This window comes from Pseudomonas sp. PS1(2021) (assembly GCF_020405165.1).
In the GTDB taxonomy this organism is placed as follows: domain Bacteria; phylum Pseudomonadota; class Gammaproteobacteria; order Pseudomonadales; family Pseudomonadaceae; genus Pseudomonas; species Pseudomonas aeruginosa.
The window spans coordinates 6,397,006-6,453,868 of the sequence record NZ_CP084484.1 but is presented as its reverse complement, the minus strand read 5'-3'; the positions used below and the strand labels follow the sequence as shown (position 1 = coordinate 6,453,868).

Below are 56,863 nucleotides of genomic sequence, written 5' to 3'. Positions count from 1 at the left end.
GTCGAGCAGGTCGTAGTAAATGTCGTCTTCCACGTAGTCGCCGGTGACGGTCTGCAGCAGAACGCTCTCCGGCAGGCGCATGCCCTTTTCCGCGATGAATTTGTTGGTCGGCGAGATCTTGCCGCGGGCGATGCCTGTCAGATCGGAAATCAGGCATTCCACTTCGGTGATCTTGCGTTCCTTCAGCCAGCTGGTCAGCTGGTCTAACTTGGTAGTCATAAAGACCTCAGGGTTGAGAGTCCGGCCCCAACAGCCGGACTCAACGTTGCCCCGCCCTCTTGCTGCAGGCCTTACCGAAAGCCTGGAAGATAGCGAGATAGTTGGGGTTCGTCAGAACCTGCCACTCCGGGTGCCATTGCACACCAAGAGCGAAGGCTTTTGCACCTTCTACGGAGATGGCTTCGACCAACCCGTCAGGCGCCAGTGCTTCTACTCGAAGGCCCGGCGCCAGACGATCAACGCCCTGGCCATGGATGGAATTGACCTGGAACTCGCTCGGCAAGCCGATACCGGCGAGCACTCCGCCCGGCTGCACATGCATGGCATGGCGCGGCGCGTACTGAACCTCGAGCGGCTGGTCGGCCGGCTCGCGGTGGTCCATGAAGGTTCCGACCTCGTGCACCTTCTGGTGCAGGCTGCCGCCGAAAGCCACGTTCATTTCCTGGAAACCGCGGCAGATGCCGAGGACCGGAATGCCGGCGTCGATGGCGGCGCGGACCAGCGGCAGCGTGGTGGCGTCGCGGTCGGAGTCGTGGAGGGTGCCGGGCTCGCTCGCCGGTCCACTATAATGACGGGGCTCGACGTTCGACGGCGAGCCAGTGAAGAGCAAGCCGTCGACGCTGTCCAGCAGGGCTGCCTGGTCGATCGACTCGCCCAGCGCAGGAATGATCAGCGGGAGACCGCCAGCGCCGTTGACGACGGCACGCAGATATTTGTCGCCGGCAATGTGGTAGGGATGAAGACCGATCTGCTTGGTGCAGGCGGTGACGCCGATTAACGGCAGGCGAGACATGAGACACCCGTTGTTTGTAGATGTTATGGGGTTTGGCCGAGCTTAGCGTTGTTCATTTTTTTACACAATAGGCCTGTAAAAAATTGAACACGCACTCCTGAACACCCTTCGACGCGAGGTTTTTTTCGGCTTTTCGTCCGGCGAAAATGCCCTGAAAACGGCCTCAACGCCCCACAAGAGGGCGTTTTTGGCGGCTATTGACATCCCACAGGCTTTCGGATTGACTCATAGCCTACCCCCCGCATGATTGAAATTTTTAACAAAAAAGGTGTTGCATCATGTCGGTACCCCAGCGTGCCGTTCAGCTCACTGAACCGAGCGAGTTCCTCAAGGAACATCCCGAGGTCCAGTTCGTCGACCTCCTTATTGCAGACATGAATGGCGTGGTTCGCGGCAAGCGGATCGAACGCAACAGTCTGAACAAAGTCTTCGAAAAAGGTATCAATCTCCCCGCTTCCCTGTTCGCCCTCGATATCACCGGCTCCACCGTAGAGAGTACCGGCCTGGGTCTCGACATCGGCGACGCCGACCGGATCTGCTACCCGATCCCCGGCACCCTCTCCATGGAACCCTGGCAGAAGCGCCCGACCGCGCAACTGCTGATGACCATGCACGAACTGGAAGGCGAGCCGTTCTTCGCCGACCCCCGCGAAGTCCTGCGCCAGGTGGTGGCCAGGTTCACCGAGATGGAACTGACCATCGTCGCCGCCTTCGAGCTGGAGTTCTACCTGATCGACCAGGAGAACGTGAACGGCCGGCCGCAGCCTCCGCGCTCGCCGATCTCCGGCAAGCGTCCGCAGTCGGTGCAGGTGTACTCCATCGACGACCTCGACGAATACGTCGAGTGCCTCCAGGACATCATCGACGGCGCCCGCGCCCAGGGCATCCCGGCCGACGCCATCGTCGCCGAATCCGCACCGGCGCAGTTCGAGGTCAACCTCAACCACGTCAACGACGCCCTCAAGGCCTGCGACCACGCGGTGCTGCTCAAGCGCCTGGTCAAGAACATCGCCTACGACCACGAGATGGACACCACCTTCATGGCCAAGCCCTATCCGGGCCAGGCCGGGAACGGACTGCACGTGCATATCTCGCTGCTCGACAAGCATGGCAACAACATCTTCACCAGCGAGGATCCCGAGCAGAACGCCGCATTGCGCCATGCGATCGGCGGTGTGCTCGAGACCCTGCCGGCCTCCATGGCCTTCCTCTGCCCGAACGTCAACTCCTACCGCCGCTTCGGTTCGCAGTTCTACGTGCCGAACGCGCCGAGCTGGGGCCTGGACAACCGCACCGTGGCCCTGCGCGTGCCCACCGGCAGCCCGGACGCGGTACGCCTGGAACATCGGGTGGCCGGTGCCGACGCCAACCCCTACCTGCTACTGGCAGCGGTGCTGGCAGGCGTTCATCACGGGCTGACCAACAAGGTCGAGCCGGGCGCGCCGATCGAAGGCAACTCCTACGAGCAGATGGAGCCGAGCCTGCCGAACAACCTGCGCGACGCCCTGCGCGAGCTGGACGAAAGCGAGATCATGGCGAAGTACATCGACCCGAAGTACATCGACATCTTCGTCGCCTGCAAGGAAAGCGAGCTGGAGGAGTTCGAGCACTCGATCTCCGACCTCGAGTACAACTGGTACCTGCATACCGTCTGAGGTAGCGGTATCGGCGCGCCGGTCCTGGGCCGGCGCCGTACGCAGCGAAATCCGGGGCGGTTTCGCAGACACTCAACGCGGGGGCGTCTGTGTCTGGGAAACCGCCCCGGTCCTTTTCTCGGAACCGGGAAATGTGCGCCACGGCACAGCCTGCCGCCACGCCTCCCGCCAGACTCGATGCTGGCCTGCATCAATGCCTCTGCCGCCTGGCTCCGGCACCATCGTCCGCTCCGTTCCGTCCAGCGAGAAGATTCCATGCCCCGCCTTTCCGTCCTGCTGTTCCTCGCCCTCGCACCCTGGCTGGCCCAAGCCGAGGAGACCCTGCGCGTCTACAACTGGAACGACTACATCGACCCGCAGGTGCTCGAGTCCTTCCAGAAGGACACCGGCATCCGCGTCGAGTACCACACCTTCGCCACCGCCGAGGAACTGGACAAGGCGCTGCGCAGTGGCGAGGCGATCGACGTCGCCGTCCCCTCCCACGACACCCTGCCGGCCCTGCTGAAGGACAACCTGCTGCGGCCGCTGGACTTCACCCAGCTGCCCAACCGCAGCCATCTCGACCGTCAATTGCTGAGCAAACTGGCCGCGGTCGATCCTGACAATCGCCACGCCGTCCCCTATCTATGGGGTGCCGTAGGCCTGGCCATCAATACCCCGCAGGCCGAAGCCGCCTATGGCGGGCCGCTGCCCAACAGCTGGAGCCTGCTGTTCGACGCCAGCCAGAGCCAGCGCCTGAAAAGCTGCGGCATCAGCCTGCTGGACGCGCCGGACGAAACCCTGGCGATCCTCCTCAACTACCAGGGCCGCAACCTCGGTCGTACTGCGCCGAGCCAGGTACGCCGCGCCGCCGAGGCGCTGCACGGACTGCGACCGAACCTGCGCTACGTCGACAGCGAGCGCTACATCGCCGACCTCGAAGGCGGTCGCCTCTGCCTGGCCATGGCCTGGGTCGGCGACGCCCTGCGCGCGGCCAAGGCGGGCCAGCCGGTAAGTTTCGAGGTACCGCAGGAAGGCTCGGTGCTGTTCATCGACAACCTGGTGATCCCGGCCGGCGCCCAGCATCCACGCGAGGCGCACCGTTTCATCGACTACCTGATGCAACCGAAGATCGCCGCACAGATCACCGCCGCCACCCTCTACCCCAGCGGCAACGCCGACGCCGCCGGCTTCCTCGATCCCGCCCTGCGCCAGCAACCGGGCCTGTATCCGGACCGCGACACCAGCCGCCGCCTGTTCGCCCTGGAAACGCCGCCGGAAAAACTCCGGCCGGTGGTCGACGAGATCTGGAAGGCCTTCCGCGGCGCCAGCCACTGAGCGGCTTGCCCCGGTCGCGTGAGCTGGCGTCCAATAGCCGCTCACGCCCGGAGACCCGCCATGCAGCCCACCTCGTCCACCCGCAAGCCCCGCGCCAGCAGCCAGGCCCGGATCGCCGCGATCCTCGACGCCGCCCGCGGCCTGCTCGCCGACGAAGGCATCGGCGGCCTGACCATCTATAGCGTGGCCGAACGCGCGGAAATGCCGCCATCGTCGGTCTACCACTTCTTCCCCAGCGTGCCGGCCCTGCTCCAGGGGCTGACCGGCGAGGTCCACGCCGCCTTCCGCGCGTGCCTCGAACAGCCGGTGGACCATGCAGGCCTGCGCTGCTGGCGCGACCTGTCGCGGATCGTCGAGGAGCGCATGCTGGCGGTCTACGCCCGCGACGCGGCGGCCCGCCAACTGATTCTCGCCAGCCACGGCCTGGCCGAAGTCACCCAGGCCGATCGCCAGCATGACGTGCAACTCGGCCAGGCCATGCGTGCCCTGTTCGAGCGGCATTTCCTGCTGCCACCGCTGCCGACCGATATCGAGATCTTCAGCCTGGCCATGGAGCTAGGCGATCGCGTCTACGCATTGTCGGTACAGCGTCACGGGATCATCGACGCACGCCTGGCGGAAGAAGGCATGCGGGTGTTCGACGCCTACCTGGGGCTCTACCTGCCGCCGATCCTGGAAAAGCGTAGCGAACCATTATCCGGATTTATATCCGATTTAAATCGATAGAAAATCCATAAAACCCTCTCAAGCCGCTTCACAGTCCGATTTTTATCGGATATAAATCCGCCCATCACTCGATCGGGCGCGACACCCCGTTCCCGCCCGCCCGACCCACAACCGGCCGCCGCCAAGCCCGGCAGCCATCCGAGCCAGCACACGAGGTGCTCCATGACCCGCAACGTCACCGTCGCCGCCACCCAGATGGCCTGCTCCTGGGATCGTCCGGCGAACATCGCCCGCGCCGAGAAACTGGTGCGCCAGGCCGCCGCCAGGGGTGCGCAGATCATCCTGATCCAGGAACTGTTCGAGACCCCCTACTTCTGCCAGAAGCCGAACCCGGACTACCTGCAGCTGGCCACCACGGTCGAGGAGAACGCCGCCATCGCCCACTTCCAGGCCCTCGCCCGGGAGTTGCAGGTGGTATTGCCGATCAGCTTCTTCGAACGCGCCGGGCGCGCCCGCTTCAACAGCATCGCGGTCATCGACGCCGATGGCGGCAACCTCGGGGTCTACCGCAAGAGCCACATCCCGGACGGCCCGGGCTACCACGAGAAGTACTACTTCAATCCGGGCGACACCGGCTTCAAGGTCTGGCAGACCCGCTACGCACGGATCGGCGTCGGTATCTGCTGGGACCAGTGGTTCCCCGAATCGGCGCGCAGCATGGCCTTGCTCGGCGCGGAACTCCTGTTCTACCCGACCGCCATCGGTAGCGAACCGCACGACGCCAGCATCAGCTCGCGCGATCACTGGCAGCGCGTGCAGCAAGGCCATGCCGGAGCCAACCTGATGCCGCTGGTGGCTTCCAACCGCATCGGCCGCGAGGAGCAGGATGGCTACGACATCACCTTCTATGGTTCTTCGTTCATCGCCGACCCGTTCGGCGAGAAAGTCGAGGAGCTGAACCGTACCGAGGAAGGTATCCTTGTCCACACCTTCGACCTCGATGCGCTGGAGCGCACCCGCAGCGCCTGGGGCGTGTTCCGCGACCGCCGGCCGAACCTCTACGGTCCGCTGAAGACCCTGGACGGTTCGCTGGAGTCGTGAGGCCTCGGGAAACGATCCGCGCGGGGACGCCCCGCGCATTCCGCGCCGGCGTCCGCCGCGCATAGCAACGATTTCAGGAGCAGCGATGAGCAACCCGACCAGCACCCCACGCGCCGACGGCTTCCGCATGCCCGCCGAATGGGAACCCCACGAGCAGACCTGGATGGTCTGGCCGGAACGCCCGGACAACTGGCGCAACGGCGGCAAGCCGGCCCAGGCGGCCTTCGCCGCGGTGGCCAAGGCCATCGCGCGCTTCGAGCCGGTCACCGTCTGCGCCAGCGCCGGGCAGTACGAGAACGCGCGCGCACGCCTCGACGACGGCAACATCCGCGTCGTGGAAATCAGCAGCGACGATGCCTGGGTCCGCGACACCGGCCCGACCTTCGTCATCGACGACAAGGGCGATGTACGCGGCGTCGACTGGGGCTTCAACGCCTGGGGCGGCTTCGAAGGCGGCCTGTACTTCCCCTGGCAGCGCGACGACCAGGTGGCACGCAAGATCCTCGAGATCGAACGGCGCGCCCGCTACCGCACCGACGACTTCGTCCTCGAGGGCGGCTCGATCCACGTCGACGGCGAAGGCACGCTGATCACCACCGAGGAATGCCTGCTCAACCACAACCGCAACCCGCACCTGAGCCAGGCGGAGATCGAGCGGACCCTGCGCGACTACCTTGCGGTGGAGAGCATCATCTGGCTGCCGAACGGCCTCTACAACGACGAGACCGACGGCCACGTCGACAACTTCTGCTGCTACGTGCGTCCCGGCGAGGTGCTGCTGGCCTGGACCGACGACCAGGACGACCCGAACTACCTGCGCTGCCAGGCCGCCCTCCGCGTGCTGGAAGAAAGCCGCGACGCCAAGGGACGCAAGCTGGTGGTACACAAGATGCCGATCCCCGGCCCGCTGTACGCGACCCAGGAAGAGTGCGACGGCGTGGATATCGTCGAAGGCAGCCAGCCGCGCGATCCCTCCATTCGCCTGGCCGGCTCCTACGTGAACTTCCTGATCGTCAACGGCGGCATCGTCGCGCCGAGCTTCGACGATCCCAAGGACGCCGAGGCCAGGGCGATCCTCCAGCGGGTGTTCCCCGAGCACGAGGTGGTGATGGTTCCGGGGCGCGAGATCCTCCTCGGCGGCGGCAACATCCATTGCATCACCCAGCAGCAACCGGCGCCGCGCAAGGCCTGACGGGCATCCCGCAGGGCGGATGGCCAGCCGCGGCGCTGTTCCCCCTGGCCGGCCCGACACGCCGAGTGGCGCCATGAATGAAAAAAGCCCGCGTCCTCCAGGAGGACGCGGGCTTTTTCCTGTCCGGCCGGAGCTTACAGCAGCGGCAGGGTGTAGCTGACGATCAGGCGGTTCTCGTCCTGGTCGCGCTGGTTGTTGCTCGAACCGGCAGCCGGCAGGCCGCTGCGGAAGGAGGCGTTCTTCCAGGTGAAGCCCAGGCCCTTGAAGGTGCCGTCCGGGATCACGTAGGCCAGGGAGATATCGCGTTCCCACTCGCTCTGGTCGCCGCGGGCGGTCTTGATCTTGTCGCCGCTCAGGTAAATGGTGTTGAAGGTCAGGCCCGGCACGCCGACGGTGGCGAAGTCGTAGCCGTAGCGGACCTGCCAGGTGCGCTCGCCGGCACGCTGGAACTTGCCGATCTGCACGTCGGTGATCAGGTACGCGGTGGAACCTTCGCCATCGCCACGGTTCAGGAACGGGAAGTCGCTGTCGCCGTTGAGGATCTGGTAGCCGGCGCCGATGCTGTGGCCGCTGACGGTATAGGTGAAGAGACCGCTGAAGGCGCGGTTGTCGACTTCGCCCTTGGTCACGCCGCTGCCGTAGTAGCCGCTGCTGACGTAGCCGTCGGCACGGCCGGAACGGCTGCCGTTCTTGCCGTCGGAGCTGCTGTCGAAGGCGCGCAGGTCGGTCTTCAGGACGCCCGGGCCAATCTGCCAGTTGTGGATCAGGCCGAGGAAGTGCTGCTTGTAGAAGTCGTCCAGGTTGCCGTAGTAGTACTGCAGGGTCAGGTCCTTGTTGACCTTGTAGTCGCCACCCGCGTAGTAGAACTTGTTGCTGTCGCGCGAACTGGCGCTGCTGCCGTTGGCGCCGGCGATGCTCAGGCTGCGGTTGTCGGTGGAGTTACGGCCCTTGGAGTGCTCCAGTTGGCCGGCAACCAGGGTGAAGTCCTTGAGGTCGGTCGAGGTGACCTGGCCGCCCTCGAAGGTGACCGGCAGCAGGCGGCCGTCGTTGTAGGTGACCACCGGCAGCTTCGGCTGCAGGGTGCCGTAGCGGAACTCGGTGTTGGACACCTTGGCCTTGGCGGTCAGGCCCAGGCTGGCGAAGTCGTGCACCGGCTCGCCGTTGCTTTCCAGCGGGAACACGGTGCCCGGCTGGCGGTCCAGGCCGCTCTTGCCGGCACGGCCGCCGCCGTCCAGGCGCACGCCGAGCAGGCCCAGCGCGTCGACGCCGAAGCCGACGGTGCCCTGGGTGAAGCCCGACTGGTAATTCAGGATGAAGCCCTGGCCCCACTCTTCCTGCTTGCTCGGCGAGGCGGTGCCATTGCGGTTGTCGGTATTGATGTAGAAGTTGCGCAGGGTCAGCGATGCCTTGCTGTCCTCGATGAAACCGGCGGCGACCGCCTGTTGCGCCAGGGCACCGAGGGTACCGGCAGTGATGGCCAGGGCCAGTCGTGACTTGTTGATCTTGCGACTCTTCATTGGTCTTTTCCCCATTGGTATTGCTAATTGTCTTCCGGTCGGGGGAAGTGGAACGCGTGGGCCCGACCGGTCGTTGAAACACTGAGCGCCGTACCATCCCGGAAGATGGCGCGCGCGAAACTCGGCATTCGATGGATCAGGAAACGGCGCAACCCGCGACGATGGAACGACGGGGCAGGCAAGCAGGCAGGGAGGCAGCGAACGGAAGCGTGTGCATGGGCGTACTCGTGTCTTGTTATTGTGCGGCGGGTGTCTCGACCCACCGCCAGTGAAGGCAATTTGTAAGCCAATCTTTCCATCGGGCTCCGCCTTCGCGTCCTCTCGGGCTTCCTGCCCTTCTCCCGGCTGACGGGCCGAAGGGTGTCGGCAGAAAACCGCCTATTACAGCTTCCTTTCTGGCGAGTTACCGCCACGTTTCAGAAATCGTTATTTCCCGCGCTTTATAGCGCGTGGGTAATAAACAGTAAAATATCCGCAATAAACCTAAAAAGAATTAATTATTCATATTTAATAGCTTTAAGGAATATTGTACCGCAGCCGCGACCTGCCGGTCGCCTCCCCAAAGAGGTATTCCGTGGCGCCGTCGACAAAACGGAAACGTTTGCCCAGCGGTCAGCCCACGACGATGCAGTCCTTGCCCTGGCGCTTGGCCGAGTACATCGCGGCGTCGGCCCGGCTGTAGAGGGCACCGAGTCCCTCGTCATCGGCCTGGAGGACCGTCAGGCCCTGGCTGACGGTGATCCCGAAGCTGTGCTCGCCCTCCTGGAAGCGCAGGCGTTGCACCTCGCGCTGCAGGCGTTCGCCGATCTGTCGCGCGGTCTGCTCGTCGCAGCCGGGCAGCAGCACGGCGAACTCCTCGCCGCCGATCCGCCCGAACAGGTCGCCACGGCGCAGCGCGGCACTGCCGCTCTGGGCGATACGCTGGAGGACCTGGTCGCCGACCTGGTGGCCGAAGCGGTCGTTGATCTTCTTGAAGTCATCGACGTCCAGCAGCAGGAACGCCAACGGTATCCCCTCGCGGCGACACTCCTTGAAGGCCGCCTCGGCACTGTCGAAGAAATAGCGACGGTTGCTGCTCTGGGTCAGCACGTCGGTGGTGGCCAGCCGTTGCAGCTCGCTCTCCATGTGCTTCTTGTCGGTGATGTCCTCGGCGATGCCCACCACCATCAGCGGCAGTCCCGCCTCGCCCTGGCGGCTGACGAAGCACTTGTCGTTGAGCCAGCGGACCTCGCCGTCGCCACGCACGATGCGGTATTCGCGTTGTTCCACGGCGCCACGTTCGAGCACCTGCAGCAGGCTGCTGTCGGCGTAGTCGAGGTCGTCCGGGTAGATGCTGTTGCGCCATTCCTCGTAGTCCGCCAGCAGCAGCGCCGCGGAACGGCCGAAGATTTTCTCGTAGGCGGGACTGACGTAGACCATTCGCCGGTTCTGCCAGTCGTAGGCCCAGAGCACCGAGTTGACGCTGGCCAGCAAGGCGCTGAAGAGTTGCTCGCGCTCCTTCAGCCGGGCCACTTCGGCACGGCTGTGCAGCAAGGCCAGCGCGGCCTCCTGCGGGTCTTCGGGAATGCCGGTTAGGTCGTCCATGGATCGTCGCTCTGCTCGCGGAACGGGTTCGACCGCCAACTTAGCGCAGGGGTCGCGGCGATACAGAAATGCCCGCCGAACGGCAGGGAAAGGCTCCAGCCAGTGCGCTTGATCACAATTGCCGAGCGATGCCGTTCGTATTCGCCGGAGCCTGCACGCCCAGTTGTTTCTGCGCCTCGAACAGCGAGCGCAGGAACAGGGTCAGGGTCGGTCGTTCTTCGTGTCCCTGACGGGTAATGCAATGGAATTCCGAGTCGTAGGCCAGTTGCCGTGGCCGGATCGCCCGCATGCGCCCTTCGGCGACCCAGGTGGCGGCATAGTGCGTCGGCAGGTAGCCGATGTAGGTGCCGCTGAAGACCAGGGTAGCGATGGCCTCCATGGTGTAGGCGTCGGTCCCCTGGTTGAAGCGCAGGTCGTGCGGGCGATGGTTTTCCGCCATGTAGCCGCGGCCGACATAGTCGGCGGCGCAGATCTCGTCCAGTGTCGGCTCGTCGTCCGCCCGGGCGAAGAAGGGGTGCGCGCTGCCGCAATAGAGGTTCTGCTCCTCGCGGAACAGGGGTTGGTAGTAGAGCCCGGACAACCGGTGGTGAAAGGCCCCCACCGCCAGTTGCAGGCGCTCTTCCAGCACCGCGTGCTCGAGTTCGTCGGGACGCCGCGTGTGCAGCTTGAGCAGCACCTCCGGGGCGCGCTGGCGAAACAGCCGGATGGCCAGCGGCAACGGCAGGCAATGCTGGCCGATGACGCCATCGACGCAGCCCAGGTGCAACGCCTCGCGATCGCGCCCGCCGAGGCCGCGGACCTGCTCGCGGAAACGGGCGATGTCGCTGAACAGGCCGAGCGCGGCGTCGTAGAGCTCCTGCCCCTCCTCGGTCAACTGGAAACCGCCGTTGCCGCGCCGGCACAGGGAATAGCCCAGGCGCACCTCCAAGTCGCGCACCAGCACGCTCAGGCGCGACAGGCTGGTGTTCAGGCGCGCCTGGGCGGCAGTGAAGCCGCCGGCCTCGACGATGGCGCAGAAGGTGCGCAGCATGCGCAGGTCGATGTCGTTGAGGTTGCCCAGCATTCCCGCCCCCATGGCGTTCGGTCCGCCTTCGTTATAGCGCCAAAGCCGGGCCGGCGGAACGCCGTCAGGCGCTTCGCGCGGCCGACTCGGCAAGCAGGCAGAGCAGCTCGAACATCATGGTCGCCCCCACCAGCGCCGTGGCGCCGCCGACATCGAACGGCGGCGAGACTTCCACCACGTCGGCGCCGACCAGGTCCAGCCCGCGCAGGCCGCGGACCAACTGCTGGGCCTGGAGGCTGGTCATGCCGCCGATCTCCGGGGTACCGGTGCCGGGCGCGAAGGCCGGGTCGAGCACGTCGACGTCGAAACTCACATAGGTCGGCCCGTCGCCCACCACCCGCCGGGCTTCGGCCAGGGTCGCCTCGACGCCCAGTTCGACGAACTCTTCCATGTGGATCACGCGGATGCCGCACTCGCGGGCGAAAGCGTCGTCGTCCGGCGAATACACCGAGCCGCGGATGCCGATCTGCACCGTGCGCAGCGGATCGAGCAGGCCTTCCTCGATGGCTCGGCGGAATGGCGTGCCGTGGGTGTAGGGGTTGTCGCCGAAGTAGCGGTCGTTGGTATCGGAATGCGCATCGAAATGCACCATGCCCAGCGGCCGCTCGCGACCCAGGGCGCGAAAGATCGGCAGGGTCACCAGGTGGTCGCCACCGACCGACAGCGGCAGGGTGCCGGCGGCATGGACCTGGCGATAGAAGCCTTCGATGCGGCGCAGCGAATCGAGCAGGTCGATGGGATTCACCGGCGCGTCACCGAGGTCACCGACCCGCACCAGGTCGTAGGGCGCGATGCGGCTGACGTGATGCACCTTGCGCATCAGGCTGGACAGGTTGCGCACCTCGCGCGGGCCATGGCGGGCACCGGCGCGGTTGGTGGTACCGCCATCCCAGGGCACGCCGATCAGGCCGACCTGCAGCGCCGCCGGGTCGGTGAACGCCGGCAGGCGCATGAAGGTCGGGATACCGGCGAAGCGGGGAATCTCGGCGGCGTCGAGGGGCTGCGGATGGTCGTTCGACATGGGGCGTCTCCGTGTGGCGGGAAGAAAGCGCCGGGCGCCGCCCGGCGCGGTGGGTTCATTCCGGCTGGGCTCGCAGGCTGGCGGCAGGACGGGTAGCCAGGCTGACCGCGACGAAGGTCGCCAGGCTGGCCAGCAGGCCGTAGACGATCGGCGAGTTGGCGAGCAGGCCGTCGCGGGCCATGCAGGCGATCACCGCCAGGCAACCGGCGACGATGCTGGCGATCGCTCCCTGCGGACTGGCCCGACGCCACAGCAGCGCGCCGACGATCGGCACCAGCAGGCCGCCGACCAGCAGGTTGTAGGCGATGCTCAGGGCCGCGATGACATCGTTGACCAGGCACGCCAGGACCAGCATCGCCACGCCCATCAGCAGGGTGATGCAACGGCTCAGGCGGATGTCGCTGGTGGTACCGGGGCGCAGGAAGCGCGCGTAGATGTCTTCCTGCAGCACGGTGGCCGCCGCCAGCAGGCACCCACTGGCGGTGGACATGATCGCCGACAGCGCGGCCGCCACCACCAGGCCGCGTAGGCCCGGCGCCAGTACCTCGCGGGTGATCTCGGCGTAGGCGTTCTCCGGCACCGCCAGGTCCGGCAGGAGGACCCGCGCCGCCGCGCCGATCAGCGCGCAGGCGGCGCCGTAGAGCATGCAGTAGACGCCGGCGCCAAGCCCGGCGTAGCGCACCACCGTCTCGCTGCGCGCGGTGAACACCCGCTGCCAGATGTCCTGGCCGATCAGCGCGCCGAAGAAGTACAGGAGGAAGTAGGTGAGTATGGTATCCAGGCCGATGTGGCCGAGGTCGAAGAAGCCCGCCGGCAGCACCTCCTGCATGCGCGCCAGGCCACCGGCGCCGTCGATCGACAACGGCAGCAGGACCAGGAAGATACCGACGGTCTTGATCACGAACTGGATGATGTCGGTCAGCGTAAGGGACCACATGCCGCCGATCACCGAATAGACGATGACGATCCCGCCACCGCAGAGGATCGCCGGGATCCGCGGGATGCCGAATACCACCTCGGTGACCGAGCCGATGGCGATGGTCGCGGTGACCGCCACCATCAGGTCGTAGGCGACCATGACCACCCCGCCGATCAAGCGCGAGGAGGCCTGGTAGCGCTGTTCCAGCACCTGGGTCACGGTGAACACCCGCAGGCGCGCGATCTGCCGCGAGAACACCAGGCTGAGGACGATGATCCCCAGGCCGAGCATGAACACCAGCCACAAGCCGGACAGGCCGAACTGGTAGCCGAGCTTGACCGTACCGATGGTCGACGCGCCGCCGAGCACCACCGCGGCCATGGTTCCCAGGTAGAGGCCGGGGCCGAGACGGCGTCCGGCGACGAGGAAATCGCTCTGGCTCTTCGCCTTGCGCATTCCGTACCAGCCCAGGCCCAGCATGGCCAGGGCGTAGACCAGCATGATCAGGTAATCCAGCAACATCGCCCGCGCTCCTTTTCTTGTTGTTCTGCGTGACGCCCGGCGTGGCGCCTGGGCACGCCGAAGATAGGCCGGGCGCCGCCCGGGCTGAATCCCGGATCGGGCAAGTCGACTTGCGGAGGAAGAGAAGTATCGGCGGGGCGTCGCATTGGCGACGCCGAAACGCAACGCGCCGGCAGGAGCCGGCGCGTTGCAGAGGCGGCTGACGCACCCGCGAGGGCGCGTCAGGCGTCAGGCGGGACGCAGCGAGTAGGTCTTCAGTTGCGCGGCGAACTCCTTCAACGACTGGATACCGCTGGCTTCCGCCTCATGCACCCAGTCCTTGATCGCCGCCAGCATGTCGTGGCCGTTGGCGCTGGTCTTGGCCCAGATCTGCTGCAACGCCAGGCGCTTCTCGTAGATCACCTTCAGCGCCTGGCTGTGGGCGAGCATCGAGTCGATGCGCACGTGGTGGCGGTCCTGCAGCAGGCTGGTCTCGCGCGACAGCAGGCGCTTGGCGCGGCGGAACAGGTGGCGCACCGACTCGTCGGCCTTGGCCACTTCCTGTTTGACCAGCGGCGCGATCACCAGCTTGCGGTACTGCGCCATGATCTGGAAGCGGTTGTTGAGGATCGCCATGGCGGTATCCATGTCCAGGCTGTGCTTGCCTTCGACCCGATGGGCGATCGGCGCAACCCGGGCGACCCTGGCCAGGCGCAGGAAACTGAACAGCTTGATCCAGGCCCAGCCCAGGTCGAATTCCCACTTCTTCACCGACAGCTTGGCCGAGTTCGGGTAGGTGTGGTGGTTGTTGTGCAGCTCTTCGCCGCCGATGAGGATGCCCCAGGGCACCAGGTTGGTGGCGGCGTCGCGGCATTCGAAGTTGCGATAGCCGACCGCGTGGCCGAGGCCGTTGACCACGCCGGCGGCCCAGAACGGAATCCATACCATCTGCACGGCCCAGACGGTCAGGCCAAGGGCGCCGAACAGGGCCAGGTCGATGAGCGCCATCAGCACCACGCCGCCGATCGGGAAGCGCGAGTAGAGATTGCGCTCGATCCAGTCGTCCGGGCAGTTCTTGCCGTAGATGCGCAGGGTGTCCTGGTTCTTCGCCTCGGCCTTGTACAGCTCCGCGCCTGCGCGCAGGACGGTGAACAGGCCCTTGTGCACCGGGCTGTGCGGATCCTCGACGGTCTCGCACTTGGCATGGTGCTTACGGTGGATCGCGGTCCATTCGCGCGTGTTCATCCCTGTGGTCAACCACAACCAGAAACGGAAGAAGTGCTGCAGCGCGGGGTGCAGGTCGAGTGCACGGTGGGCGGAATAGCGATGCAGGTAGACGGTCACGCTGACGATGGTGATATGCGTCAGCACCAGGGTAACTGCCACCAGTTGCCACGGCGACAGGTCGAGAAAACCGTTGAACCACATAGGCGGTACTGAACCTCGGGGGGACTTGGGAGTGATGAGGGCCTTGTCTGACAAAACCTGGGGGCATTATCACCAAGCGGCTGGGGATTACCATCCGTTCTTTTAGATATGAACAGGGCCGGATGGCCATCATTTATACTGCCCGGCCAATAATTGCCCACTGAAAATCCCATGAGCCCCCGCCTGAGTGCCCTTCGCCTGAGCCTGGCTTATCTCGCAATCGCCATCGCCTGGGCGTTCCTGAGCGATCATTTGTTACAAAACCAGGTCCAGGACCACGACCAACTGGTGTTCTGGATGACCGCCAAGCGGCTGTTCTTCTTCGCCGCAACCGGCCTGCTCCTGTACCTCTACCTGGTACGCCAGTTCCGCCGCAAGGCCCAGGCCTACGACGAACTGCACGGCAGCGAGCAGCGCCTGAACCGCGCCCTGGAAGCGGTGCGCGACGGACTCTGGGACTGGGACCTGGTGACCGACCGGATGTTCGTCTCGCCGGGCTACGCCGCGCTGATCGGCCTCGCTCCGGAGGAACTCGGCGACCCCATCGAGACCTGGAAGAAGCGCCTGCACCCCGAAGAGTACGCCACCGTGCTGGAGGCCCACCGCAACCACCTGCAGGGCCTGACCGACAATCTCGACCACATCTACCGCCTGCGCCACAAGGACGGCGACTACCGCTGGATCCACTCGCGCGGCCGGGTCCTCCGCGACGCCCTGGGCAAGCCGCTGCACTACACCGGCGTGGCCCGCGACATCACTCTGCAGCGGCTCAAGGAAGACCACCTGCGCCAGGCCGCGGCGGTGTTCGACAGCACCCGCGAGGGCGTTCTGGTCACCGACGCCCAGGCGGTGATCGTGCACGTCAACCCTTCCTTCGAGCGCATCACCGGCTACCGTTCCGAGGACGTGCTCGGCAAGACCCCGGCGATCCTCCGCTCCGGCCGCCAGGACCAGGCGTTCTACCAGCGCCTGTGGCTGGCCCTGCGCGAGCAGGACGTCTGGAGCGGAGAGATCTGGAACCGTCGCAAGAGCGGCGAGATCTACCCGCAGTGGCTGCACATCCGCGCGGTGCGCAACGACCAGGGCCAGCTGACCCACTACGTCGGGGTGTTCTCCGACCTGAGCAGCATCAAGCGCTCGGAGAACGAGCTGGACTTCCTCGCCCACCACGACTCGCTGACCGGCCTGCCCAACCGCGTGCTGCTGCGCGAGCGCATCGAGCAGGCGCTGGAGAACGGCAAGGACCGGACGGTGGCCGGGGCCCTGCTGCTGATCGACCTCGACCACTTCAAGCACATCAACGACAGCCTCGGCCATACAACTGGCGACATGCTCCTCAAGGAGGTCAGCAAGCGCCTGCAACACCAACTCGACGAGCGCTGCCTGCTGTCGCGACTGGGCGGCGACGAATTCGCCATCCTCGTCGAGAACGACGACCCGGAAGCCGTCGCGCGACTCTCGCAGCGCATCCTCGACGGTTTCAACGCGCCGTTCGACATCCACTGCCAGCCGATCTATATCAGCGCAAGCCTCGGTGTCAGCCTCTACCCGGAAGACGCCAGCGACGTCGACCACCTGATGCAACACGCCGACGCCGCGCTGTTCCAGGCCAAGGACAGCGGGCGTAACGCCTACGCCTTCTACACCCGCGTGCTGACCGCCCGGGCCCGCGCCCATGTCCAGGTGGAATCGGCCCTGCGCCATGCGCTGGAGCACGACGAACTGCGCGTCCACTACCAGCCGGTGCACGACCTGGCCAGCGGGCGGATCGTCGGCGTCGAGTCGCTGGTGCGCTGGCAGCATCCCGAGCGCGGCCTGGTGCCGCCAGGCGAGTTCGTCCCGGTGGCGGAGGAATGCGGGCTGATCGCCGCGCTGGACAACTGGGTGCTCAAGCGTGCCTGCCGGCAGATGCGCGAGTGGCAACAGCGCGGCGTCGAGCTGGAGTTCGTCGCGGTCAACGTCTCCAGCCGGCTGTTCAACCGCGGCGGCCTGGAGGAAAGGATCGCCAATGCCCTGGAAGAGTCCGGGCTGGAGCCCCGCTACCTGGAGCTGGAAGTCACCGAAAGCGCGGTGATGGAGGACTTCGAGCAGTCCCTCAACCTGCTCTGCCGCCTGCGCATCCTCGGCGTGAACCTGGCCATCGACGACTTCGGCACCGGCTATTCCTCGCTGATGCGCCTCAAGCGGCTGCCGGTGCACAAGCTGAAGATCGACCAGGGCTTCGTCGCCGGCCTGCCCGGCGCGGTGGACGACGCCGCGATCGCCCGGGCGATCGTTGCCCTGGCGCAAAGCATGGGGCTGCGGGTGGTTGCCGAGGGCATCGAGCATCAGGACCAGGCGCTGTTCCTGCGCGAACATGGCTGCGACTTCGGCCAAGGCTACTGGTACGGACGGCCGCAACCGGCGGAAGCGCTGCGCTTCGACCTGCCGCCCGTGGCGCTGCCGGAAGACTGAGCCTGGCGGCGAAGCCGGGCCGCTTCGCCGTCTTATAACCACTTTACCTATAAAGATTCTTAAACAATATTTTTAAGAATATTGCCCACTGCTTACTATGCGCCTCACGCCGCCTCCACTTCGTCGAGCAACGCGGCACCTCGAGCCACAGGAGCAGAGATCCATGAGCGCAACCCTCAGAAGCCTGGATGGCCAGGACGAAGCCACCATCCTGCGTGAAATCCAGAGTGCCCTGCGCGGCCTGCGCTTCGGCGCCGTCGAGATCACCGTGCACAACGGCCAGGTGGTGCAGATCGAGCGCAAGGAAAAATTCCGTCTGCAGCAACCGGCCGTCAAGCAGGCCTGAAGCACACGACCCGACTGGACCACCGGAGGCGTCTCGCCATGAACATCCGTTCGATACCCCATCCGCACCGGTACTGCAGCTGTCGGCCGCGAATGCGCGCCTGACGCCCCGTGTTCCCGTCGTTCCGCCAACACCCCATTAGAACAATCGAAACAGCACACACCTAGGAGCTGCACATGTCCCTTCGTCGTTTCGCCCTGGCCGCACTCGCCAGCGCCCTGGTCTCCGGCCCGGTTGCCGCAGCCACGCAACTGCTGAACGTTTCCTACGACCCGACCCGCGAGCTGTACCAGGCCTACAACGCGGCCTTCATCAAGCACTGGAAGGCCCAGGGCGGCGAGGACCTGACCGTCCAGCAGTCCCACGGCGGCTCCGGCAAGCAGGCCCGCGCGGTGATCGACGGGCTCAAGGCCGACGTGGTGACCCTGGCCCTGGCCGGCGACATCGACGAACTGCACAAGCTCGGCAAGCTGCTGCCGGCCGACTGGCAGGCACGCCTGCCGGACAACAGCACCCCCTACACCTCGACCATCGTGTTCCTGGTGCGCAAGGGCAACCCCAAGGGAATCAAGGACTGGGGCGACCTGACCAAGGAAGGCGTGGAAGTCATCACGCCGAACCCGAAGACCTCCGGCGGCGCGCGCTGGAACTTCCTCGCCGCCTGGGCCTGGGCGAAGAAGCAGTACGGCAGCGACGAGAAGGCCAAGGACTACGTGCAGGCGCTGTACAAGCACGTACCGGTACTCGACACCGGCGCCCGCGGCTCGACCATCACCTTCGTCAACAACCAGATCGGCGACGTGCTGCTGGCCTGGGAGAACGAGGCGTTCCTGGCGAAGAAGGAACAGGGCGGGGAAAACTTCGAGATCGTCGTGCCCTCCATCTCCATCCTCGCCGAACCGCCGGTCGCGGTGGTCGACAAGGTGGTCGAGAAGAAAGGCACCCGCAAGGTCGCCGAGGCCTACCTGCAATACCTGTACAGCGAGGAAGGCCAGCGCATCGCCGCGCAGAACTTCTACCGGCCGCGCAACCAGAAGGTCGCCGCCGAGTTCGCCACGCAGTTCCCGAAACTGAACCTGGTCACCGTCGACTCCGATTTCGGCGGCTGGAAGACGGCCCAGCCGAAGTTCTTCAACGACGGGGGCATCTTCGACCAGATCTACCAGGCGCAATGATCGCGACGGCAGACCCGTCGCCCGAACCACGGCCCCTCTCCCAGACCATCTCCCGGACGGGCGAGGGGGCTAGCAGGCCCGGTCCCGTACCGGGCCCACTGCCGGAAGGAACCGGCACCGGGAGAGCCACCAAGCGTTCCAACGCAGAGTAAGGACAGAACATGTCACGACGCATTTCCCCGGTCATACCCGGCTTCGGGCTGACCCTGGGATACACCCTGGTGTACCTCAGCCTGCTGGTCCTGATCCCGCTGGGGGCCATGTTCCTCAAGACCACCCAGCTCAGCTGGGAGCAATTCTGGGCCATCATCAGCGCGCCGCGGGTGCTCGCCGCGCTCAAGCTGAGCTTCGGCACCGCGCTCGCCGCCGCCGTGCTCAACGGCTTGATCGGCACGCTGCTGGCCTGGGTCCTGGTGCGCTACGAATTCCCCGGACGGAAGATCATCGATGCCATGATCGACCTGCCCTTCGCCCTACCCACCGCCGTCGCCGGTATCGCCCTCACCGCGCTCTATGCGCCGGCCGGCCTGGTCGGACAGTTCGCCAGCGACCTCGGCTTCAAGATCGCCTATACCCCCCTGGGGATCACCCTGGCGCTGACTTTCGTGACCCTGCCGTTCGTGGTCCGCACGGTGCAGCCGGTGCTCGCCGACATTCCCAAGGAAGTCGAGGAAGCCGCCGCCTGCCTCGGCGCCAGGCCGCTGCAGGTGTTCCGCCATATCCTCGTGCCGGCGCTGCTGCCGGCCTGGCTGACCGGTTTCGCCCTGGCCTTCGCCCGGGGCGTCGGCGAATACGGCTCGGTGATCTTCATCGCCGGCAACATGCCGATGAAGACCGAGATCCTGCCGCTGCTGATCATGGTCAAGCTGGACCAGTACGACTACACCGGCGCCACCGCCATCGGCGTGCTGATGCTGGTGGTGTCCTTCATCCTGCTGCTGCTGATCAACCTGCTGCAGCGTCGCATCGAAACCCCGTAAGGAGGGCGCCATGTCCAGTGCAAGCATTTCCGCTGCCACCGCCAGCGCCTCCCGCCGCGGCAACGCCGGCGGCCGCCTGGCCCTGATCGTCCTGGCCTGGCTGGTCTTCGCCCTGTTCCTCCTGCTGCCGCTCTACGTGGTCCTGAGCGAGGCGCTGAAGCAGGGTTTCGGCACCTTCTTCGAGGCGATCCTCGAACCCGACGCGCTGGCCGCGCTGAAGCTGACCCTGATCGCGGTGGCCATCTCGGTGCCGCTCAACCTGCTGTTCGGTGTCGCCGCCGCCTGGTGCGTGAGCAAGTTCGAGTTTCGCGGCAAGAGCATCCTGGTGACCCTGATCGACCTGCCGTTCTCGGTCTCGCCGGTGATCGCCGGCCTGATCTACGTGCTGTTGTTCGGCGCCCAGGGCTACTTCGGCGAATGGCTGAGCGACCACGACATCCAGATCGTCTTCGCGGTGCCCGGAATCGTCCTGGCGACCCTCTTCGTCACCGTGCCCTTCGTCGCCCGCGAACTGATCCCGCTGATGCAGGAGCAGGGCACCCAGGAGGAGGAAGCCGCCCGCCTGCTCGGCGCCAACGGCTGGCAGATGTTCTGGCACGTGACCCTGCCGAACATCAAGTGGGGCCTGATCTACGGCGTGGTGCTCTGCACCGCGCGGGCGATGGGCGAGTTCGGCGCGGTGTCGGTGGTTTCCGGGCATATCCGCGGTGTCACCAACACCCTGCCGCTGCACGTCGAGATCCTCTACAACGAATACAACCATGTCGCCGCCTTCAGCGTCGCCAGCCTGTTGCTGCTGATGGCGCTGGTCATCCTTCTGCTCAAGCAGTGGAGCGAATCCCGCATGTCCCGACTGAAAAGCAATGCTGACGAGGAATGAACCATGAGCATCGAAATCCGTAACGTCAGCAAGAACTTCAACGCCTTCAAGGCCCTGGACAACATCAACCTGGACATCCAGAGCGGCGAGCTGGTGGCCCTGCTCGGCCCCTCCGGGTGCGGCAAGACCACCCTGCTGCGGATCATCGCCGGGCTGGAAACCCCGGACGCCGGCAACATCGTGTTCCATGGCGAGGACGTCTCGCAGCACGACGTGCGCGACCGCAACGTCGGCTTCGTCTTCCAGCACTACGCGCTGTTCCGCCACATGACGGTGTTCGACAACGTCGCCTTCGGCCTGCGCATGAAGCCCAAGGGCGAGCGGCCGGGCGAGTCCGCGATCAAGGCCAAGGTCCACGAGCTGCTCAACATGGTGCAGCTCGACTGGCTCGCCGACCGCTATCCAGAGCAACTCTCCGGCGGCCAGCGGCAGCGTATCGCCCTGGCCCGCGCGCTGGCGGTGGAGCCGAAGATCCTGCTCCTCGACGAACCCTTCGGCGCCCTCGACGCCAAGGTACGCAAGGAGCTGCGCCGCTGGCTGGCGCGCCTGCACGAGGAGATCAACCTGACCTCGGTGTTCGTCACCCACGACCAGGAAGAAGCGATGGAGGTGGCCGACCGCATCGTGGTGATGAACAAGGGCGTGATCGAGCAGATCGGCTCGCCCGGCGAGGTCTACGAGAACCCGGCCAGCGATTTCGTCTACCACTTCCTCGGCGACTCCAACCGCCTGCAACTGGGCAACGACCAGCACCTGCTGTTCCGCCCCCACGAAGTGTCGCTGTCGCGTTCCGCGGTGGCCGAGCACCGCGCCGCCGAGGTCCGCGACATCCGTCCGCTGGGGGCGATCACCCGGGTAACGCTGAAGGTCGACGGCCAGGACGAACTGATCGAAGCCGAAGTGGTGAAGGACCACGACAGCCTGGCCGGCCTGGCCCGCGGCGAGACCCTCTACTTCAAGCCGAAGGCCTTCCAGCCGGTGGCCAATCTCTGATCCCGCGGCGGGTTCAGCCCGCCGTGCGCTCCGCCAGGCCGCGCAGTCCCGCGCGGCCCTTCGACGACACCTGCAACGCCCGCGAGCCGTCCTGCGGCCGCAACCAGCCCTGGCGCAGACAGGCCTCCAGCAACGCCGCCCCCAGCGCGCCGCCGAGGTGCGGCTTGCGTTCGCTCCAGTCGGGGCAGGCGCAGGCGAACTGCCGACGGCGGCGGCGGACCTCCGCCAGGTCGATTCCCAACCTGGCCAGCCCGGCCTCGCCGGTCGCGCTCAGGCGCAGCGTCCTGCCCTCCTGCTCGATCCAGCCGGCATCCAGCATCCGTGCGAACACACCGACCGCGAGTTCGCCGGCCAGGTGGTCGTAGCAGGTCCGCGCCTCGCGCAACGCCGACGGCGTGCCGTGGCTCGGCGGCAGGCTGCGCCGCTGCGGCTGCAGGGCCAGGGAGGCGCTGGCCAGCGCTTCCACCGCCTGTCCCACTTCCGGCCCGGCCAGGCGATAGAAGCGATTGCGCCCGCGCGCCTCCAGGCTCAGCACGCCGCCCTCGACCAGCCGTCCCAGGTGGCCGCTGGCGGAGGATGGCGAGACGCCCGCCAGCAGCGCCAGCTCGCTGGCCGGGCGGGCGCTGCCATCCATCAGTGCCCAGATCATCTGCGCGCGGCCGGGATCGGCGAGCAGCGCCGCCAGCGAACTGAAGCCGGGATTGAATTGCATGCTTCACCTCCGGATGAAACATTGCCTGTCGACGACGAGAGATACTGGCCGCCATCGCCCGTTCGCGCCAGCCCGAGACAAGGAAGAACCCGCATGTCCGTCGACCTCCACGCCCTGATCCCACTGATCGCCCTCACCTTCCTTCTCGCGGGCTTCGTCAAGGGCGTGGTCGGCCTGGGCCTGCCGACGGTCTCGGTGGGCCTGCTCGGCCTGGGCCTGCCGACGGTCTCGGTGGGCCTGCTCGGCCTGGCCATGCCGCCGATGCAGGCGGCGGCGCTGCTGATCGTACCGTCGATGGTGACCAACCTCTGGCAGCTCGCCTGCGGCCCGCGCTTCCTCGGCTTGATGAAGCGCCTGGCCGGCCTGCTGCTCGGGGTGATCGTGGGCACCCTGCTGGTCGGCGCATGGCTCGGCGGCGACGCACCAAGGCAGGCCACCGGCGTGCTCGGCCTGGCCCTGGCGGCCTACGCGCTGCTCGGCCTGGCCGCGATCCCGCTGCACCTGCCGGCACGCCACGAGCCCTGGGCCGGCCCGCTGGTCGGGCTGGCGACCGGCGCGCTGACCGCGGTCACCGGGGTTTTCGTGATTCCCGCGGTGCCCTACCTGGGAGCCCTAGGATTGCAGCGCGACGAACTGGTCCAGGCCCTCGGCCTGTCGTTCAGCGCCTCGACCCTGGCCCTGGCGGTCACTCTCGGCGTGCATGGCGACCTGCTCGAACCGCAGATGCTCGGCGCCTCGCTGCTGACCCTGGTCCCGGCGCTGGGCGGGATGCTCCTCGGCCAGTGGCTGCGCCAGCGGATCAGCGCGACGCTGTTCAGGCGCTGCTTCTTCGTCGGTCTCCTGCTGCTCGGCGCCAACCTCGCCTGGCGCGGTTTCCACTGACGCCAGGGACGCATTGCGCACCCGCCAGGGCGGGCCTGCGGCCTTCACGGGACTTCCGACGAACGGCACAAGCCGCTATCATCCGCCGCCGCGCGACCCCCACCGGGCGCGCGGCACCGGGCGGAACACGCCCGTCCGGCACGGAACGCCACCTATCGCAAGGAGCACACGATGAAGACCCGTCTTTCCCTTTCCGCCCTGGCCCTCGCCTGCGCCACCCTGGCCGGCTGCCAGAACCTGCCCCAGGGGGACCTCATGCAGCACGGCATGATGGCGGTGAAGGCCGCCACCCTGAGCGACGCCGAGGTCCGCCAGGTCGCCGACCAGGCCTGTGCCGAGTCCGACCAGCAGAACCGCATCGCCCCGGCCAACAGCAAGTACGGCCAGCGCCTGGACAAGATCGCCAAGGCCCTGGGCGACCAGATCGACGGCGTGCCGGTGAACTACAAGGTCTACCTCACCGAGGAGGTCAACGCCTGGGCCATGGCCAACGGCTGCATCCGCGTCTACAGCGGGCTGATGGAGCTGATGAGCGACAACGAGATCGAAGGCGTGCTCGGCCACGAGATGGGCCACGTCGCCCTCGGCCACACCCGCAAGGCCGCCCAGACCGCCTACGCGGCCGCCGCGGTGCGCGGCGCCGCCGGCGCCTCGAAGAGCGGCGCGCTGGCCGCCCTGTCCGGCTCCCAGCTGGGCGAACTCACCGAATCGCTGGTCAACGCGCAGTTCTCCCAGTCCCAGGAATCCGACGCCGACGATTTCTCCTACGAGCTACTGAAGAAGCGCGGAGTGAACACCCAGGGCCTGGTCACCGCCTTCGAGAAGCTGGCCAAGCTGGGCGGCGGCGACAGCAGCATGTTCGATTCGCACCCGGGCTCCCAGGCCCGCGCCGATCACATCCGCCAGCGCATCGCCGCGGATCGCAAGTAACGCTCCCACCCCGGTCTCCCGCGCTCGCGGGAGACCTTCTCACGCCGCCCGCTTGTGCTCGCGAATGCAGGTCGGGCCGGCGCGCTCCTCGACCTCGCGCTGCACGTCGCCGCGCAGCCCCAGCAGAAAGGCTAGTTCCGCCAGCACGAAGAGCGGACCGACGATCAACCCGCTGAGATCGTCGACGAAGGCCGGCTTGCGCCCTTCGTAGTAATGACCGACGAACTGGATGATCCAGCCGACCACGAACAGGCCGACGCCCCAGCCCAGCCAGGCAGCGGTAGTCCCCGCCGCCAATTGCGCAGCTCCCCACACCGTCAGCGCCAGCAGCGCCGTCATGGCCACGCCGAAGCGCAGGTCCAGGCGCAGGTAGAACAGCGCCGCGGCGAGCGCCAGCAGCAGCGCCGGAGACAGGCCGAACCCCAGCGCCGGCCGCGCCAGCAACACGGCGATGGAGAGGACGATCATCGGAATGCCGATGAAATGGCTGAAGATGTTGCGCCGGTCGCGGTGGTAGGCGGCGTATTGCGCAAGGTGATCGACTAGGGTTTTCATTGTTGTGGTCTCACGCCAGGGTTCTCGCATCATCGCGCCGCCCCGGTTTTCCACTCTGTCAGCTAGACGACAAACATGAACGAGCGTACCGACTACCGTTCGCAACTCCAGGCCGGCCGCTGGTTCCAGGGTTTGCCGGAGGCCTTGCAGACGCACCTGCTGGCACTCGCCCAACCGCGCCAGTTGCCGCCGGGCCAGCGCCTGTTCGCCCGCGGCGACGCGCCCTGCGGACTGTACTGCGTGGTCGAGGGCGCGATCCGTATCAGCGCGGTCAGCGAGAACGGCAAGGAGGCGCTGCTGATCCTGGTGGAAGCGCCGCACTGGTTCGGCGAGATCGCCCTGTTCGACGGCCAGGCGCGCACCCACGACGCCTACGCCGAAGGCCACACCCAGCTACTCCAGGTGCCGCAGGCGGCGCTGCTCGAACTGCTTCGCCGCGAGCCGCACTACTGGCGCGACGTGGCCCTGCTGATGAGCCACAAGCTGCGCCTGGCATTCATCGCCCTGGAAGAGATGGCCCTGCTGCCGGCCGCACAACGCCTGGCGCGGCGCCTGCTGATGCTCGCCGAGGGCTACGACAACAGCCGCAGCCGGCAGGTCCTGCACCTGCCGCAGGAGCAGTTGGCATTGATGCTGTCGCTGTCGCGGCAGACCACCAACCAGATCCTCAAGGACCTCGAAGCCCAGGGCATCCTCCAGCTCAGCTACGGCGGCATCGAGATTCTCGACCTCGCCGGCCTGCGCGCGGCCACCCACGGCTGAGCGCGAATCACACTTTCGAACGCTTGCAGGCGCGCCATGGCCGGCTACCGTGTGCAGGGCACCTGCCCTCGGTGCGGATATCCATAACGACAACAACAGGATCTCCCCATGCTCCGTCCCGCGCTTCCCGCTGTCCTCTGTCTTTACTGCCTGCTGCTGGTGCTGCCGGCGCGCGCCGCCCTCGACGACCAGCAACGCGCCCTGCAACAACTGCAGGTCCAGGCCTGTCGCGCGGTGGGCAGCCTGTTGTTGCTGCGCGGCGAGGGTTTCCAGGAACAGCACGCGGCGCAACTGGAGAAGGACCTCGCCAGCCTCGACCGCGCGCTCGCCACCGCCCCCGAGGGGGTGCTCCTGCGGCAAGACGAAAAGACGCTGGTGGCGCGCATCCGTGAAGGCGCGGCCTACGGCCCCCGCGAAGAGGACCTGCCCTGGCGCTACCCGCAGCAACTGAGCCGCGCCCTGCGTGACTTCCTCAACCTGGTGGAACGCCAGGTGCCACCGCCCCCGCCAGGCCAGCCCCTGCCGCTCTGGCAGTTGCCGGTGCGGGTCGAGTACCTGTCCCTGCAATACCTGGCGCGCGCCTACCTGGGCGGGCTGGAGACTGCCCGCGAGCAGCCCCGGGACTATCTCGGCCAGGACGAGAGCGTGCTGGTCCCGCTGATCGACCGGCGCATCGCCCTGCTGGTGGCGCAAAGCGCCAACCCGGCGGGACTGAAGAAACTGGAAAACCGCTGGGAGTACCTGAGCCAGGCCCTGCGCGACCTGAACAGCAAGAGCAGCGCGCTGGTCAGCGCTTCCGGCAGGCCCTGGGCGCCGATCATCGTCGACCGCCACGCGCGGGCCCTGAGCGAAAGCCTGATGCGCTTGAGTGCGGAGTGAGGCCACGCGCCGCACGGGGCGGATAACCTCGCGACTCGCAACGTTGCGCCAGCGTCCGCCCCGACTCCCTGGCCAGCGCATTTTTTCGAATCCGCCCTGCGGATTTTGATTTGCCGCCACGCCCTGGCGCAGGCGCAATGGTGCTCCCGAAAGGAGATCGCCATGCCCACTGCCAACCCACCCGGCCGCACCCTCTGGCTGATGGCCGCCATCGTCCTGGTCGGCCTCAACCTGCGGCCCTCCATGGCCGCCGTCGGCCCACTGCTGAACGCCATGCGCGGCGAGATCGCGCTCAGCTTCGGCGACGTCTCGCTGCTGACCGCCCTGCCGGTGCTGACCCTCGGCCTCGGCATGTTCTTCGGCCTGGGCATCGCCCGCCGCGTCGGCGAGTGGCGTTCGGTGGCCCTCGCCCTGCTGCTGATCGGCGCCGCCAGCGCCCTGCGCCTGGGCAGCCGAGGCCTGCCCGACCTGCTCGGCAGCGCCATGCTCGCCGGTCTCGGCATCGCCCTGATCCAGGCGCTGATGCCGGCCCTGATCAAGGCCCGTTTCGGCGCGCGCACGCCGCTCTGCATGGGGCTCTACGTCACCGCCATCATGGCTGGCGCGGCGCTGTCCGCCAGCGCCGCGCCGACCCTGGCGGAGCACGCCGGCTGGCGGCTCGGCCTCGGTGCCTGGGCGGCGCTCGCCGCGCTCGCGCTGCTGGCCTGGTGGCTGCAACCCGGCACCCGCCTGCGCCTGCCCGCCGCGCAGCCGGGCAGGAGCCTCCTGCGCTATCCGCGGACCTGGCTGCTGGTCCTGTTCTTCGGCCTCGGCACGGCCTGCTACACCTGCGTGCTGGCCTGGCTCGCGCCCTATTACCTGGAGCAGGGCTGGAGCGCCCAGGAATCCGGGCTGCTGCTCGGTTTCCTGACGGCCATGGAGGTGCTCTCCGGGTTGCTCGCGCCGGCCCTGGCCAGCCGCTCGCGGGATCGCCGCCCGGTGCTGGTCGGGCTAACGGCGCTGATGCTGGCCGGCTTCCTCGGCCTCGCCTGGGCGCCGGCCAGCCTGCCGCTGCTCTGGGCGCTGTGTCTCGGACTGGGCATCGGCGGGCTGTTCCCCATGGGCTTGATCGTCTGCCTCGACCACTTCGACGCGCCGCAACGCGCCGGTCAACTGGCTGCCCTGGTACAAGGCGCCGGCTACCTGATCGCCGGGGTCTCGCCATGGATCGCCGGGCTGCTGCGCGACAGCCTCGGCAGCTTCACCGGAGCCTGGCTCGGGCTGGCCACGGTGGCGGCGCTGCTACTGGGGCTGGGCCTGCGCTTCGACCCGCGGCGCTATGCGGCACTGTTCGACGAGCGACAGCCGCAAGGCGTCGGCGCCGAAAGCTTGCGCTGAGGAAAGGGACGGGTTCTGATGGCGCTCCCGACGCCGTCAGGACGCCCCGATGCTGATCGCCAACGGCCTGCGCAAGGTCGACATGCAGGACCTGCTGGTCTTCCTACAGGTCCACCAACGACAGAACCTCGTCGAGGTCGCCGAACACCTGAACCTCAGTCCGTCGACGGTCAGCTACTGCCTGAAGAAGCTGCGCCAGGCCTTCGACGACGAGCTGTTCATCGCCACCCGCGGCGGCATGCAGCCGACCCACAAGAGTCGCGCCATGCTGCCCCACGTGGAGGAAATGCTCGCCCGCATCAACGCCTGTCACGCCGCCCAGGGCAGCTTCGACCCGCGTGGCGAGCCGCGGACCTTTACCCTCTGCGCGCCGGAATATGTCGAGCTGCTGATCCTTCCGGCACTCCTGCGACGGCTCGCCGCCAACGGCCCGAGGATCGGCCTGGACATCCGCCGCCTGGGTCCCGAACTGCCCACCGAAGCATTGCTCGACGGCCAGGTCGACCTGGTCTTCGACTTCGGTCCCGAGTACCACCGACCGGCACCGGAGCTACAGGCGCTCGCCCTGTTCAGCGACGAGCTGCTCTGCGTACAGGATCGTGCCCAGCCGCGCCACGAGCGCCTGGAACTGGACGAGTTCTGCAGGCGCCGCTTCGTCTTCCCGACCCCGCTCGACGCCAGCAACGCCAACCTGGTGGACACGTGGCTGCGACGCCAGGGCCGCAGCCGCGAGGTCGCCGCGCGCGCCAACAGCTACGTCGCCGCCCTGCAACTGCTGTCGGGCAGCGACTTCGTGCTGATGCTGCCACGGCGTATCCATGCACTGCTCGACGATGGCCGCCATCACGCCTGCCTCGCACCGCCCGGGCTGCCGCCGTTCGCCCTGCACCTGTCATGGAGCCGCGCCGCCGACCAGGACCCGGCGAACCTCTGGCTGCGCGAGCAGGTACTGATCGTCTGCGCCGAGCTGGGTTTGCTCTAGCCTGCGTCATCCTGCACTTCGAGGCTCGCCGCCAGGGAGCGCCAGAGCACTTCGGCGAATACCTGCTGGATGCCGCCGGCCAGGTAGTCGAACATCTGCTGCGCTTCCCGCCACTGGCTGCACACCAGCCAGAGATCCGGCTCGAGGGCGTCCCTGCGCACCTGGTACTCCAGGCAACCCGGCGCCTCCAGCCCCGGTTCGACCAGTTGTTGCAGGCGCAGGCCAAGCCGTTCCGACTGACCGTTGCGCGCGCGAATACGGATGACCTGGCTGGCGCTCATGACGGACGCTCCTCCGGACGAACGAGCGACGCCTCAGTGGGCGCCGCGCTCCAGTGGCTTGAGGATCGGGTCGCCCTCCTTGAGCAACTCCCAGACCAGCAACTTGGCCGGCTTCATCGGATCGGGATTGCGTGCCAGCAGGTGCGGCACGTTCGCCGGCTCGTACCAGCTCTGGCCCACCGTGTAGGTCTCCACCGGGCCGCCTTCCAGTTGCGTCTGCACGGTGCCTTCGAGCACGTAGACGAACACCGAGCCGGGATGCACATGGGGCGCGGAGACCTGGCCGGGCTTGAACGACACCGTCAGCATCAACCCACGATGGCCGGGAATCTCGGCCAGGGCCTGGTCGTGCAGGGTTTCCACCTTCTCCGCAACATGGGCGCTGGCCAGCGTCGGCAGCGCGGCGAGCAGCAGGCAGGCGATCGATCGATTGGCCTTCATCGCCGTCCACCTCATTCCGGTTGCATGCCCATGCCGACGCCGAAGCGGTTCCAGGCGTTGATGGCCGAGACCGCCAGGGTCAGTTCGGCGATCTCCTTGTCGTCGAAGTGCTCGCGCAGTTCGTCGAGCAGGCCGTGCGGCAACGCCCCCTGGCTGAGGCGGGCGAGTTGCTCGGTCCAGGCCAGGGCAGCGCGCTCGCGCGGGGTGAAGTAGGGGATTTCCTGCCAGACGCAGAGCGCTTGCAGACGCTGCTCGGTCTCGCCGGCCTTGCGCGCGTCGTTGGCATGCATGTTCACGCAGTAGGCGCAACCGTTGATCTGCGAAGTGCGCAGGTAGACCAGTTCGATCAACGGGCGCTCCAGGCCGGCCTTGGCCAGGGCCTTTTCCAGGCCGAGCATGGCGGCATAGGCGTCGGGGGAGGCTTTGGCCCATTCGAGGCGGGTGGTCATGGCGAATCTCCTTGGCTGATTGGCAGCCGCGAGAGTGGAAAGCGGCGCGGCATGGGGTAACACTAAGCCTGCCTTTGGCTTCCACGAAGAGCCAATTACCAGAAATACCAGGTAGCCAATTTCGCCATGGAACTGCAACTGATCCTCGACGGCCGCCACGACCTGGTCGGCCAGCTCTATCGCCAGCTGCGCGACGCGATCCTCCATGGTCGCCTGGCCACCGGCGATCGCCTGCCAGCCACGCGCTACCTCGCCGAACGCCTGGAAGTGTCGCGCAAGACCGTCAGCGAAGCCTACGAGCGCCTCGCCAGCGAGGGCTTCCTCGAAGGCCGGGTCGGCAGCGGCACCTTCGTCGCCCGCGGGCCCGCCGGGGAAGCGCCGCCGCAGCGCGCCGACGGTCCGTTGCGGCCGGCCGCGCGCTGGGCACGCATCGAACCGCAGTCCGGTCTGATGGACCAGCGAGCACCGCTCCGCTACAGCTTCGCCGGCGGCACGACCGACAAGCGCCGCTTTCCCTTCGATACCTGGCGTACCTGCGTGCTCCAGGCGCTACGCCTGCAACAGCGCTCGCCGGCGTTCTACAAGGAAACCGAAGGCGACCCCGAGCTGCGCCTGGCGATCTCCCGCTACCTGGCGATCAACCGCGCCGTGCAGTGCGACTGGAACGCGCTGATGGTCACCCAGGGCGCCCAGCAGGGACTCGACCTGCTGGCCCGGGTGATGCTCGACCCCGGCGACCTGGCGGTGGTCGAGGAACCCGGTTATCCGCCGGCCCGCGCCAGCCTGCTGGCCACCGGCGCCGAGGTGCGCGGAGTGCCGGTGGACGCCGAGGGGCTGCGCGTCGACCTGCTGCCGGACAACGCCAAGCTGGTCTACGTCACCCCGTCGCACCAGTTCCCGCTGGGCATGCCGATGAGCCTGGAGCGGCGCCTGCAGTTGCTGGACTGGGCGCAGCGCCACCGGGCGCTGATCATCGAGGACGACTACGACAGCGAGTACCGCTTCGACGGGCGTTCGCTGGAGTCGCTGCGCAGCCTCGACCGGAACGGCCAGGTGGCCTACCTCGGGACCTTTTCCAAGACCCTCTTCCCCGAGCTGCGCCTCGGCTACCTGCTGCCGCCGGCAAGCCTGCGCGAAGCGGTGCTGGCGGCGCGCAAGCTGGTCGACCGGCACAGCGAGACCTTGCAGCAACGCGCCCTCGCGCTGTTCATCCAGCGCGGCGACTTCGCCCGCCATACGCGCCGCCTGCAACGCGAATACGCCCAGCGTCGCGGGCGCCTGCTGGAACGCCTGCACGGCGACCTGAGCCCCTGGCTCGAAGCGCTGCCGGCGGTGGCCGGGATCCACCTCGCGGCGCGCTGTCGCGAACCGCTGGATGTGCTGCGCATCGCCCGTCATTTGCGCCAGCAAGGCCTGGAGGTCGGCACCCTGCCGCCCTTCTACGCGGAAACCCCGGCACAGGCCGGCTTCCTCTTCGGCTTCGGCTGCATCGAACGGGACGACATCGACCCGGCGTTGGACCTGTTGCGCGCCGAGCTGCGGCGCTAGGCGCGCTTCCGCCCATCCACGGCCGGCAACTCGGCGGCGCGCAGGTAGGTGCCGATCTCCCCGGCCAGAGGCTCGATTGCAACCGCGTCCCATGCCCAGCGGCGCATGACGCGTCGCGTTATCCGCCCTACGGGAGGCGCCGCCCCTTGCAAAAGCCCAGCGAGGACGGCTCAGGGCTGCAGCAGTTTCGCCAGTCGTTCGCCGTCCAGGCCGAGCATGCGGGCAGCCTTGCTCTCGGCCAGTTGCTCCGCGTCGTCCTCGGGCAGGCTGGCGGCCTGGGTCGCCAGGCTGAGGATCAGCTCTTCGCGGGAAAGCACGCCACCGAACTGGTACGCCGCAGCGATCAGCCGGCGCAGCTCCAGCGGCAGCCGCCAACGCGCCCGCAGGGCCGAGCCGAAGCTGGCGCCGAAACGCCCCAGCAGCTCGTCGAGGCGCGCCTCGTCCAGCGCGCCGCCGCCATCGCACCAATCCTGCAATGTCCGCAGCAGCGCCAGGTCGCCCAGGCGATGCAGCAGCCCTGCGGTATAGCAGCGCTCGACGTCCGCGCCGAGGGCGTCGGCCAGTTCCCAGGCGATGTCCGCGCAACGTTGCGAAAGATCCCAGAAGTGCATGGCGCGCTCGGCCAGCAGCGGCTCGCCGAGCTGGATGGCCCGCTGCAGACTGAAACCGAGCACCAGGTTCAGGCTGTGCCCGAGTCCCAGCCGCCGCAGGGCCTGGCCCAGGGTCTGGCAGGCCGGACCGACGTGCCGGGCGGCGCTGTTGGCGGCGGCGATCAGGCCAGCGGTGATCTGCGGATCGCGGCCGAACTCAGCCTCCAGCACGCGCAGCGGATGCTCCTCGGCGCTCAGGCAACGATCGCTGGCGGCACGCACGTCGGCCAGCAACGGCGCCCCCTCCGCGGAGTCGCGCGCGCGTTCGAGGAAAGCCTCCAGGTTCTCGCCCGCGTCCCGCTCCGGCAGCGGACAGGCGACCACTTCGTCGCCCTTCAGCAACAACCCTCGCAGGCGTTGCATCAGGTTCTCGGCCTGGAACGGCTTCACCAGGTAGGCGGTCGGCGCCAGTGCCACGGCGGCGCGCACGCTGGCCTGGTCGGCGCGGTCGCTGATCAGGATGAACGGCTGCTCGGCGACCGAGCGGCGCAGGCGCGCTTCGCGCAGCAGCTCGAAGCCATCCACCTGCGGCAGGTTCAGCTCGGCCAGGATCAACGCGAAGCGCCGGCGTCGGCAATGCGCCAGCGCTTCTCCGCCATCGCCGCAGAGGACCAGCCGGGCATCGCAACGCACGCCGAGGACCAGTTGGCCAAGCAAGTCGCGACTCCAGGGGTCCGGGTCGGCAATCAGGATGACGGGGGCCTTTTTCGCGGCACTCATGGCGTTCCTCTTCGAACCTGGCGAACCGAGCGGGACGCACCAGGCATGACAGGCGGGCACGACACGGCCCGCGGGCACACAAGGGTATGACGGACGAACACGGTGCGCCTCTAGGACCTGTCCTAATCGCCACGAACGGAACGACCGGAGGAATGCGGGAGGATTCGTATGCGCCAGGCGCCCAAGGGTAACAGGCGAAAACCGTTCGTCGGGCGTTTCGCGGAAAACCCTGGCAGAAAAAAGAGGCTTCCGTTTCCGTGAAGCCTCTGAAAGAAAGGCCCGCGCGGACGCGCGGGCCTCGGGGGTATCGCTTTGCCGGTGAAGCTTAAGCGAGTTCGTCGAAGCACTCGGCCAGGATGGCCAGGCCCTTCTCCAGTTGCGCGTCGGGGATGGTGACGGGCATGAGGAAGCGGATGACGTTGTAGTAGGTGCCGCAGGAGAGCAGGATCAGGCCCTTCTCGCGCGCACGGACGACGATCTTGCTGACCAGCTCGGCGGCCGGCTTGTGGGTATCGCCGCCCTCGAACAGCTCGATGGCCACCATCGAACCCAGGCCACGAACGTCGCCGATCACCTTGTGCTTGGCCTGGATCTCGCGCAGGCCGGCCTTGAGGCGCTCGCCGACGGCTTGCGAACGCTCCAGCAGCTTCTCTTCCTCGAACACCTTCAGCACGGCCAGTGCCGCGGCGCAGGCGATCGGGCTGCCGGCATAGGTGCCGCCCAGGCCGCCGGGCGCGATGGCGTCCATGATCTCGGCCTTGCCGGCCACGCCGGAGATCGGGAAGCCGCCGCCGACCGACTTGGCGAAGGTGGTCAGGTCAGGAACGATGCCCAGTTGCTCGGTAGCGAAGAAGGTGCCGGTACGGCCGGCGCCGGTCTGCACTTCGTCGGCGATCAGCAGGATGCCGTGCTGGTCGCACAGGGCACGCAGGCGCTGCATGAAGGACTTGGAGTTGACGTAGAAGCCACCCTCGCCCTGCACCGGCTCGATGATGATCGCGGCGATGTCCTGGGGCTGGGCATCGTTCTTGAAGATGCGCTCGATGCTGGCGATGGAGTCGTCCTCGCTCACGCCGTGCAGCTCGCAGGGCGCCAGGGCGCGGAAGATGCCGCCCGGCATCAGGCCCATGCCGGCGGAGTACGGGACCACCTTGCCGGTCAGGCCCAGGGTCATCATGGTGCGGCCGTGGTACGCGCCGGTGAAGGCGATCACGCCAGCGCGGCCGGTGGCGGCGCGGGCGATCTTGACGGCGTTCTCCACGGCTTCGGAGCCGGAGGTGACCAGCAGGGTCTTCTTCGGGAAGTCGCCCGGCACGCGCTTGGCGATTTCCTCGGCCAGCTCGATGTAGGGTTCGTAGGCCAGCACCTGGAAGCAGGTGTGGGACAGCTTGCCCAGTTGCTCCTGGACCGCGGCGATCACCTTCGGATGCAGGTGGCCGGTGTTCAGCACGGCGATGCCGCCGGCGAAGTCGATGTACTCGCGGCCTTCCACGTCCCAGACGGTGGAGTTCTCGGCGCGCTCGGCGACGACCGGGTGGATCTGGCCCACGCCGCGGGGTACCGCGGCCTGGCGACGCTTCAGCAGGGATTCGTTGGTCTTGCTCATGGCTTCCTCAGTGGCCGCTCATCGGGTCGGCCGGGTCAAAGGATGAAGGCGGGAAGGAAGCTCCCCAAGGCAGCATGCGATGATCGACTGCCTCGGGACTTGCAGGCCCGCCAGGGCTCGGAGCCGCTTCGCGATCGGCGACCGCGTCTCCCGGTTCGTCCGGTGCCACCACCGGCAACGTCGACACCGGACGGCGCAGCTCTTGCCTGCCGTCCGGCCCCTCCGGATGCGTTCCTCGCCGGGCTCAGATACCGCCCAGGCAGAGGTACTTGATCTCGAGGTAGTCCTCGATCCCGTACTTGGAACCTTCGCGGCCCAGGCCCGAGGCCTTGATGCCGCCGAACGGCGCCACTTCGTTGGAGATCAGGCCGGTGTTGATGCCGACCATGCCGTACTCCAGTTGCTCGGCGACGCGGAACACGCGGGCCAGGTCGCGGGCGTAGAAGTAGGACGCCAGGCCGAACTCGGTGTCGTTGGACATGGCGATGACCTCGGCCTCGTCCTTGAAGCGGAACACCGGCGCCAGCGGGCCGAAGGTCTCGTCCTTGGACACCAGGGCGTTCTTCGGCACGTCGACCAGGATGGTCGGCTCGAAGAAGGTGCCGCCGAGGGCGTGCGGCTTGCCGCCGGAAACCACCTTGGCGCCCTTGGAGACCGCGTCGGCGATGTGTTCCTCGACCTTGGCCACGGCCTTGGCGTCGATCAGCGGACCGGTGGTCACGCCGGCTTCCAGGCCGTTGCCGATGTTCAGCTTGGCCACGGCGGCCTTCAGCTTGTCGACGAAGGCGTCGTACACGCCGTCCTGCACGTACAGGCGGTTGGCGCAGACGCAGGTCTGGCCGTTGTTGCGGTACTTGGAAATCAGCGCGCCCTCGACGGCGGCGTCCAGGTCGGCGTCGTCGAACACGATGAACGGCGCGTTGCCGCCCAGCTCCAGGGACACCTTCTTGATGTCCTGGGCGCACTCGGCCATCAGTTGGCGGCCGATTTCGGTGGAACCGGTGAAGGTCAGCTTGCGCACGATCGGGTTGCTGGTCAGCTCGCCGCCGACTTCGCCGGCGCTACCGGTGACCACGCTGAACACGCCCTTCGGAATGCCGGCGCGCTCTGCCAGTTCGGCCAGGGCCAGGGCGGAATACGGGGTCTGCGAAGCAGGCTTGAGCACCATGGTGCAGCCGGCGGCCAGGGCCGGGCCGGCCTTGCGGGTGATCATCGCCGAGGGGAAGTTCCACGGCGTGATGGCCGCGGTCACACCGATCGGCTGCTTGATCACGATGATGCGCTTGTCCGGCTGGTGGCCGGGAATGGTGTCGCCGTAGATGCGCTTGGCTTCTTCGCCGAACCATTCGAGGAAGGAAGCGGCGTAGGCGATCTCGCCCTTGGCCTCGGCCAGCGGCTTGCCCTGCTCGATGGTCATCAGGCGGGCCAGGTCGTCCTGGTTCTCGATCATCAGGTCGAACCAGCGGCGCAGCTTGTTGGCGCGCTCCTTGGCGGTCAGCGCGCGCCAGGCCGGCAGGGCCTTGTCGGCAGCCTCGATGGCGCGGCGGGTCTCGGCGGCGCCCATCTTCGGCACGCTGCCGATGATCTCGCCGGTGGCCGGGTTGTTCACCTTGATGGTCTGGCCGTTGTCGGCATCCACCCAGGCGCCATCGACGTAGGCTTGTTGACGGAACAGCTTGGCATCTTTGAGTTGCATGACCTGTCTCCTTCGAGGAATGCCGTGAGCAGCGGGTCTACCTCGACTACCCCGCGTGCCTGGTTGTCTGGTTCGGTTGTAACCGGAAAGTGTTGCCTGCTGGTTATTCGAAAGGGCCAGCGCCCCGGTGTTCCATTTCCTGCGCCCTGTGCCAGCGGCGTCGCCGTTACCGGCCGGCCACCGTGCGCAACGGGCGGACGCGGAAGAACGCGACCGCCGGCAGGCGTCGGGGAGGATACGAAAGGCTCGTGCGGGAAAGGGAACGCGGACGAAACGCCACGCCGGCACCACGGCGGCCCGGCAGCGCGAAAGGCCGGACGAGCGACGGGCAGGTCAGAAAGAGGTCATTCCAGGGGCACGCGGCCGGCTGAACTGATGCCAATTCCCCGGTCTCCTGTTGTTGTGGCTTTGGGGGCGTTTGAAATCTCAAACGAATCCTAGGGCCACCACTGACAAAGGGCAATACCCCGTTCGATAAAATCAACGAAAGTCGGAAAATTCTGCTGCTTTTCTGAGCACATCCTCGACGGACGGTCATTTTCGTTCGAAATCACGAACGTACGCACATGGAATGGACTCCCGCCGACGAGATGCGTATGATTGCGGCCTGCCGCGCGAGCCGCGGCGCTGCATCCGTAGCTCAGCTGGATAGAGTACTGCCCTCCGAAGGCAATACTCATCGAGTTGTGAAGGGTGTCAGCTAATGGTCAAATAGGCCGCCGCAACACATACGCACCAGTAGCTCAGCTGGATAGAGTACCGCCCTCCGAAGGCGGGGGTCGTGGGTTCGAATCCCGCCTGGTGCGCCATATCTCATTGATTTATCAAGCGTTTTATAAGAGACGATAAATCAACCTGCCCTCATCCCAGCTACGCCTTGAATTCAATCAGCCCTGCTTGAAGCGGAAAATGAGCACTGCCTGAACAGCTCGATTTAGGTTGGTTTTCGGGTTGTGCCAATTCTGTGCCTAAACCGTGCCCCCAAGTCTGGCCCGCCCGTTCGGCGAACCAGAATTTTGAGTGCTAGCCATAAGCTGGCGTCTAGGCTGCAGCTCGTTACTGAACTGAGAGCAACCACTACATATTGCATGACTACAGTCACTCGACTGGTAGAAGGTGAGTTGCCTTGTTCGCTGCTCCAGAGCCCCAGAGAGAAGCACAGATAGCCAACGAACAACGTCCATATATGCCAGGTAAGGCCACCTCAAATGATACGGTCAGATCGAACCAAGCCTGTTTTATAGGCAAACTTTCGGCTCTGCTTTAACTCGACCAATTTCCATTTGGACCAGCACCACGCACTCATGACACCTGCTGCCCCATGACGGTGCCATGAGCGCGCTCACAGACTATGCCAGCGCATCCTGCCTTGGGGACCGATAATCCGCTCTCAAATTGTCTTGCAGGAGTTGATGACCACGCATACGCATATTTTCCAGCCGCTGATGGGCTTCGCTTTTCTCGACACCCAAAATGCTCTCTGCCAGCTCTTTCAACTGCCCAAGTCTATTTTGAGCCGCCCTGAAAACCTTGGATTCCGACCCCACCATCTGCAAGATATCCAACTCAATCGAGTGAGCCAACTCGTTGACGTTCTCGACTTTATGCAGTTGTCGGTTTGCATATTCATCCAGGGTCTGGACCATCGTCTCAAACTCCTTGTACAACATCAGCGCCGCATCGGTTGAATGATCCCATTCCTGCATGACTTCACTCAGGCTCTTGCCCTCATGCAACAGTTCCTTGCCGAGCGTGGAACTGTAGGCGCAGATACCCTCGTACTGGATGCCGCTGTCCTCCAGGTGGTCCCTGATTTCTTCGATCACATCCTGAAGGGTCGACATGGGGCGCAGATCAGCCTTGTTGAGCACCACGTACAGCGGTCTGTCGTCCGCATGCTGAAGCAGGAACTCCAGGTCGTTGGCAGGCAAGGTGCCGTTGGTATCCAGCGCAACCAGCCAGATCACGGCATCCGCCTCGCTCAGAACGGCGCTGGCAATGCCATGGTCGGCAGCGGTGTCCGCAGTGTCTGAAGCAGCAGGGTCGTAACCCGGCATATCGATGAAGGCCAGGTGCTGGACCTCCAGCATCGGCGCCTCGATCACCACATGGGGCATGACCTCCTTGACGTTGAAGCCCATGTTGGCGATGAAGTCATGCGTCAACTGAGCGTACTCGTCCTTCGTCAGCGCTACATGTGCCCCTTTACGCGTGTGACCGTAGATGGAGAGTTCACGGCCAGGCATCACGTAGGTGGGAATTGCAGTGACCGGCTGGATGCCCTTGGCCAACAGTTGCGAATGCTCCCTGTGCATGAAGCTGGTAACAAAGGATGACTTGCCGCTGCTGAAGCCACCCGCCACAGCCACCAGGGATTTCGTACGCAGCGCGGGCGAGTCGCTCAGCAATTCCACATGCAGACTGATGGACTGGGCCTGCTCAAGTACCATGCTCGTAACATCCGCTGGCAACTCAAGCCGTTGTACATCCCGCGCGAATTCACCCGCAAACCAGCTCTTGAGCTCGCTCAGGGCGGGATTTTCGGCTGGCTTGCCGTTGAGGATATTGCAGACCAACCGGTAGCGGCGCTCGACCAACTCAGCTGTGGCCTGCAATTGTCCATGCTCCTCCTCAAGACGCTGATGCGCGGCTTGCAGCTGTGCATGTGCGTCCTCCAGAGAGGCATGCGCGCGCTGCAGTTGCTCCAGCTCACCTCGCTGCAATTTATGGGCTTGCGCCAGTGCCGCATAAGCGTTTGTGCGCTCACGCAATTGCTGCGTTTGTGCGGAGTGCTCTGCCTGCAACTGTCCGTGCAGGGCCTGCAACTGCTCAAGATCACTAGTGGTCGCACCCAGCTCGGCACTGACCCCTGCCAGCTCGGCCTCGATGCGCTGACGCAGCGCCTGCATGCGCAGCGTATGCTCATCGGCCTCCTCGACATGCTGCCGAAGTTGCTCGATCAGCGCCTTGCGCCCCCACGGCCAGATGCGTTTCAGACGCGTGAGGGCAGGCTCGAGCCGGGGAACAAGCAACAGATCAGACATGGCGTTGCAGCTCCTTCAGCTCGGCCAGCAGCTCATCGTAGCGCTGCAGGGTCTTTTCCTTCTCCTGGATCTGCGCCCGGAGTCCGTTGAGCTGCTCTTCGTAATGATCGAAGAGCCGGGCTCCCACATCCGCAGCCTTCAGACGTTCCTCAAAAGCTCTTGTTAGCTTTCGGGCTTCCTGGCTAGCAGCCTTCCTTAGCTCATGAAGATACTCGAGGGCGGCACTTTCAAACCGGCTGGCGTCGCTTCCTCTCAGGGTGCCATTTTGCATCAGCCTAGATGGCACCGGAGGCAACTCCGGATCATCAAATTCACTCACTTCGCGCAGAGCGGCACGGCATGCCTGCGCCAGGCGGGAGGTGTCGATATCTCGATCCTCTACAACCTTATACTCCCGCAACGCCGCCAGAACGCCCGTCTCGATCGTACTTCGCAGTCCCTGCCGAGTGCGGTCGACAATCGTGACCATTTGGGTACTGAAGGACGAATGAAATGCCTCAAGCTCGCTGCGAATTCTGGTCGCGTCAATGGTCTGGACAGTTGTGGACGTGCGCTCTGCGCTAACCAATCCAAAAGTAATTAAACTCAATGCCTTACGGCCGAAACTCGGGTCCGTATACTCGACCTCGTAGTCTTTGGATTGCTCTGCCGCATTCTGGGCGTTGCCGAAAAGCTCATCGGCCTTGCTGTTTATCTGGCTGCGCAAGCTCCCCCCTGCGTCCTCTGCAATATCCCCAACGGCAACGTTGGTTACCCGAATGGCCCTCTCACGACCGGACTGCATGGCGCTGAGCTTTTCTTCAAGATCCTCGGGCCTGGTCTTTAGGAAGGCTTCACGGTTGGCCGATACGACCCCGGGAGCACCTTCCACACTTTCCCGCAAGGCCCTGACCTGGCCCTCCAGAAACGCATTGACCTTTTCTTCGGTGATGACCTGCTTGCGCCCGCGAACCTGCTCCAACATTAGGTTGGTCTGGCCAATGCCGGCCATGGCCTCGAGATGTGGCCTGGCGCTTTCCAACTGGGTGAACTCCGCCGGGTAACCTGAGCGCAGTAGCGACCAGACATGGCGCACAGTGTCATCCCACTCGGTTTCCGGCTGGGTTAGCAGTGCGTGGGCAACGCTGGAGGTAACTACCAGGCGCTCCGCCAGTTGGCTCTTGAGCGTATCCAGCCCCTGATTGGTGGCGTTCTCCGCCGCCAGGGTGTTGCTGGCCTGAGTGGCCAGGGTGCTGCGCAACCCCTGCAGGACATCGGGCAGGCGACCGTCGTGCTTATCGCGTTCGCTGCCGAACAGCTGTCCGTCGACCTGGCTGGCGACCAGGAAGACCTCGCGCACGCCATCCTTGTAGGTCAGACGACCCATCAGATCCAGATCCTGCCTGTTCAGGAACTGCCCTGCCGGGCTGACCACGAAGACCACATCGCAGTTATGCAGCTCCTCCATGGTGCGCTCTTCACGGGAGCGGACCGGGTCATTCACCCCGGGGGTGTCCACCACATCCACGCCCTGCAGGGAGGGTATCGGCAGATACAACGTCAGACACTTCGTGAAGGGTGTGAGCCGTCCACCTGACCCGACATAATTGGCCAGCTTGCCTTGCAGGTCCGCAAGATCGCGTCCGTCAACGCGCTCCGTCTTGCCTCCCTTGTCGCCCAAACCACCTGCGTCGCAAATTCGCGCGTACATATCCTTTGCGCCGCCGAGCCTGGGGTCGGTGTCCAGTTCGCGTTTCACCGACGCGCTGAGGCGCTCCGGGTCCGGCTGCGATACGTTACGAGCGCCCGGGCGCGCCGCCCTTTCCTCAGCCGCCTTCTGCCTCTCGGCCAGGAGCACCGTGAACCGCGAGTCATATTCCTCAGCCAGCTGGCGCATATCGTTCACGTCTTCCGGGCGGAAATACTCCACCTCGGCATAAGGCATGTCTTGGTCGGTGTAGCGCAGGATGGTCAACGAGGCGGTCATGGGAGTGGCCGCCTTGGGCAGCACATCATTGCCGGCGAACATCAGCGCATTGAGCAGCGAGGACTTGCCCGCTTTGACCCGACCGATGATGCCTACCCGCAGGTTGCGCCCCTCCCTGGCCATTGCCAGCGCATCCTCCCGCACGATTTTCGCTTTGAGCGGGGCGCCCTTTTCACCGTACAGCCCATCGGTAAAGCCGGGACCGGGATATCGGTCGACGATGTCGTCGAGCTTCTCCATGCCATTGACGAGATTGGTGATGCGCTGTTCCAGCGACACAGCGTTTTCCTTGACGGTTACAACAGTCATTTTTAGTTAGTTCTCGCTGTGTTAGTGCTTGACGGTCTGGAGATGGGTATCGGCCAAGGCGCGGACTTCGGCGAGCGCATCTTTCAGCACGCCTATCCGGGCCTCCAGATTGCCGCTTTCAGCTTCCTTGTTGATCTTCTCCAGAACCTCCTTCTGCGCCTTGATCCGCTCATCAAACGCCTTGCAGACCGACTGCACGATTTGCTCCTGGGCCTGGAGCAGGAATTCGAGAAGCTGAGGACGCAAATGGCTCTCAACCGATGGAAATACTTGGGTGCGAATGGCCTCCTTGGCCTGCTCAAGTTTCTTCCCTTCACCGATGCCGCCGAAAATGGCGCCAAGCACGCTCGGCAGAATGGTGGCCACGACCTGCAGGATGGGATTGGGGATGAATCGCATCGCGGCCATGCCGGACATCATGCTGGTGATCACGGTGCCCGTGCCGCCGGATTTATCACCTAGGCCGGAAAGCAGGCCGGGCAGCAACTGCGATTGCAGCGTTTGCAGCAAGCTGTCCGTCCAATTGTTCTGGTTCTGGGACAGATTCACGTCCGTGCGCAGGGAGCCACTGACGTGCTGGCTGAACTCGGCGACCATCCGGGCGGACATGCTGTTGGTGGCGCTTTTGAGCCCAGAGGTAAGGCAACTGCGCACCTCGTTGGAGATGATGCGAGTCATCTCATCCTGACTGCGCAGGGCAGCCTGGGCCAACATATCCACGGAGCCGGCCAGGCGGTTGCGCACCGCACGCAAGATGTCATCCGCAGCCCCCTCCAGGTTACCTCCCTGGCTGGCCTCAGACTGCTGCTGACGCTCCTGCTCCAGAGCAACCAGGGCATCTTCCATGTCCTTGATCTTCCGCGCGTTGGCCTCCTTGCTGCTTTCCAGCCCTTTCAGTGCGGTGTCCAGAATGCCCTGCATGTACTGGTTATGGCCGAGTAGCGAATTCTCGAAGATCGCGCCGAAAATCCTCTCGGGATCGAAGCTGCCCAGCATCGCCTTGACCGACGCAATGTCGTTCTTGCTGACAGCGCATACCTCGGCCTCAAAGCCCTCGTCCCCAAGTTGTTCGCGGATGTAATCGCAAATGCCCTGCACATCGGCGGCAGGTTTAAGGTCAGCCTTGTTGATGCAAACGGTGAAGCCGCGCTCCATGACGGTGACTTGGTCCATGTTGCTGATGATCTGCTGGTGCAGTGCGCCTTCTTCAACACTGACCACAAACAGATAGTGCACGCCATCACCGATGTAACGGTCGATGGCTTTGTTGTGCGCATCCAACGGCGAGTTGAAGCCTGGCATATCCACCAGCACCAGCGGCGCCAGCTCCTTCAAGGCCGGGCGATTGAGGTGCAGGCGCAGGAACTTGAGCTGTTCCGCTCGGGCCTGCAGGGCTGGCAACTGGTCGACGCCATATTGCTCGGTACGCCCATCGGTAAAAAACGCCTCAATACGCTCATGGGTGTCGTGGCGCAACTCGGTTGGAATAGCCGTTTCCGGCTTGATATCCATGGGCAGGATACTGCTGCCCATAATGGCATTGAGCAGTGAAGACTTACCGGCGCTGAATGCCCCCACCACGGGCACCAGCAATTCGCGCTCGGCAACCGCCTGCGCAAACGCCTGAATCTGTGCAGGCTCACCATTAATTTCCACCTCAGCCGTACGGGCTTTCTCGATGACCTGCGCCAATTTCTTCAGGTAATCGAGAAGATTATTTTGAGTTTTCAGCATAACTACTCCCTCTGGGATATTCCTTGCCGTATGGGTGTGCTGGGTTCTTTAAAAGCAACTTCAAGCGAGTCATACGCTGTTAGTGGGCGGTCGATCTGCCCTAGATATTGCGAACTACGATGCTGGTTATGGCTCCGCCGATGGGAATGACTGTGGTGGTGCGGTAGCCGCGGAAATGGGTGAGCTTGACGGACTTAAGGCGCATGGGGATTTCCTTATCTATAGCTGGCCGGAGAAGGCTTTTTGACTCAAGGACACAAATGCGCCGTCAACATAAGCAGCACTCTCCACCACGCGCTGACCGGCAATGTTGGTCGCTCTCACAATTGAGGAAAATTTAAGTTGCCGACTATAGTCCGGCAACGAAAGAGTGAATGCCTCAAGCTCCTCACGATTGAGCTTTGGAATATTTGCACGGGCAGGCAACGACTCGGTATATGCGGTGAAGAAATCAGAGAGGAGCAACATCCATAGGAACTCCTTAGTTGCAACACCCTCCACAGGCCTGACCGGATACATGTCAGCTGAACACAAACCCACCCCTTCTGCCATTGCGCACTTCCTAAGATATGGTCGTATTTTTGAATACAACACATAGCGATCATCAAAAAGAAATTTCTTACTAATAAGTCCTTCCTCTCGCGCAGTTAGCGCGGGAAGCAGCTTGCCAATTTTTTTCTCTATCCGATCCGGGCCGATATGTATTAAATCTATATATTCGTCGACTCGCGGATCAACCATTGGCGCATCCAGCACGGCAACATCAGAAAACCTAACGACATTTTCTGCACCCTCAATCACATCGCCGAACATGTCCAGAAACACGGCACGGAGGAAGTCGTCGGCGAGTTGGATGGCTTGTTGGCGTTTGCGGCGGATGGCGTCGGCCTTGTCGAGAATGGCGGCGATGCGCTTTTGTTCGGGCAGGGGTGGAACTGGAACAACATTCTCCTTGAGAAACTTAAAGTGTCTGCTATAACCAGCAGACTCAATATTCAATGAGGACAAATAATAGAATAAGAACTTCTTGTCCAACTCAGCCTTTGGCTCAAGTACCTTTGCACCATCAGCACCCAAGCAAAATGGCTCATCTATAAATTTAAAAATCCGGGTGTGATCACCAAATACAATTGCAGGACACCCATCCAAAGAGACTACTGACTCATCATCTGTATAGCCGCCAAATTTCTGCTGCCCTTGGTCAACTATTGGAAACCTGCCTTGCTCCAAGTATTCAGATTTCTGCAGCTTCGAATATTCAGATGTGGCGTCTTTGACAGCCAAGCTGAACGGCAATACATCCCAGTGCGCAGGAAAAACTTGGCTCACAGCATCCCCTCCAGCTCATCCAGATCCGCCAGAATCTCCTGCTCCAGACCTTTGAGCCGTTGCAGAATCACCTTTGGCTCCTCAAAGGCCTCTTGCTGGTACTCCACTTCCTTGTAGCGGTTAATAGAGAGGTCGTACTTGTTGGCAGCAATATCCTCTGCGGGTACGACAAAAGCCTTTTTGCGCTTGTCGCCAAACAGGGTGTTTATAGTGCTGGCGCTGATATTGCCCTCGACCATCTGCCGGTATTTGTGCCACTGGGCGATGGCATCGGGCAGGTCGTTGCTGCCCTCGCCCTTCAGCTCGGTGCGCTTGTCGTCCAGCGAGTAGCCGTCGGCCTGCAAGTCGTAGAACCACACACGCTCGGTGGTGCCGCCCTTGGTGAAAATCAGGATGGCGGTGCTGACGCCGGCGTAGGGTTTGAATACGCCGCTGGGCAGGCTGACGATGCCTTCCAACTGGTTGTTGTCGAGCAGCTCCTGGCGCAGTTGCTGATGCGCCTTGCTGGAGCCGAAAAGTACGCCGTCCGGCACGATCACGGCGGCACGGCCACCAAGTTTGAGCGAGCGGAGGATGTGGGCGACGAACAGCAGCTCGGTCTTCTTGGTTTTCACCAGGCCGAGCACGTCGGGGTTGGTGTTTGTCTCGTCCAGGCTGCCTTTGAACGGCGGGTTGGCCAGCACCACATCAAAGAAGTTTTCTTCCTGGCGCGGGTAGTGCTCCTTGATGGATTTGCTCAGGGAGTCCTGGTAGCGGATGTTCGCGCCGTTCACACCGTGGAGCATCATGTTCATGCTGGAGACGCGCAGCATGGTGGTGTCGAAGTCGAAGCCCCAGAACATCTGGCTGTTGATGTGCTGGCGGTAGGGTTCGAGCAGGTCGCCGGAGTAATGCCGGTTGCCGTCTTCGTCGGTGAAGGTGCCTTCCGGGCTGGAATGCACGCGGTTGAGGTATTCCATGGTGCGCGCAAGGAATCCCGCCGTGCCGCAGGACGGGTCGCAGATCACATCGGTGGGCTGCGGGGCGATCAGTTCGATCATCGCGTCGATGATGTGGCGCGGGGTGCGGAACTGGCCGTTGATGCCGGCGGTGGTGAGCTTGCTCAGCAGGTATTCGTAGATATCGCCCTTCACGTCGCTCTGGGTCAGCGGCAGGTCGTTGACCATCTCCACGGCGGAGGTGAGCACGGACTCGTTCTTGATCTCCAGATCGGCGTCCTGCATGTATTCGCTGATATGGCCGAGGCCTTCGCGCTCACCGCCCTCGCCTTCGGCACTGCCGAGCTGGGCGAAGAACGGATAGACCTTCTGCTTGAGGTGGCTGTGCAGCTCCTTGCCGCTCATGTTGCGGAAGTTCTTCCAGCGCAGCAGCTGGCCTTCCGGGGTATTGGGGAACAAGCGGTCGAAGGCCTTGCCGGTGCGGTTGGCTTTGCGCTCGGCTACGTCCTCCTGCATGTCGAGCATGCGGGCGAACATCAGGTAGCTGATCTGCTCGATCACGGTCAGCGGGTTGGTGATGCCGCCAGTCCAGAATTTTTCCCAGAGCTTGTCGATATCGTTGCGGATTTTGCCGGTGAGCATTCAGTGGTCTCGATCTGTAGGTTGTGCGGCCATCAGGCGGGGGTGCCGGGCTGGTCGGGGTTCTTCAAAAAGGGTTTGAGCACGGCCACCAGCTCGGTGACATCGGCGGGGGCGAACACGCCGTCGATGCCCTCGTGGGAGATGCTGGAAAACGGCGCGTCGTAGAGTGTTTCAATCACGATGCTGCCGTGCTGGGCGATGTAGTTTTTCAGCAGGTTCATAAAGCGCACCTGCTGGGCGGTCAGGCTGGGATGGGCATGGAGGAACTGTTTGAAGTGTTCCTCAATGGCGTGTGCATCCAGGCCAATAATCTCGCGTACGGTGAGGTGCAGTTGATCGGCTGTGCGACCGTAGAACTCGTTGAGCACCTCCAGGCTGACGCCGGGGTGGCTGGTGAGGATGGTCGAGGTCAGGGTTTTCAGCTCGCTCTCGGCAATGGGTTCGCCCTTGTGGATTTTTTGCAGGGTCGGGTTGGCGGCGAGCATGCCGGCAAGGATGTCCTTGAGGCGGCGGCGGTAGATCATGGCCTCGCTGGCGCCAGTGATGTACACCGCGCGCTCGTCGCCCAGCAGGTTGCCATCCTTGGTTTTGGTGGTTCCTATGCCATCACCCGGCCCGGTGCCGGTCTGACGATATTTCATGATGCCGCGCAGTTCCTGGCGGGCGTTTTCCAGCTTGTCGATGCTCGGCTGCAGCCAGAAGTCGGCGCTGCGTACTTCGGCGATCAGGGCATCCTTCTGGCGGACGGCCTGGATATTCACGGCGAGCTTGTCCAACTCGGCCAGCAGGGCAATTTTGCCGTCCTCGAAGCAGGTGGCCTGCTCGACCAGGCAGCACTGAATACCGGCGATCAGCTTATCCAGCGCAGTGGCGTGTTTGTCGCGCAGCACGCGGGCCGACATCAACGGGGCAATGGTGTTGGCCAGCAGGTGCTGGGTTTTGCCATCGAACTGCTGCAGCTGCTGGGTTTGTTGCAACTGGTGCACGGCGCGCAGTTCACGCTTTACCGCCACGCTGGTGTCGGGCAGGTCGTTGATGTCGGCACGCAGCAGGGCAATGGCGGCGTCAAAGGCAGCGGCATGGTTATGACGCAGGGCGGCCTGGGCCAGCGCTAGGCGGGCTTCGAAGGTGGTTTGCAGCAGGGATTTGCTGCCGGTGTCTTCCGGCTCCTGATACTCCTGCTCGAAGAAATCGAAATTGCCGTAGTGGTCGAAGATCAAAAACTCGGTTTTGTCTTTACCGGGGCCAAACAGGTTTGGGCGCAGGCGCGTACCGCGGCCAATCATCTGCCAGAACTTGACCCAGGATTTGACCGGCTTGGCGAACACCAGATTGACCACTTCCGGTACGTCGATACCGGTGTCGAGCATGTCGACCGAGATGGCGATGCGGAAATCGTTATCCGGTTTTTTGAATTCCTTGATCAGGGTGTCCACGTGCGGGATGGCATTGTGGATGACCTTGCAGACCTTGGTGCCGTACTGCGGGTAGAGCTTGCAGAAGAGCTTTTCCAGGTGCTCGGCGTGGTCCTGACGCTGGGCGAAGACGATGGTTTTGCCGACCAGTGAGCCGGTCTCATCCTTGATGCCGTTGTTGATCAGGTTTTCCAGGATGATGCGGTCGGTGTCTTCGCTGAAGATTTTGCGGCCGATGTCCTTGCCGGCGATGGTGGTGCGCTTGGCTTCTTCTTCGCCGAGGTCCTCTTCGAGCTGACGCTTCTGCTCGTCGCTGAGGTCGTTGTAGTGGATGCCGTCACGCAGGAAGTCCGTGGTGAGGTCCTTCACGCGGAATGGCACCAGATACGGCGGCTCATTATTGATGGCAGCATCGAGGCCGAACTCGAAAGTCGGGTCGGTGGTTTCGCAGTCGAACATATCGAAGGTGTTGCGGCTGATGAACTTCACCGGCGTGGCGGTGAGGCCGACCTGCAGCGCGTCGAAGTAGTCGAACAGGTCGCGGTACTTGTTGTAGATACTGCGGTGGCTTTCGTCGGCGATGATCAGGTCGAAGAAGCCCACATCAAGCTGGGCGAAGCGGTTCATCATGCCCGGGTAGGTGGCGATGAAGATGCGCGCGGTCTGGTCGACCTTGCCGGTTTCGCCGATCACACAGCGCGGCTCGCTGGGCAGGTTTTGCTTGAAAGCGTCATCGGCCTGCACGCGCAGCTCTTTGCGGTCGCAGAGGAACAGCACGCGCTTGGCCCAGCCGGTGCGCAGCAGCAACTCAGCCAGGGCGATGGCCACACGGGTTTTACCGGTGCCGGTGGCCTGGATGATCAGGGCTTTGCGGCGCTGCTGCTGGAAGTGCGCGGCGACAGTTTTGATCGCTTCGATCTGGTAGGGGCGGTCGGCAATGCTCAGCTCGGGGTTGTGTTTCTCCAGGGTGGGGACGCGGTACTGGCGCTGATAGGCGAGGTATTCGAGGCTGTCCTTGCTGTAGATGCCGTACACCGGGCGGTAGGTGTTGTACTGCTTGTCGTCCCAGATAAAGGTTTCGTAGCCGTTGCTGTAGAAAATCACCGGGCGCTGCATGCCCATGCGCTCGAAGCCGTCGGCGTACATGCGAGCCTGTTCGCGCCCGGCTTGCAGGCTGAGATTGCCGGATTTCTTGGCCTCGATCACGGCCAGGGGCTGGCCGTTATCGCCCCATAGCACGTAGTCCGCACGGCCCTTGCCGGAGACGTTGCCGGGGAAGTCGACGTCCACTTCCTGGCCGACCTGCGCGGGGTTGCTGACATCCCAACCGGCTTGCAGGAGCATGGCGTCGATCAGCAATGCGCGGGTTTTGGCTTCGTTCCACTGCAGGCTGTCGGCCACCTGCTGGCTCTGCTGCTGACGCTTTTGCTGGTCAGGCTTGGCAGGCGGGTCGACCTTGTCGAGGTGGCGGGTGCGCTCCTGCTCCAGCTTGTCCATCACGCTCTGCAGCGCTTCCTGCTGCTGGTTGAGTTCCTTCTCATAGCTGGAGACGGTTTTCTGCAGACTGGCCAGCATCGCCGCTGGGTCTTTGACCTCGGTAAATGCGGGGATCGAAGCTTGCGCGGTGCCGTAGTACTTGATGGCCATGTACATGGCCAGTTGGTAGGCCGTTTTCAGAGCCAGCTGGGCATTGCGCAAATCACCTTCGGCACCGTGGGCGGTGTCGTTGCCCTGGATGCGCAGGAAGTTGATCTGGTGCACCAGGGGCTTGCTGACGCAATCAACAAACACCGGGTTTTTCACCAGGTCGTAGAAGCTCGACTGCGGCATGCGCGGCAGCAGTTCTTCCTTGTAGATGGCTTTGGTCAGTTCTTCGGCAAAGCTGCGCAGACGGGTGAGCGCGCTGCCCGGATCGATGTGCAGCACAGCCTCGGCAAGACCGGCGAGGTTGGCCAGCAGCTCGTTGCCGGGGCGGAGGAACTCGGTAAGCGTCTGGCCAACACACCTCCCCGGTTCTTCCAGCTAGCGGCATGGTGTCCACCTGTTTTTGGTGGACACCATTTCAAGCCCCTTGTGGAGGATCTCCCGTGCCAGGCCAACGCCGCTCCTATCCCAAATCTTTCAAGGCCCAGGTCGTCGATGAGTGCACCCAGCCCGGCGCCTCGGTTGCCGGCGTGGCCTTGAGCCACGGCCTCAACGCCAATCTCGTGCACAAGTGGATTCGCCGCCAGCAGGCACAGCTGCCCGCGGTACCCTCAGGTTTTATTCCATTCTCTCGTCCCGAGCGTGCCGGCTACCCCGAGTGCGGCCGACAGGGCCATCCAGATCGCAATTCCCCATCGGGCCGGCAAACTGTCGGTGCAGTGGCCGGGCAAGGACCCTGAAGGCTGCGCCCGCTTTCTGCGCGAGCTACTGAAGTGATCCGCATCGAGCGCATCTGGCTCGCCACCGAGCCGCTGGACATGCGCGCCGGCACCGAAACCGCGTTGGCCCGGGTGGTTCAAGTTTTCGGTGCGGCGCAGCCGCACTGCGCCTACCTGTTCACCAACAAGCGCGCCAATCGGATGAAGGTGCTGGTGCACGATGGCTTCGGCATCTGGCTGGCTGCTCGCAGGCTCAATCGAGGGCGCTTCGCCTGGTCGGGCAATTGGCAGGGACAGCAGTTGGAACTCAGTCCCGAGCAGTTGCAGGCCCTGGTGGTCGGCCTACCTTGGCAGCGTCTTGGGCCCAATGCCGAGATCAGACTCCTGTAGCCGGGGCGCAATTAGGCCAATGGCCTATCGCCGAGGGGGCCGACAATCCGCACACTCGGCGCCATGAGTCCTGCCGCTTTCGATCACCTGACACCCGAGCAACTGCGCCAACTGGCCGCGCAGTTGAGTCAGCGCGTCGATCACCTGGAAACGCTCAACCAGCGGTTGAACCACGAACTCGCCGTGCTGCGGCGCCACCGCTTCGCCCGCCGCAGCGAGCAGCTCAATGCCGACCAGCTCAATCTGCTGGACGAGATGATCGAGGCCGACATCGCCGCCATCGAGGCAGAGCTTGAAACGGCCCGACCAGAGCCCGCCAAGCGCGAGCCACGGCAGCAGCCCAAGCGAGCGCCGCTGCCGGCCGAACTGCCGCGCACGCTGATACTTCAACGAGCCGGACAGCACCCAGTGTGCCTGCGGCTGCCAGCTCAAGCGCATCGGTGAAGACGTCAGCGAGAAGCTCGACTACACCCCGGGCACCTTCACCGTCGAGCGGCATATCCGTGGCAAGTGGGTCTGCGCCCAGTGTGAAACGCTGATCCAGGCCCCAGTGCCTGCGCAGGTGATCGACAAGGGCATCCCGACTGCCGGGCTACTGGCTCAGGTCATGGTGGCCAAGTTCGCCGATCACTTGCCGCTATACCGCCAGGAAAGATCTTCGCCCGCGCCGGGCTGGCTATCGCGCGTTCCACGCTGGCGCAATGGGTCGGCGCTTGCGGTGTCCAGCTGCAACCCCTGGTCGATGCCCTGCGCGACTGCCTGCTCCAGCAGGACGTCATCCTCGCCGACGAAACCCCGGTGCAGATGCTCGCCCCGGGCACGAAGAAGACCCAGCGGGCTTACGTCTGGGCCTATGCACCCAGCCCCTTCGCCGACCTCAAGGCCGTGGTCTACGACTTCAGGCCGAGCCGGGCTGGCGAGCACGCGCGCAGCTTCCTGGGCGACTGGCAGGGCAAACTGGTCTGCGACGACTTCGTCGGCTACAAGGCCAGCTTCGAGCAAGGCGTGACCGAGATCGGCTGCATGGCCCATGCACGGCGCAAGTTCTTCGACCTGCATGCCGCCAACCAGAGCCAACTGGCCGAGCAGGCCCTCCAGTACATCGGTCAGCTGTACGAGGTGGAGCGCGAAGGGCGAGTTGCTCGCCGCACAGCGACGGCAACTGCGCCAGGACAAAGCCAGGCCGATCATCGATGGCCTGCATAGCTGGATGCTTGGGCAGCGGCAGAAGGTGCCGGAAGGCAGCGCGATCGCCAAGGCACTCGACTACAGCCTCAAGCGCTGGGCAGCGTTGGTGCGCTACCTGAATGACGGCAACCTGCCCATCGACAACAACTGGATCGAGAACCAGATCCGCCCCTGGGCCCTGGGGCGTGCCAACTGGCTGTTTGCCGGCTCTCTGCGCAGTGGCCAGCGTGGCGCAGCCTTGATGACGCTGATCCAGTCAGCCCGCCTGAACGGGCACGATCCGTACGCCTACCTGAAGGACGTGCTCACGCGCCTGCCGACGCAGAAGGCCAGCGCCCTGGCCGAGCTGCTGCCGCACAACTGGGTATCCGCCGGCAAGGTGTGATGCCCGTTCGCTTACGGAACTCGAAGTTGACTGATTTCATAAAGGCGATTCTGTCCATGTCGGTCCTATAGCGAGGACCGTGCCAGTTTTATTCGATGCCGTATTTGTCCATCCAATTGCTCAGCGTTTGCTGGCTTTTAAGGCCTAGCAGGCTGGCTGCCCGGGTCTTGTTATTGCCGGTAAGCGTCAGCGCCTTGCGCAGATAATGCCCTGCCACCTCGGCAATTACCTGTTGTAGATCAATACCTTGGGTAACATCCATGGCCAATACATCGGCCTGCGCTTGCGGCAGTTTGAACAGTGCTTGCTCGATATCGTGGGCAGTAATCAAATCACCCTGACACCAGAGTGCCGCGCGCAAAAAAGTGGATTGCAGCTCACGAACGTTGCCACGCCAGGGATGCTGAAGGATAAGATTTTTTGCTTCTGCGGAAATTTTCTTATCACCGAGACTGGTGTCCTGGCTGGCAATGCCTGCCAGCAGCGCTTCGGACAGCAACAGCAGGTCACCTTCGCGCTCTCTGAGCGGCGGCAAGTGCAGTACGCCCACAGCGATGCGATAGAACAAGTCTTCACGGAAGCGCCCCTGGGCGACTTCCTGCATCAGGTTGCGGTGGGTGGCGGTGATCAGTCGCACATCGACCTTGAGCTCCTGATTTGAACCGACCGGAGTGAAGGTGCCTTCCTGCAGTACACGCAGCAGTCGCACCTGTACATCTGGCGTCAGCTCACCGAACTCATCGAGAAACAGCGTGCCGCCGTGAGCCTGCTGGAACACCCCAGGCCGATCGGCAATCGCGCCAGTGAATGCGCCCTTCTTGTGGCCAAACAGGGTGGAGTCGATCAGCTCCGGCACGATGGCACCGCAGTTCACCGCAACAAAGGGCGCTGCAGAACGCGGGGCGGCGTTGTGAATGGCGCGGGCAAACAACTCTTTGCCGGTGCCGGTTTCACCGTAGATCAGCACCGGCACCTGCTTCGCCGCGAGTATTTGCGCCTGCGCCTTGAGCACCAGCATGCGCTCGCTCTGCGTCACGATGCTGTCGAAGGCTGCATCCACAGGGGCATCCAGCCCGGCGAGCTGAACCAGCTTGTCGGTGCTGATGGCATTGGCCGCTGGTACATACTCAGCCGCGATTTCAAACGGCACCTCAACCTGCTGCACGCCTTGCTCAAGTGAAGACTGGTAGAAAGTCGCCGGGTATCGCGTTTTGCCCAGCAGAATCCACACCGCTTGCATGGCCGGCGTGCCGGGGCTGAGCAGAATGGAGAGCTGGTTTGCGGGAGTATTGAGGCGCTTTAAATGCTGACTGGCGGCCTGGTAGATCTCCCCGAAATGAACGGGGGAAGACAAGGTCACGTAATGCGCGGTGACGGGTACATCGACCTGCTGGCGGAGCCAGTCCAGATAGGGTTCAACGCGCTCGGCGGGGTATGAGCAAATCAGCTCGACACAATCAAAGGACACCGTGCTCAGGGTCGCCAGGATCGGGCCTGCCTCAGCACCTGCAACTGCCTTTAGATCATTCCCGCCAACCCAACTGGCCAATACGCGTTGCTTGTTTACCACTGTCCCTGTTCTCCCGGCCTCCCTCTTGCCCATCAGCGGGCAGGAGAAAATGTGCTCTGGCTCACGTCCGGATAGTAAACCAATCCTTCAACCCGGGTCTTTAACTGCCTGACTGGATGTTCAAGTTGAGCTGTAGCAACAGCACGGCTTTTGCTCCCAGCAAATATTGGTATGAGCTGCTGCCGGGGTAGAACGATGAAGGGGCCTTTCGGCCCCTTGTGAACTTAGTTAGCCAACAGGCTTTCAAGCTTCTCGATCAGGTAATCCAGCGGGCTACGCCCCTCCAGGCGTTTTTCGAAAACTTCGTTGCGGTGGTAGGCGACCCAGGTTTCGAGGGCATGCCGGTTATCCTTCTCGTAGCCAGAGCCCAGGATGCAAACAAGCTCAGTGCCATGGGGGTTCTCGAGGTAGTGACTCATGGCTGAAGCCAGATGCTTGAGGTACTTATGCTCGCGAGCCTCCATCGATGGATACAGAGGGGTTACGTTGTCACGTTTGATCAGTTTCATGGTGGAACTCCTCAGGCCTTGAGATTGGCTTTGATCAGGTTGTCGAAGGCACTGCCATCACGCCGCGTCAGGTTGGGCACATAGCGCGAATAGACACGGAACAGCATCTCGGTGGTGGTGTGTCCCATCTGCCGGGCGATCCACTCTGGGTTTTCACCAGCCGCCAGCCAGAGGGTCGCGGCTGTATGGCGGGTTTGGTAGGGGCGCCGCCTGCGCAAACCCAGGTGGCGCAGCAGCGGGTACCAAACCCGGTCGTTAATGTTGCGGTATGCGTGCGGCGTACCTTCGCGGGTGCAGAAGACGAACTGGCCGCTGCCGGTTTTCTCCCGCTGGCCGATGAGGGCCTGGTAAACCGGCTCGGACATGTCGATTTCACGCTGTGAGCCGTCGTTCTTGGTGTAGTCGAGCTTGCCGCCCACCCAGGTTTCACGGATCAGAATCTGCCGCCGCTGAAAGTCGACGTACTTCCACTGCAAACCATCAACTTCGGCTGTGCGCATGCCGGTGAAGAAACGCACCGTGTAGTAATTGCGGAAATCTTCACGCACTGTGCTGAGGATCTGCAGCACTTCATCCAGGGTGAAGGGCTCCACGTCTGTCTTCGGGACTTTCAGTGATTTGATGTTGAGGTATGGCGAGGTAAACTCGAAGCGGTCAGCTGCCTCACTAAGGATCATGCGCAATGGCGTCATGATGTGGTTGATTCGCGTCGCTGTCAGACTCTGACCTTTCTGCCCGGGGACTTTGCCGAGTGCCGAGCGGAAGGACAAAAGTTCTGCTTTGGTGATGGCGCTGACCTCTTTTTTGCCGAACTCAGGCAGCAAATGCTTATCGAGAGTAAGCCGTACGGTTTTGGCGTGCGTTTCACGCCACTCGACCCTCATCTCCTCAAACCACAGTTCGGCAAAATCCCTGAACAGCGGTGTTTTCAGCGATGCACAGCCAGCCTGCAGCCTACTGATCTCCAGTACTTTGCTGCTTTGAGGAAAGTAGGTGGCATAGTCGAAGCTCCCAAGGGTGATTTCTGCTTCGATGCGCTCCAGGATCTTCTGCAGTTTTTTCCGGTTTGCGGGCGTATCAGGCAGCGTGGTCTGCTCGCGGCAGCGCTGATCCAGGTAGGTGAAGTCAAAGAACAACTTTTCGTTGTCTGCACGCGCTCGAATCTTACCCATGGCAGATACCCCCGCCGGCCATCGGCACCAGCCCGGAAGTCCGCGAGAATTTCTGCATGTCTTCTTCGACTGCTTCCCAGATGAAAAGAATCTTGCGGCCGCCAAAGGGGCGGAAGTAGTGAATCCCTTCCAGGAGGACTGAATCTTTCAAGCGATTACGGATGGTGCGCGCGTCGTACTTCATGCGCGTGGCCAGTTCCTCGGTAGTCAGGTATGTGTGAGACATGGCTATGCCCTCTCTGCTAAATTGAACGACAGCGGATTCTTATGAGCTTCTGAGTGCTCATAATGACCTCCTGCAGATCAATATAGCGCTCATTTTGAGCTTTGCAAGGACAAAATGATCTCCTGCAGATCATTTTTGGAGATTTAGATGGTCAAGTGCCATTTGTCTCGCTTACTCGGCGAGCGGAAACTGAAGATCAGTGACGTGGTCAGGGACACCGGGATCAACCGCGGAACCCTCACGCGGCTCTATCACGAGACCGCGCAGAGGGTAGAGCTCAAGGACCTGGAAATAATCTGCCAGTACCTGAACTGCCAGGTGGGAGAGTTGCTGGAACTGCAGGAGGATCCGGAGGGCTGAAAGCCCTCCGGACTGGGTCAGGCGCGGAAATGCCAGTCGATGGAAGCCATCAGCATCAGATAGCGCAAGGCGGCGCCGGAGTGAATGTTCTCCGCAACCTGATCCTTCACCTCAAGCTTCGCCCTGATCCCCAGGTGTAGGTTCGCTACATCGTTGCTCTCTGGCGCGTGCTGACTGAAGGGCCGGCGAATGCTCCCAAGTTGCTGGCGCCAGTAAGACTTGGTTGTCCTCGGCTTGTTGGTGTCATAAATGATCAGCTCAATGGATTGAGTCGGAACACCTATCGCACTGAGCAGCCACAGATAGTCCTGTGCATGGTCTTCGTCACGATCACGCTGGAATCGCAGCGTGGTTTCCGTCTTCCAACAGCGCTCAACAAAATCGTCAATAACACGCTGGGCGCGATCGCTGTCGGGGCCTTCGAGCAGGTCGTAGAGACGTTGTGCATAGTCGGCCACCCCTTCACGCGTTCCATGCTTCGGTGGCGATGGCAACAGCGACAGCGACGATGAAGCTTTTGCGTGCAGAGCAGGTCGCAGCCTGTGTTTAGGGCTTGCGCCGCGGGCTCCTGGGCGCTGCAGCATATCGCGGATACAGCGTGCCCGCTCCAGCATCATTTCGCGCTCTTCGGCAGAGAACTCGACCCAATCAAGATTGACCTCGCGGCCTGTCTGCTCTGCATATGAGGCATACGCCAGCATCGACTCGACAGCTTGAATGCGCCCCATCGCCCAGTTTTGATTCACCTGCTGAGCCTGAACTGGATGTGATTTTTTCCGAGTATGCCGGATGTCTTTGAGCGGCTTTATGCGGCCAATGACGTCGAGCAGCACACCGCAGTCAACTGACATGCCATCAACATACTCAGCTTTTTTGGTGGGCTGGCTGACGCCACCTATATGGGCAACGTTTGCAGCGTTGAATAGCCAATTTTGGGGGTTCCATTGCCACATCATGGCCATGACCTGCGGCAGGCTGTGGATGTAATGCAGCAGCGTAGTTTTTGGGCTGCCATGCCCGAGAATGGCACTGACAATATGAACGATTTT

General features: G+C 64.0%; 48 protein-coding genes, 1 tRNA gene and 1 pseudogene (2 of these 50 running past the window's edge). 23 read left to right on the top strand and 27 right to left on the bottom strand.

What is annotated here, in order from left to right:
- On the bottom strand, positions 1–219 hold the start of the coding sequence (locus tag LE197_RS30565) for a glutamine synthetase family protein (protein ID WP_003084290.1). It extends 1,140 nt beyond the left edge of the window; the window shows 219 of its 1,359 coding nt (coding positions 1–219); the start codon lies at positions 217–219; its stop codon lies off the left edge, out of view.
- Between the two features lie 40 nt (positions 220–259).
- The gene (locus tag LE197_RS30560) at positions 260–1,012 is read right to left on the bottom strand and encodes a gamma-glutamyl-gamma-aminobutyrate hydrolase family protein (RefSeq protein WP_003112938.1); all 753 of its coding nucleotides are present in this window, start codon (positions 1,010–1,012) and stop codon (positions 260–262) included.
- Positions 1,013–1,290: 278 nt separating this feature from the next.
- Here LE197_RS30560 and LE197_RS30555 point away from each other — a divergent pair, with 278 nt between their 5' ends.
- From LE197_RS30555 to aguA, 5 genes are all read left to right on the top strand, one after another.
- On the top strand, positions 1,291–2,667 hold the full coding sequence (locus LE197_RS30555) for a glutamine synthetase family protein (RefSeq protein ID WP_003112937.1): 1,377 nt from the start codon (positions 1,291–1,293) through the stop codon (positions 2,665–2,667).
- 255 nt (positions 2,668–2,922) lie between these two features.
- Complete coding sequence (locus tag LE197_RS30550) at positions 2,923–3,984, top strand: polyamine ABC transporter substrate-binding protein (RefSeq protein ID WP_023092292.1); 1,062 nt, start codon at positions 2,923–2,925, stop codon at positions 3,982–3,984.
- A gap of 60 nt (positions 3,985–4,044) precedes the next feature.
- On the top strand, positions 4,045–4,710 hold the full coding sequence (locus tag LE197_RS30545; protein WP_003107783.1) for a TetR/AcrR family transcriptional regulator: 666 nt from the start codon (positions 4,045–4,047) through the stop codon (positions 4,708–4,710).
- A gap of 162 nt (positions 4,711–4,872) precedes the next feature.
- Complete coding sequence (aguB, locus tag LE197_RS30540; RefSeq protein WP_003111119.1) at positions 4,873–5,751, top strand: N-carbamoylputrescine amidase; 879 nt, start codon at positions 4,873–4,875, stop codon at positions 5,749–5,751.
- A gap of 85 nt (positions 5,752–5,836) precedes the next feature.
- A complete protein-coding gene (gene aguA / locus LE197_RS30535) occupies positions 5,837–6,943 on the top strand; it encodes an agmatine deiminase (protein ID WP_003144947.1) in 1,107 nt (368 codons plus the stop codon).
- A 134-nt stretch (positions 6,944–7,077) separates the two neighbouring features.
- On the opposite strand, the gene LE197_RS30530 is transcribed toward aguA, so the two are convergent.
- The 6 genes from LE197_RS30530 to desA all read right to left on the bottom strand — a co-directional run bounded on the left by LE197_RS30530 (position 7,078) and on the right by desA (position 14,976).
- Positions 7,078–8,460 carry an OprD family porin gene (locus tag LE197_RS30530; protein ID WP_003084265.1) on the bottom strand — a complete coding sequence of 461 codons (1,383 nt, stop codon included), beginning with the start codon at positions 8,458–8,460 and terminating at the stop codon, positions 7,078–7,080.
- Positions 8,461–9,072: 612 nt separating this feature from the next.
- The gene (locus tag LE197_RS30525; protein ID WP_003104500.1) at positions 9,073–10,044 is read right to left on the bottom strand and encodes a GGDEF domain-containing protein; all 972 of its coding nucleotides are present in this window, start codon (positions 10,042–10,044) and stop codon (positions 9,073–9,075) included.
- 112 nt (positions 10,045–10,156) lie between these two features.
- Positions 10,157–11,119, bottom strand: coding sequence for a LysR family transcriptional regulator (locus LE197_RS30520; RefSeq protein ID WP_003118724.1), 963 nt, complete (start codon positions 11,117–11,119; stop codon positions 10,157–10,159).
- Positions 11,120–11,171: 52 nt separating this feature from the next.
- Positions 11,172–12,128 carry an agmatinase gene (gene speB, locus LE197_RS30515; RefSeq protein ID WP_003104498.1) on the bottom strand — a complete coding sequence of 319 codons (957 nt, stop codon included), beginning with the start codon at positions 12,126–12,128 and terminating at the stop codon, positions 11,172–11,174.
- Positions 12,129–12,183: 55 nt separating this feature from the next.
- Positions 12,184–13,569 carry a sodium:solute symporter gene (locus LE197_RS30510; RefSeq protein ID WP_003104497.1) on the bottom strand — a complete coding sequence of 462 codons (1,386 nt, stop codon included), beginning with the start codon at positions 13,567–13,569 and terminating at the stop codon, positions 12,184–12,186.
- A gap of 228 nt (positions 13,570–13,797) precedes the next feature.
- On the bottom strand, positions 13,798–14,976 hold the full coding sequence (gene desA, locus LE197_RS30505) for a delta-9 fatty acid desaturase DesA (protein WP_003104496.1): 1,179 nt from the start codon (positions 14,974–14,976) through the stop codon (positions 13,798–13,800).
- A gap of 171 nt (positions 14,977–15,147) precedes the next feature.
- Here desA and LE197_RS30500 point away from each other — a divergent pair, with 171 nt between their 5' ends.
- The 6 genes from LE197_RS30500 to LE197_RS30475 all read left to right on the top strand — a co-directional run bounded on the left by LE197_RS30500 (position 15,148) and on the right by LE197_RS30475 (position 21,804).
- Positions 15,148–17,430, top strand: coding sequence for a putative bifunctional diguanylate cyclase/phosphodiesterase (locus LE197_RS30500; RefSeq protein WP_003084250.1), 2,283 nt, complete (start codon positions 15,148–15,150; stop codon positions 17,428–17,430).
- Positions 17,431–17,593: 163 nt separating this feature from the next.
- Positions 17,594–17,776: a sulfur starvation response protein OscA gene (gene oscA / locus LE197_RS30495; RefSeq protein WP_003084246.1), complete on the top strand. Its 183-nt coding sequence runs from the start codon at positions 17,594–17,596 to the stop codon at positions 17,774–17,776.
- Between the two features lie 176 nt (positions 17,777–17,952).
- Complete coding sequence (locus LE197_RS30490) at positions 17,953–18,951, top strand: sulfate ABC transporter substrate-binding protein (RefSeq protein WP_003084243.1); 999 nt, start codon at positions 17,953–17,955, stop codon at positions 18,949–18,951.
- Between the two features lie 161 nt (positions 18,952–19,112).
- Positions 19,113–19,931 carry a sulfate ABC transporter permease subunit CysT gene (cysT, locus tag LE197_RS30485; RefSeq protein WP_003084241.1) on the top strand — a complete coding sequence of 273 codons (819 nt, stop codon included), beginning with the start codon at positions 19,113–19,115 and terminating at the stop codon, positions 19,929–19,931.
- 10 nt (positions 19,932–19,941) lie between these two features.
- Positions 19,942–20,811, top strand: coding sequence for a sulfate ABC transporter permease subunit CysW (gene cysW / locus LE197_RS30480; RefSeq protein ID WP_003084239.1), 870 nt, complete (start codon positions 19,942–19,944; stop codon positions 20,809–20,811).
- A 3-nt stretch (positions 20,812–20,814) separates the two neighbouring features.
- Positions 20,815–21,804 carry a sulfate/molybdate ABC transporter ATP-binding protein gene (locus LE197_RS30475; protein WP_003104490.1) on the top strand — a complete coding sequence of 330 codons (990 nt, stop codon included), beginning with the start codon at positions 20,815–20,817 and terminating at the stop codon, positions 21,802–21,804.
- Positions 21,805–21,817: 13 nt separating this feature from the next.
- On the opposite strand, the gene LE197_RS30470 is transcribed toward LE197_RS30475, so the two are convergent.
- A complete protein-coding gene (locus LE197_RS30470; RefSeq protein ID WP_003104488.1) occupies positions 21,818–22,516 on the bottom strand; it encodes an ArsR/SmtB family transcription factor in 699 nt (232 codons plus the stop codon).
- Positions 22,517–22,609: 93 nt separating this feature from the next.
- On the opposite strand from LE197_RS30470, the gene LE197_RS30465 reads away from it, so the two are divergent.
- Complete coding sequence (locus LE197_RS30465; RefSeq protein ID WP_057386899.1) at positions 22,610–23,398, top strand: sulfite exporter TauE/SafE family protein; 789 nt, start codon at positions 22,610–22,612, stop codon at positions 23,396–23,398.
- Positions 23,399–23,569: 171 nt separating this feature from the next.
- Positions 23,570–24,328 (top strand): M48 family metallopeptidase, encoded by a 759-nt coding sequence (locus tag LE197_RS30460; RefSeq protein WP_003084230.1) that lies wholly within the window; start codon positions 23,570–23,572, stop codon positions 24,326–24,328.
- A 39-nt stretch (positions 24,329–24,367) separates the two neighbouring features.
- Here LE197_RS30460 and LE197_RS30455 read toward each other — a convergent pair whose 3' ends face one another.
- Complete coding sequence (locus LE197_RS30455) at positions 24,368–24,883, bottom strand: DUF962 domain-containing protein (protein WP_003107722.1); 516 nt, start codon at positions 24,881–24,883, stop codon at positions 24,368–24,370.
- Positions 24,884–24,958: 75 nt separating this feature from the next.
- Here LE197_RS30455 and LE197_RS30450 point away from each other — a divergent pair, with 75 nt between their 5' ends.
- From LE197_RS30450 to LE197_RS30435, 4 genes are all read left to right on the top strand, one after another.
- Positions 24,959–25,645: a Crp/Fnr family transcriptional regulator gene (locus tag LE197_RS30450; RefSeq protein WP_003107720.1), complete on the top strand. Its 687-nt coding sequence runs from the start codon at positions 24,959–24,961 to the stop codon at positions 25,643–25,645.
- 108 nt (positions 25,646–25,753) lie between these two features.
- Complete coding sequence (locus LE197_RS30445) at positions 25,754–26,524, top strand: hypothetical protein (protein WP_057386897.1); 771 nt, start codon at positions 25,754–25,756, stop codon at positions 26,522–26,524.
- 162 nt (positions 26,525–26,686) lie between these two features.
- Positions 26,687–27,901: a CynX/NimT family MFS transporter gene (locus LE197_RS30440; protein ID WP_031640990.1), complete on the top strand. Its 1,215-nt coding sequence runs from the start codon at positions 26,687–26,689 to the stop codon at positions 27,899–27,901.
- A 49-nt stretch (positions 27,902–27,950) separates the two neighbouring features.
- On the top strand, positions 27,951–28,883 hold the full coding sequence (locus LE197_RS30435) for a LysR family transcriptional regulator (protein ID WP_003106255.1): 933 nt from the start codon (positions 27,951–27,953) through the stop codon (positions 28,881–28,883).
- On the opposite strand, the gene LE197_RS30430 is transcribed toward LE197_RS30435, so the two are convergent.
- From LE197_RS30430 to LE197_RS30420, 3 genes are read right to left on the bottom strand one after another with little or no spacing between them, the layout of a single operon-like run.
- On the bottom strand, positions 28,880–29,164 hold the full coding sequence (locus LE197_RS30430) for an antibiotic biosynthesis monooxygenase family protein (protein ID WP_003106257.1): 285 nt from the start codon (positions 29,162–29,164) through the stop codon (positions 28,880–28,882). The genes LE197_RS30435 and LE197_RS30430 overlap by 4 nt on opposite strands.
- Positions 29,165–29,197: 33 nt before the next feature.
- Entirely contained in the window at positions 29,198–29,605 is a 408-nt protein-coding gene (locus tag LE197_RS30425; RefSeq protein WP_003118713.1) for a cupin domain-containing protein, read from the bottom strand.
- A gap of 11 nt (positions 29,606–29,616) precedes the next feature.
- A complete protein-coding gene (locus tag LE197_RS30420; RefSeq protein ID WP_057386894.1) occupies positions 29,617–30,054 on the bottom strand; it encodes a carboxymuconolactone decarboxylase family protein in 438 nt (145 codons plus the stop codon).
- Between the two features lie 126 nt (positions 30,055–30,180).
- Here LE197_RS30420 and LE197_RS30415 point away from each other — a divergent pair, with 126 nt between their 5' ends.
- Positions 30,181–31,602, top strand: a complete 1,422-nt coding sequence (locus LE197_RS30415; protein ID WP_003106262.1) for a PLP-dependent aminotransferase family protein — start codon at positions 30,181–30,183, stop codon at positions 31,600–31,602.
- Between the two features lie 170 nt (positions 31,603–31,772).
- Here the strand turns inward: LE197_RS30415 and LE197_RS30410 are convergent, their stop codons facing one another.
- The 3 genes from LE197_RS30410 to gabD form a co-directional block, all read right to left on the bottom strand.
- Positions 31,773–32,972: an HDOD domain-containing protein gene (locus LE197_RS30410; RefSeq protein WP_003112926.1), complete on the bottom strand. Its 1,200-nt coding sequence runs from the start codon at positions 32,970–32,972 to the stop codon at positions 31,773–31,775.
- Positions 32,973–33,297: 325 nt separating this feature from the next.
- Complete coding sequence (gene gabT / locus LE197_RS30405; RefSeq protein ID WP_003106268.1) at positions 33,298–34,578, bottom strand: 4-aminobutyrate--2-oxoglutarate transaminase; 1,281 nt, start codon at positions 34,576–34,578, stop codon at positions 33,298–33,300.
- Positions 34,579–34,822: 244 nt separating this feature from the next.
- A complete protein-coding gene (gabD, locus tag LE197_RS30400) occupies positions 34,823–36,274 on the bottom strand; it encodes an NADP-dependent succinate-semialdehyde dehydrogenase (protein ID WP_003106269.1) in 1,452 nt (483 codons plus the stop codon).
- 732 nt (positions 36,275–37,006) lie between these two features.
- Here gabD and LE197_RS30395 point away from each other — a divergent pair.
- Positions 37,007–37,083: transfer RNA gene (locus tag LE197_RS30395), tRNA-Arg, on the top strand.
- 540 nt (positions 37,084–37,623) lie between these two features.
- Here LE197_RS30395 and LE197_RS30390 read toward each other — a convergent pair.
- The 6 genes from LE197_RS30390 to LE197_RS30365 form a co-directional block, all read right to left on the bottom strand.
- On the bottom strand, positions 37,624–39,318 hold the full coding sequence (locus LE197_RS30390) for a dynamin family protein (RefSeq protein WP_003160954.1): 1,695 nt from the start codon (positions 39,316–39,318) through the stop codon (positions 37,624–37,626).
- Positions 39,311–41,563: a dynamin family protein gene (locus LE197_RS30385; RefSeq protein ID WP_003160955.1), complete on the bottom strand. Its 2,253-nt coding sequence runs from the start codon at positions 41,561–41,563 to the stop codon at positions 39,311–39,313. Before LE197_RS30385 ends, LE197_RS30390 begins: the two co-directional genes overlap by 8 nt.
- Before the next feature lie 51 nt (positions 41,564–41,614).
- The gene (locus LE197_RS30380; RefSeq protein WP_003160956.1) at positions 41,615–43,327 is read right to left on the bottom strand and encodes a dynamin family protein; all 1,713 of its coding nucleotides are present in this window, start codon (positions 43,325–43,327) and stop codon (positions 41,615–41,617) included.
- A 219-nt stretch (positions 43,328–43,546) separates the two neighbouring features.
- Positions 43,547–44,656: a restriction endonuclease subunit S gene (locus LE197_RS30375; protein WP_003160958.1), complete on the bottom strand. Its 1,110-nt coding sequence runs from the start codon at positions 44,654–44,656 to the stop codon at positions 43,547–43,549.
- Complete coding sequence (locus tag LE197_RS30370) at positions 44,653–46,236, bottom strand: type I restriction-modification system subunit M (RefSeq protein WP_003160959.1); 1,584 nt, start codon at positions 46,234–46,236, stop codon at positions 44,653–44,655. Before LE197_RS30370 ends, LE197_RS30375 begins: the two co-directional genes overlap by 4 nt.
- Positions 46,237–46,268: 32 nt before the next feature.
- Positions 46,269–49,577, bottom strand: coding sequence for a DEAD/DEAH box helicase family protein (locus LE197_RS30365; RefSeq protein ID WP_226033791.1), 3,309 nt, complete (start codon positions 49,575–49,577; stop codon positions 46,269–46,271).
- A gap of 104 nt (positions 49,578–49,681) precedes the next feature.
- On the opposite strand from LE197_RS30365, the gene tnpA reads away from it, so the two are divergent.
- From tnpA to tnpC, 3 genes and pseudogenes are all read left to right on the top strand, one after another.
- Positions 49,682–50,035: an IS66-like element accessory protein TnpA gene (gene tnpA, locus LE197_RS37390; protein WP_226033790.1), complete on the top strand. Its 354-nt coding sequence runs from the start codon at positions 49,682–49,684 to the stop codon at positions 50,033–50,035.
- 33 nt (positions 50,036–50,068) lie between these two features.
- The gene (tnpB, locus tag LE197_RS30355) at positions 50,069–50,404 is read left to right on the top strand and encodes an IS66 family insertion sequence element accessory protein TnpB (RefSeq protein ID WP_023105888.1); all 336 of its coding nucleotides are present in this window, start codon (positions 50,069–50,071) and stop codon (positions 50,402–50,404) included.
- 63 nt (positions 50,405–50,467) lie between these two features.
- Positions 50,468–51,977, top strand: a pseudogene (gene tnpC, locus LE197_RS30350) (IS66 family transposase).
- A gap of 88 nt (positions 51,978–52,065) precedes the next feature.
- Here tnpC and LE197_RS30345 read toward each other — a convergent pair.
- From LE197_RS30345 to LE197_RS30330, 4 genes are all read right to left on the bottom strand, one after another.
- Positions 52,066–53,547, bottom strand: a complete 1,482-nt coding sequence (locus LE197_RS30345) for a sigma-54 interaction domain-containing protein (RefSeq protein WP_003160961.1) — start codon at positions 53,545–53,547, stop codon at positions 52,066–52,068.
- Positions 53,548–53,771: 224 nt separating this feature from the next.
- The gene (locus LE197_RS30340) at positions 53,772–54,056 is read right to left on the bottom strand and encodes a hypothetical protein (protein WP_003160962.1); all 285 of its coding nucleotides are present in this window, start codon (positions 54,054–54,056) and stop codon (positions 53,772–53,774) included.
- 11 nt (positions 54,057–54,067) lie between these two features.
- Positions 54,068–55,228 carry a site-specific integrase gene (locus tag LE197_RS30335; RefSeq protein ID WP_003160963.1) on the bottom strand — a complete coding sequence of 387 codons (1,161 nt, stop codon included), beginning with the start codon at positions 55,226–55,228 and terminating at the stop codon, positions 54,068–54,070.
- Positions 55,221–55,454, bottom strand: coding sequence for a hypothetical protein (locus LE197_RS30330; protein WP_019341962.1), 234 nt, complete (start codon positions 55,452–55,454; stop codon positions 55,221–55,223). Before LE197_RS30330 ends, LE197_RS30335 begins: the two co-directional genes overlap by 8 nt.
- Positions 55,455–55,601: 147 nt before the next feature.
- Here LE197_RS30330 and LE197_RS30325 point away from each other — a divergent pair, with 147 nt between their 5' ends.
- Positions 55,602–55,814, top strand: coding sequence for a helix-turn-helix domain-containing protein (locus LE197_RS30325; RefSeq protein WP_023086889.1), 213 nt, complete (start codon positions 55,602–55,604; stop codon positions 55,812–55,814).
- Positions 55,815–55,831: 17 nt separating this feature from the next.
- On the opposite strand, the gene LE197_RS30320 is transcribed toward LE197_RS30325, so the two are convergent.
- Positions 55,832–56,863, bottom strand: partial view of a tyrosine-type recombinase/integrase gene (locus tag LE197_RS30320; protein WP_003160966.1) — the end only. It continues 2,028 nt past the right edge of the window; only the last 1,032 of its 3,060 coding nucleotides appear in the window; its start codon lies beyond the right edge, outside the window; the stop codon is at positions 55,832–55,834.

What these genes read in the sequence shown, in the direction of transcription:
- LE197_RS30560 (WP_003112938.1), bottom strand. Translation starts at nt 1,012, where the DNA reads ATGTCTCGCCTGCCGTTAATCGGCGTCACCGCCTGCACCAAGCAGATC.
- LE197_RS30555 (WP_003112937.1), top strand. Translation starts at nt 1,291, where the DNA reads ATGTCGGTACCCCAGCGTGCCGTTCAGCTCACTGAACCGAGCGAGTTC.
- LE197_RS30550 (WP_023092292.1), top strand. Translation starts at nt 2,923, where the DNA reads ATGCCCCGCCTTTCCGTCCTGCTGTTCCTCGCCCTCGCACCCTGGCTG.
- LE197_RS30545 (WP_003107783.1), top strand. Translation starts at nt 4,045, where the DNA reads ATGCAGCCCACCTCGTCCACCCGCAAGCCCCGCGCCAGCAGCCAGGCC.
- aguB (WP_003111119.1), top strand. Translation starts at nt 4,873, where the DNA reads ATGACCCGCAACGTCACCGTCGCCGCCACCCAGATGGCCTGCTCCTGG.
- aguA (WP_003144947.1), top strand. Translation starts at nt 5,837, where the DNA reads ATGAGCAACCCGACCAGCACCCCACGCGCCGACGGCTTCCGCATGCCC.
- LE197_RS30530 (WP_003084265.1), bottom strand. Translation starts at nt 8,460, where the DNA reads ATGAAGAGTCGCAAGATCAACAAGTCACGACTGGCCCTGGCCATCACT.
- LE197_RS30525 (WP_003104500.1), bottom strand. Translation starts at nt 10,044, where the DNA reads ATGGACGACCTAACCGGCATTCCCGAAGACCCGCAGGAGGCCGCGCTG.
- LE197_RS30520 (WP_003118724.1), bottom strand. Translation starts at nt 11,119, where the DNA reads ATGGGGGCGGGAATGCTGGGCAACCTCAACGACATCGACCTGCGCATG.
- speB (WP_003104498.1), bottom strand. Translation starts at nt 12,128, where the DNA reads ATGTCGAACGACCATCCGCAGCCCCTCGACGCCGCCGAGATTCCCCGC.
- LE197_RS30510 (WP_003104497.1), bottom strand. Translation starts at nt 13,569, where the DNA reads ATGTTGCTGGATTACCTGATCATGCTGGTCTACGCCCTGGCCATGCTG.
- desA (WP_003104496.1), bottom strand. Translation starts at nt 14,976, where the DNA reads ATGTGGTTCAACGGTTTTCTCGACCTGTCGCCGTGGCAACTGGTGGCA.
- LE197_RS30500 (WP_003084250.1), top strand. Translation starts at nt 15,148, where the DNA reads ATGAGCCCCCGCCTGAGTGCCCTTCGCCTGAGCCTGGCTTATCTCGCA.
- oscA (WP_003084246.1), top strand. Translation starts at nt 17,594, where the DNA reads ATGAGCGCAACCCTCAGAAGCCTGGATGGCCAGGACGAAGCCACCATC.
- LE197_RS30490 (WP_003084243.1), top strand. Translation starts at nt 17,953, where the DNA reads ATGTCCCTTCGTCGTTTCGCCCTGGCCGCACTCGCCAGCGCCCTGGTC.
- cysT (WP_003084241.1), top strand. Translation starts at nt 19,113, where the DNA reads ATGTCACGACGCATTTCCCCGGTCATACCCGGCTTCGGGCTGACCCTG.
- cysW (WP_003084239.1), top strand. Translation starts at nt 19,942, where the DNA reads ATGTCCAGTGCAAGCATTTCCGCTGCCACCGCCAGCGCCTCCCGCCGC.
- LE197_RS30475 (WP_003104490.1), top strand. Translation starts at nt 20,815, where the DNA reads ATGAGCATCGAAATCCGTAACGTCAGCAAGAACTTCAACGCCTTCAAG.
- LE197_RS30470 (WP_003104488.1), bottom strand. Translation starts at nt 22,516, where the DNA reads ATGCAATTCAATCCCGGCTTCAGTTCGCTGGCGGCGCTGCTCGCCGAT.
- LE197_RS30465 (WP_057386899.1), top strand. Translation starts at nt 22,610, where the DNA reads ATGTCCGTCGACCTCCACGCCCTGATCCCACTGATCGCCCTCACCTTC.
- LE197_RS30460 (WP_003084230.1), top strand. Translation starts at nt 23,570, where the DNA reads ATGAAGACCCGTCTTTCCCTTTCCGCCCTGGCCCTCGCCTGCGCCACC.
- LE197_RS30455 (WP_003107722.1), bottom strand. Translation starts at nt 24,883, where the DNA reads ATGAAAACCCTAGTCGATCACCTTGCGCAATACGCCGCCTACCACCGC.
- LE197_RS30450 (WP_003107720.1), top strand. Translation starts at nt 24,959, where the DNA reads ATGAACGAGCGTACCGACTACCGTTCGCAACTCCAGGCCGGCCGCTGG.
- LE197_RS30445 (WP_057386897.1), top strand. Translation starts at nt 25,754, where the DNA reads ATGCTCCGTCCCGCGCTTCCCGCTGTCCTCTGTCTTTACTGCCTGCTG.
- LE197_RS30440 (WP_031640990.1), top strand. Translation starts at nt 26,687, where the DNA reads ATGCCCACTGCCAACCCACCCGGCCGCACCCTCTGGCTGATGGCCGCC.
- LE197_RS30435 (WP_003106255.1), top strand. Translation starts at nt 27,951, where the DNA reads ATGCTGATCGCCAACGGCCTGCGCAAGGTCGACATGCAGGACCTGCTG.
- LE197_RS30430 (WP_003106257.1), bottom strand. Translation starts at nt 29,164, where the DNA reads ATGAGCGCCAGCCAGGTCATCCGTATTCGCGCGCGCAACGGTCAGTCG.
- LE197_RS30425 (WP_003118713.1), bottom strand. Translation starts at nt 29,605, where the DNA reads ATGAAGGCCAATCGATCGATCGCCTGCCTGCTGCTCGCCGCGCTGCCG.
- LE197_RS30420 (WP_057386894.1), bottom strand. Translation starts at nt 30,054, where the DNA reads ATGACCACCCGCCTCGAATGGGCCAAAGCCTCCCCCGACGCCTATGCC.
- LE197_RS30415 (WP_003106262.1), top strand. Translation starts at nt 30,181, where the DNA reads ATGGAACTGCAACTGATCCTCGACGGCCGCCACGACCTGGTCGGCCAG.
- LE197_RS30410 (WP_003112926.1), bottom strand. Translation starts at nt 32,972, where the DNA reads ATGAGTGCCGCGAAAAAGGCCCCCGTCATCCTGATTGCCGACCCGGAC.
- gabT (WP_003106268.1), bottom strand. Translation starts at nt 34,578, where the DNA reads ATGAGCAAGACCAACGAATCCCTGCTGAAGCGTCGCCAGGCCGCGGTA.
- gabD (WP_003106269.1), bottom strand. Translation starts at nt 36,274, where the DNA reads ATGCAACTCAAAGATGCCAAGCTGTTCCGTCAACAAGCCTACGTCGAT.
- LE197_RS30390 (WP_003160954.1), bottom strand. Translation starts at nt 39,318, where the DNA reads ATGTCTGATCTGTTGCTTGTTCCCCGGCTCGAGCCTGCCCTCACGCGT.
- LE197_RS30380 (WP_003160956.1), bottom strand. Translation starts at nt 43,327, where the DNA reads ATGCTGAAAACTCAAAATAATCTTCTCGATTACCTGAAGAAATTGGCG.
- LE197_RS30370 (WP_003160959.1), bottom strand. Translation starts at nt 46,236, where the DNA reads ATGCTCACCGGCAAAATCCGCAACGATATCGACAAGCTCTGGGAAAAA.
- tnpA (WP_226033790.1), top strand. Translation starts at nt 49,682, where the DNA reads ATGGTGTCCACCTGTTTTTGGTGGACACCATTTCAAGCCCCTTGTGGA.
- LE197_RS30340 (WP_003160962.1), bottom strand. Translation starts at nt 54,056, where the DNA reads ATGAAACTGATCAAACGTGACAACGTAACCCCTCTGTATCCATCGATG.
- LE197_RS30335 (WP_003160963.1), bottom strand. Translation starts at nt 55,228, where the DNA reads ATGGGTAAGATTCGAGCGCGTGCAGACAACGAAAAGTTGTTCTTTGAC.
- LE197_RS30330 (WP_019341962.1), bottom strand. Translation starts at nt 55,454, where the DNA reads ATGTCTCACACATACCTGACTACCGAGGAACTGGCCACGCGCATGAAG.
- LE197_RS30325 (WP_023086889.1), top strand. Translation starts at nt 55,602, where the DNA reads ATGGTCAAGTGCCATTTGTCTCGCTTACTCGGCGAGCGGAAACTGAAG.